The 57,671-nt window shown below is 62.4% G+C and carries 46 protein-coding genes, 3 tRNA genes and 2 rRNA genes (2 of these 51 running past the window's edge); 34 read left to right on the top strand and 17 right to left on the bottom strand.

Features of this window, described 5'->3' with window-relative positions:
• On the bottom strand, positions 1–1,917 hold the 5' portion of the coding sequence (locus tag BB934_RS08275) for a VIT and vWA domain-containing protein (RefSeq protein WP_099509200.1). The gene continues 219 nt to the left of window position 1, outside the view; only the first 1,917 of its 2,136 coding nucleotides appear in the window; its start codon is at positions 1,915–1,917; its stop codon lies off the left edge, out of view.
• Positions 1,918–1,919: 2 nt separating this feature from the next.
• The gene (gene xrtT, locus BB934_RS08270; protein ID WP_099509199.1) at positions 1,920–3,422 is read right to left on the bottom strand and encodes an exosortase T; all 1,503 of its coding nucleotides are present in this window, start codon (positions 3,420–3,422) and stop codon (positions 1,920–1,922) included.
• 137 nt (positions 3,423–3,559) lie between these two features.
• Between xrtT and BB934_RS08265 the strand changes: the two genes are divergently transcribed.
• Positions 3,560–4,273, top strand: a complete 714-nt coding sequence (locus BB934_RS08265) for a response regulator transcription factor (protein ID WP_099512696.1) — start codon at positions 3,560–3,562, stop codon at positions 4,271–4,273.
• Complete coding sequence (locus BB934_RS08260) at positions 4,270–5,892, top strand: sensor histidine kinase (RefSeq protein ID WP_099509198.1); 1,623 nt, start codon at positions 4,270–4,272, stop codon at positions 5,890–5,892. The genes BB934_RS08265 and BB934_RS08260 overlap by 4 nt, the downstream gene beginning before the upstream one ends.
• A gap of 590 nt (positions 5,893–6,482) precedes the next feature.
• Here BB934_RS08260 and BB934_RS08255 read toward each other — a convergent pair.
• Positions 6,483–7,247, bottom strand: a complete 765-nt coding sequence (locus tag BB934_RS08255; RefSeq protein ID WP_099509197.1) for a calcium-binding protein — start codon at positions 7,245–7,247, stop codon at positions 6,483–6,485.
• Between the two features lie 232 nt (positions 7,248–7,479).
• Here BB934_RS08255 and BB934_RS50555 point away from each other — a divergent pair, with 232 nt between their 5' ends.
• Positions 7,480–7,677 carry a hypothetical protein gene (locus BB934_RS50555; protein WP_157934086.1) on the top strand — a complete coding sequence of 66 codons (198 nt, stop codon included), beginning with the start codon at positions 7,480–7,482 and terminating at the stop codon, positions 7,675–7,677.
• A 317-nt stretch (positions 7,678–7,994) separates the two neighbouring features.
• On the opposite strand, the gene BB934_RS08245 is transcribed toward BB934_RS50555, so the two are convergent.
• The gene (locus BB934_RS08245) at positions 7,995–8,705 is read right to left on the bottom strand and encodes a GntR family transcriptional regulator (RefSeq protein ID WP_099509196.1); all 711 of its coding nucleotides are present in this window, start codon (positions 8,703–8,705) and stop codon (positions 7,995–7,997) included.
• A gap of 129 nt (positions 8,706–8,834) precedes the next feature.
• On the opposite strand from BB934_RS08245, the gene BB934_RS08240 reads away from it, so the two are divergent.
• From BB934_RS08240 to BB934_RS08230, 3 genes are all read left to right on the top strand, one after another.
• Entirely contained in the window at positions 8,835–9,761 is a 927-nt protein-coding gene (locus BB934_RS08240) for a dihydrodipicolinate synthase family protein (RefSeq protein WP_099509195.1), read from the top strand.
• Positions 9,762–9,836: 75 nt separating this feature from the next.
• The gene (locus tag BB934_RS08235; protein ID WP_099509194.1) at positions 9,837–10,859 is read left to right on the top strand and encodes a 4-hydroxyproline epimerase; all 1,023 of its coding nucleotides are present in this window, start codon (positions 9,837–9,839) and stop codon (positions 10,857–10,859) included.
• Positions 10,860–10,928: 69 nt separating this feature from the next.
• On the top strand, positions 10,929–12,164 hold the full coding sequence (locus BB934_RS08230; protein WP_099509193.1) for an NAD(P)/FAD-dependent oxidoreductase: 1,236 nt from the start codon (positions 10,929–10,931) through the stop codon (positions 12,162–12,164).
• 15 nt (positions 12,165–12,179) lie between these two features.
• Here the strand turns inward: BB934_RS08230 and BB934_RS08225 are convergent, their stop codons facing one another.
• Positions 12,180–13,199, bottom strand: a complete 1,020-nt coding sequence (locus tag BB934_RS08225) for a hemin-degrading factor (RefSeq protein ID WP_099509192.1) — start codon at positions 13,197–13,199, stop codon at positions 12,180–12,182.
• 359 nt (positions 13,200–13,558) lie between these two features.
• Between BB934_RS08225 and BB934_RS50550 the strand changes: the two genes are divergently transcribed.
• From BB934_RS50550 to BB934_RS08210, 3 genes are all read left to right on the top strand, one after another.
• Complete coding sequence (locus BB934_RS50550) at positions 13,559–16,222, top strand: cadherin domain-containing protein (RefSeq protein ID WP_099509191.1); 2,664 nt, start codon at positions 13,559–13,561, stop codon at positions 16,220–16,222.
• Positions 16,223–16,298: 76 nt separating this feature from the next.
• Entirely contained in the window at positions 16,299–18,305 is a 2,007-nt protein-coding gene (locus tag BB934_RS08215) for a TonB-dependent hemoglobin/transferrin/lactoferrin family receptor (protein ID WP_099509190.1), read from the top strand.
• Positions 18,306–18,353: 48 nt separating this feature from the next.
• Positions 18,354–19,331 (top strand): calcium-binding protein, encoded by a 978-nt coding sequence (locus BB934_RS08210; protein ID WP_099509189.1) that lies wholly within the window; start codon positions 18,354–18,356, stop codon positions 19,329–19,331.
• Between the two features lie 42 nt (positions 19,332–19,373).
• Here BB934_RS08210 and BB934_RS08205 read toward each other — a convergent pair whose 3' ends face one another.
• Complete coding sequence (locus tag BB934_RS08205; RefSeq protein WP_099509188.1) at positions 19,374–19,784, bottom strand: cytochrome b family protein; 411 nt, start codon at positions 19,782–19,784, stop codon at positions 19,374–19,376.
• A gap of 486 nt (positions 19,785–20,270) precedes the next feature.
• Here BB934_RS08205 and BB934_RS46975 point away from each other — a divergent pair, with 486 nt between their 5' ends.
• A complete protein-coding gene (locus BB934_RS46975; protein WP_162299148.1) occupies positions 20,271–23,783 on the top strand; it encodes a hypothetical protein in 3,513 nt (1,170 codons plus the stop codon).
• 231 nt (positions 23,784–24,014) lie between these two features.
• Here the strand turns inward: BB934_RS46975 and BB934_RS46970 are convergent, their stop codons facing one another.
• Positions 24,015–24,155, bottom strand: a complete 141-nt coding sequence (locus BB934_RS46970; RefSeq protein WP_157934084.1) for a hypothetical protein — start codon at positions 24,153–24,155, stop codon at positions 24,015–24,017.
• Between the two features lie 353 nt (positions 24,156–24,508).
• On the opposite strand from BB934_RS46970, the gene BB934_RS08190 reads away from it, so the two are divergent.
• The 4 genes from BB934_RS08190 (at position 24,509) to BB934_RS08175 (ending at position 28,692) form a co-directional block, all read left to right on the top strand.
• Complete coding sequence (locus tag BB934_RS08190; RefSeq protein WP_099509187.1) at positions 24,509–25,654, top strand: TRAP transporter substrate-binding protein; 1,146 nt, start codon at positions 24,509–24,511, stop codon at positions 25,652–25,654.
• 90 nt (positions 25,655–25,744) lie between these two features.
• A complete protein-coding gene (locus BB934_RS08185; RefSeq protein WP_099509186.1) occupies positions 25,745–26,413 on the top strand; it encodes a TRAP transporter small permease subunit in 669 nt (222 codons plus the stop codon).
• Complete coding sequence (locus BB934_RS08180) at positions 26,410–28,158, top strand: TRAP transporter large permease (protein ID WP_099509185.1); 1,749 nt, start codon at positions 26,410–26,412, stop codon at positions 28,156–28,158. The genes BB934_RS08185 and BB934_RS08180 overlap by 4 nt, the downstream gene beginning before the upstream one ends.
• A gap of 162 nt (positions 28,159–28,320) precedes the next feature.
• Positions 28,321–28,692 (top strand): hypothetical protein, encoded by a 372-nt coding sequence (locus BB934_RS08175; protein WP_099509184.1) that lies wholly within the window; start codon positions 28,321–28,323, stop codon positions 28,690–28,692.
• Between the two features lie 21 nt (positions 28,693–28,713).
• On the opposite strand, the gene BB934_RS08170 is transcribed toward BB934_RS08175, so the two are convergent.
• From BB934_RS08170 to ggt, 3 genes are all read right to left on the bottom strand, one after another.
• The gene (locus BB934_RS08170) at positions 28,714–29,904 is read right to left on the bottom strand and encodes an O-succinylhomoserine sulfhydrylase (protein WP_099509183.1); all 1,191 of its coding nucleotides are present in this window, start codon (positions 29,902–29,904) and stop codon (positions 28,714–28,716) included.
• An 83-nt stretch (positions 29,905–29,987) separates the two neighbouring features.
• A complete protein-coding gene (gene rfbD / locus BB934_RS08165; RefSeq protein WP_099509182.1) occupies positions 29,988–30,893 on the bottom strand; it encodes a dTDP-4-dehydrorhamnose reductase in 906 nt (301 codons plus the stop codon).
• Between the two features lie 65 nt (positions 30,894–30,958).
• Entirely contained in the window at positions 30,959–32,713 is a 1,755-nt protein-coding gene (ggt, locus tag BB934_RS08160) for a gamma-glutamyltransferase (RefSeq protein ID WP_099509181.1), read from the bottom strand.
• Positions 32,714–32,897: 184 nt separating this feature from the next.
• Here ggt and BB934_RS08155 point away from each other — a divergent pair, with 184 nt between their 5' ends.
• Both BB934_RS08155 and BB934_RS08150 read left to right on the top strand, forming a co-directional pair.
• Positions 32,898–33,128, top strand: a complete 231-nt coding sequence (locus BB934_RS08155) for a hypothetical protein (protein ID WP_099512694.1) — start codon at positions 32,898–32,900, stop codon at positions 33,126–33,128.
• Positions 33,129–33,282: 154 nt separating this feature from the next.
• The gene (locus BB934_RS08150) at positions 33,283–34,596 is read left to right on the top strand and encodes an MFS transporter (protein WP_099509180.1); all 1,314 of its coding nucleotides are present in this window, start codon (positions 33,283–33,285) and stop codon (positions 34,594–34,596) included.
• On the opposite strand, the gene BB934_RS08145 is transcribed toward BB934_RS08150, so the two are convergent.
• Complete coding sequence (locus BB934_RS08145; RefSeq protein WP_157934083.1) at positions 34,548–35,402, bottom strand: transglycosylase SLT domain-containing protein; 855 nt, start codon at positions 35,400–35,402, stop codon at positions 34,548–34,550. The genes BB934_RS08150 and BB934_RS08145 overlap by 49 nt on opposite strands.
• Positions 35,403–36,061: 659 nt before the next feature.
• On the opposite strand from BB934_RS08145, the gene BB934_RS08140 reads away from it, so the two are divergent.
• The gene (locus BB934_RS08140) at positions 36,062–36,913 is read left to right on the top strand and encodes an ABC transporter substrate-binding protein (protein ID WP_099509178.1); all 852 of its coding nucleotides are present in this window, start codon (positions 36,062–36,064) and stop codon (positions 36,911–36,913) included.
• 10 nt (positions 36,914–36,923) lie between these two features.
• On the opposite strand, the gene cobU is transcribed toward BB934_RS08140, so the two are convergent.
• Positions 36,924–37,469, bottom strand: a complete 546-nt coding sequence (cobU, locus tag BB934_RS08135; protein WP_099509177.1) for a bifunctional adenosylcobinamide kinase/adenosylcobinamide-phosphate guanylyltransferase — start codon at positions 37,467–37,469, stop codon at positions 36,924–36,926.
• 6 nt (positions 37,470–37,475) lie between these two features.
• The gene (locus tag BB934_RS08130; protein ID WP_099509176.1) at positions 37,476–38,867 is read right to left on the bottom strand and encodes a sensor histidine kinase; all 1,392 of its coding nucleotides are present in this window, start codon (positions 38,865–38,867) and stop codon (positions 37,476–37,478) included.
• A gap of 251 nt (positions 38,868–39,118) precedes the next feature.
• Between BB934_RS08130 and BB934_RS08125 the strand changes: the two genes are divergently transcribed.
• The 8 genes from BB934_RS08125 to phoB all read left to right on the top strand — a co-directional run bounded on the left by BB934_RS08125 (position 39,119) and on the right by phoB (position 46,958).
• Positions 39,119–40,183 carry a lysylphosphatidylglycerol synthase domain-containing protein gene (locus BB934_RS08125; protein WP_099509175.1) on the top strand — a complete coding sequence of 355 codons (1,065 nt, stop codon included), beginning with the start codon at positions 39,119–39,121 and terminating at the stop codon, positions 40,181–40,183.
• A 58-nt stretch (positions 40,184–40,241) separates the two neighbouring features.
• The gene (locus BB934_RS08120) at positions 40,242–41,549 is read left to right on the top strand and encodes an ATP-binding protein (protein ID WP_099509174.1); all 1,308 of its coding nucleotides are present in this window, start codon (positions 40,242–40,244) and stop codon (positions 41,547–41,549) included.
• A gap of 165 nt (positions 41,550–41,714) precedes the next feature.
• A complete protein-coding gene (gene pstS / locus BB934_RS08115; protein WP_099509173.1) occupies positions 41,715–42,758 on the top strand; it encodes a phosphate ABC transporter substrate-binding protein PstS in 1,044 nt (347 codons plus the stop codon).
• A gap of 35 nt (positions 42,759–42,793) precedes the next feature.
• Entirely contained in the window at positions 42,794–43,768 is a 975-nt protein-coding gene (pstC, locus tag BB934_RS08110) for a phosphate ABC transporter permease subunit PstC (protein ID WP_099509172.1), read from the top strand.
• A 10-nt stretch (positions 43,769–43,778) separates the two neighbouring features.
• Positions 43,779–44,681 (top strand): phosphate ABC transporter permease PstA, encoded by a 903-nt coding sequence (pstA, locus tag BB934_RS08105; RefSeq protein ID WP_099509171.1) that lies wholly within the window; start codon positions 43,779–43,781, stop codon positions 44,679–44,681.
• A complete protein-coding gene (gene pstB, locus BB934_RS08100) occupies positions 44,678–45,496 on the top strand; it encodes a phosphate ABC transporter ATP-binding protein PstB (RefSeq protein ID WP_099509170.1) in 819 nt (272 codons plus the stop codon). The genes pstA and pstB overlap by 4 nt, the downstream gene beginning before the upstream one ends.
• A gap of 29 nt (positions 45,497–45,525) precedes the next feature.
• Complete coding sequence (gene phoU / locus BB934_RS08095) at positions 45,526–46,239, top strand: phosphate signaling complex protein PhoU (protein WP_099509169.1); 714 nt, start codon at positions 45,526–45,528, stop codon at positions 46,237–46,239.
• Positions 46,240–46,241: 2 nt separating this feature from the next.
• Entirely contained in the window at positions 46,242–46,958 is a 717-nt protein-coding gene (gene phoB, locus BB934_RS08090) for a phosphate regulon transcriptional regulator PhoB (RefSeq protein ID WP_099509168.1), read from the top strand.
• Between the two features lie 75 nt (positions 46,959–47,033).
• On the opposite strand, the gene BB934_RS08085 is transcribed toward phoB, so the two are convergent.
• Positions 47,034–47,573, bottom strand: a complete 540-nt coding sequence (locus tag BB934_RS08085; RefSeq protein ID WP_099509167.1) for a GcrA family cell cycle regulator — start codon at positions 47,571–47,573, stop codon at positions 47,034–47,036.
• A gap of 374 nt (positions 47,574–47,947) precedes the next feature.
• Between BB934_RS08085 and BB934_RS08080 the strand changes: the two genes are divergently transcribed.
• Genes BB934_RS08080 through BB934_RS08070 form a run of 3 tightly spaced genes read left to right on the top strand, consistent with a single transcriptional unit; the run spans position 47,948 to position 51,065 of the window.
• Complete coding sequence (locus BB934_RS08080; protein WP_099509166.1) at positions 47,948–49,156, top strand: aspartate aminotransferase family protein; 1,209 nt, start codon at positions 47,948–47,950, stop codon at positions 49,154–49,156.
• On the top strand, positions 49,153–50,079 hold the full coding sequence (gene argF / locus BB934_RS08075; RefSeq protein WP_099509165.1) for an ornithine carbamoyltransferase: 927 nt from the start codon (positions 49,153–49,155) through the stop codon (positions 50,077–50,079). The genes BB934_RS08080 and argF overlap by 4 nt, the downstream gene beginning before the upstream one ends.
• Positions 50,076–51,065, top strand: a complete 990-nt coding sequence (locus BB934_RS08070) for an Hsp33 family molecular chaperone (protein WP_099509164.1) — start codon at positions 50,076–50,078, stop codon at positions 51,063–51,065. Before argF ends, BB934_RS08070 begins: the two co-directional genes overlap by 4 nt.
• Before the next feature lie 171 nt (positions 51,066–51,236).
• On the opposite strand, the gene argE is transcribed toward BB934_RS08070, so the two are convergent.
• Both argE and apaG read right to left on the bottom strand, forming a co-directional pair.
• On the bottom strand, positions 51,237–52,409 hold the full coding sequence (gene argE, locus BB934_RS08065) for an acetylornithine deacetylase (protein WP_099509163.1): 1,173 nt from the start codon (positions 52,407–52,409) through the stop codon (positions 51,237–51,239).
• Positions 52,410–52,416: 7 nt separating this feature from the next.
• On the bottom strand, positions 52,417–52,809 hold the full coding sequence (gene apaG, locus BB934_RS08060; protein WP_099509162.1) for a Co2+/Mg2+ efflux protein ApaG: 393 nt from the start codon (positions 52,807–52,809) through the stop codon (positions 52,417–52,419).
• 218 nt (positions 52,810–53,027) lie between these two features.
• Between apaG and BB934_RS08055 the strand changes: the two genes are divergently transcribed.
• Positions 53,028–54,119 carry a 2'-deoxycytidine 5'-triphosphate deaminase gene (locus BB934_RS08055; protein ID WP_099509161.1) on the top strand — a complete coding sequence of 364 codons (1,092 nt, stop codon included), beginning with the start codon at positions 53,028–53,030 and terminating at the stop codon, positions 54,117–54,119.
• Positions 54,120–54,190: 71 nt separating this feature from the next.
• Positions 54,191–54,265: transfer RNA gene (locus BB934_RS08050), tRNA-Gly, on the top strand.
• Between the two features lie 282 nt (positions 54,266–54,547).
• On the opposite strand, the gene BB934_RS46965 is transcribed toward BB934_RS08050, so the two are convergent.
• Positions 54,548–54,970: a hypothetical protein gene (locus BB934_RS46965; protein WP_157934082.1), complete on the bottom strand. Its 423-nt coding sequence runs from the start codon at positions 54,968–54,970 to the stop codon at positions 54,548–54,550.
• Positions 54,971–55,065: 95 nt separating this feature from the next.
• On the opposite strand from BB934_RS46965, the gene BB934_RS08045 reads away from it, so the two are divergent.
• The 4 genes from BB934_RS08045 to BB934_RS08030 form a co-directional block, all read left to right on the top strand.
• A 16S ribosomal RNA gene (locus BB934_RS08045) occupies positions 55,066–56,552 on the top strand.
• A gap of 177 nt (positions 56,553–56,729) precedes the next feature.
• Positions 56,730–56,806, top strand: a tRNA-Ile gene (locus BB934_RS08040).
• Positions 56,807–56,830: 24 nt separating this feature from the next.
• Positions 56,831–56,906: transfer RNA gene (locus BB934_RS08035), tRNA-Ala, on the top strand.
• A gap of 289 nt (positions 56,907–57,195) precedes the next feature.
• A 23S ribosomal RNA gene (locus BB934_RS08030) occupies positions 57,196–57,671 on the top strand (it continues 2,333 nt past the right edge of the window).
• The 16S and 23S rRNA genes sit together here with 2 tRNA genes alongside, the layout of an rRNA operon.

Genomic DNA, 57,671 nt, shown 5'->3' with positions numbered 1-57,671 from the left:
CATGTTCGCCACGTGCCGCGAGACGGCAACGAATGACGTCCATTGGGTCATCAATGCATAGTCGAGACCGAGCTTCGTCACTTTCCCCTGCAGCTCGTCGTTGCTCTCGCCCTTTCCGCGCAGATTCGTTGGCGCGATGAGAGCAGCCATATGCTGTGCAATCTGTGCCCTTGCCCACATGACGGGCAAGGCCGTGCTATTGCGCGAGCTTTCCTCGAAGCTGAGGTCGATGGGCAGTTCCGCAGGGCGGCCATTGACACGACCGCGCACGGTGATGAGACCGGCCTTGGCCTCCTTGAAACTTCCCATGATGCGCAAGCTGTCTCCGGCGAAGAGATCCGGAAGCCGTTCCGGCGTGACGGCGTCCACCGACAGCTTGCCCCAATCGATGCTGATGTCGGTAAGCACCGGTGCATCAATGCGCTTGATCAGTTCCGAGACAACTTCTGCCGTGGTCTCTGTCGGATCCATGTAGCGGGTGAAGCCTGCGCCGACGCGGCCGATCTCGTTGAGCAAATACCGGTTGACGCCTGTGCCGACACCGAAGGCATAGAGGCGCGCATCGCCGATCTTGCCGCCGATCAAGTTCAAAATCTCCGCTTCGTTGCCGATATAGCCGTCGGTGAGGAAGACCACGATACGGCGCAGGCCTGGCACGGGCGGAGCGGCCAAAGCCTGGCGGATGCCTGCCGACATCTCGGTGCCGCCCTCGCCGTTCAGCGAACGGACGAAAGCAGCGCCCGCACGAATGTTGGCGGAAGTGGCCGGCAGGGGAATCTCGCTGAACTGGGTCGCCTGGTCGCTGAACCGGATGATGCGGAAGCTGTCCTTCGCGCGCAGTTTCTGAAGCGCTGCCAGCATGAAAGATTTGCTTGCTTCCATCGGCAGCCCATTCATAGAGCCCGAGCAGTCGAGAAGGAATACGAGTTCGCGCGGCGCAATATCGTCCGGTGCCGGAAGGGCGGGCGGCTCGAGGAGCAGGCTGAAGGTTCCTCCGTGTCCATCCCGATGAGTCATTAGCGAGGCCTGCGTGCGGGCTCCTGCGAGGGTGTAGCGCAGCACGAAATCGCGATTGTCCACCGTGCGTCCCTCCGCGAGGCGAACGACGGCTTCATCAGGAGCGAGAGATTGCTGCGCGATGGCATGAGTGCTGCTCTTGAGACTTGCGATCGGCATGCCGGCGGCGAGGCTGATCCGAATGCTGACCCGGTCTGCATCGATGGTGGAAGGCAAGGTTAGGCCCGTCACGGTTTGTGTCGGATAAGCAGGCATCGAGCCGAAGGACCATTGGCCGGAAATCGTGTCATCGGCAGGAGGCCGTGCTTGAGACGATTGTAGATCGGTCTTTCTGTGCGCTATTTCGCCTTGCTTCTGCTGAGGCTCGTAGCGAGGGCCGACCACGAGGGGCATCACCAGCTCATAGTCGCCATCCACGCGCGCAATGGCTTGAACATAATGCAGCTTCACCGTGACGGTTTGGCCCGGCATGAGATTGGCGATATCCTGGGTGAATACATTTGGCCTATGCTGGGTCAAAAGAGCCGCATTGCGCCCTTCGCGCTTAGCAGCCTCGAAAGTCTGGCGAGCGTCGTCTTTCCTCTGGATGACGGCCTCGATCACTTCTTCGCCGATCTCCATGCGCATGCCATTCACGGCCGCATCGTCCGGTAGCGGGAACTGATAGGTGGCGTTCAGAGGCTTCATGCCTGGATTGACGAAACGCTGCGTGACAGTGACAGCCGCGATATCGCCTTGCACCTCGGCATCGTATTCGGTTTTGAGAGAAGGCAGGTGAAGCGGCGTTCCCTCGGATTGCGCGATAACGGTGCCGCCGAGACGATCGAGGTTCGGAGCTTGCGCCGCGGCGGGCGCGAGTGCAAGCAGCATGAGAAGGGACGCATGAGGAATGGCTCGCATGGTTATTCTCCTTTGGCAGAGCGAGATAGGGAAAGAGCGGCGACCGACAGGGCCGGCGCGGATTTCAGGTCGAGAGCGCGGATGACGGCATTTTCAAAATCCGCATCGGGCTCGTTCCAGGACGTGATGCGCTGAATCATGGTCCAGGCGGTGCCTGGGGTCTTGAGCCAGAGCCATACTGCTTCGCCGACGCTGGCGGCGCGCTCGTTGCGGGACGAGATGAAGGTCACCTCCACGCGCCAAGCGCTGCCGTCGGGAGCATCGGCGCGGTAGGTAGCGGTCGGAATCGGATCGAAGCGGGTGCCCATGTGGCGGACTGAGTGGCCGACGCCTCGCAGGCACTCGTCGGGCGCGTGAAGATGGCGCAAGGGTGCCGGGGTGCGCACCATCGTCAGCGTGCTGGTGCCATAGGCCGCGCGCGCGGCGCTTCCGCCATAGCGCGTGAAATACTCGGTCTCCTGGACCGTCAGCGCTTCCGATCGTGCGGGAAACATACCGAGGCGGGCAGGAAGCTCCAGGGGCAGATCCTGCGCCGCCACATCCATGGGGTGGGTCGGCACGACCATGACGGCGAAGGCGCAGGCCAGGAACAGCGCGGAGCCGGCAAGGGAAACCGATTGATCGGTGGAGCGAAGGATGCCGATCCGGCAAGGGCCGGGCTCGATCACAGACCGTGCAGGAACAGCGCAGGACCAGATGAGGATGGGAGCGGAACCCACCATCAGCGCCACGAGTCCAATCCCATCGTGCCAGGGAGCAGCCATAACGTCGAGGCCTACGGCCTCGGGATAGGCAATGCCGCAAGCAAGGACCGCGATGCGAACGATGTTGGCGATCAGGGCGGAGGCGAGGGTGATGCCGAGACCCAGCATCGCCCGCGCCAATCCGGGCCTGGCTAGGCCCGCGCATGTGATGAACAGGGCCAGCATAACCATGAGGCTTCTGGCTCCCGAGCAGGGAAGATCCACCAGCGCCTCGCATCCGTTCATGAGAATGCGGATGCCGGCGCAGGAGACAGAGTCGTCCGCCAGCGCAAGAAGCCCGCAAGCGCCTTCCGCCGAGATCGATTGCAGCAGATAGCCCACCGTGCGCTGCAGGATGCGCTCCACGGGGAGAGCGAATAGGAACAGCATGCCGAGCCACAGAGGAGAGACCGCGCGCCGGCGCTGCGAGAGGCCCGCCCATGCCGCGAGAGCACCCACATCCACCGCAAGGGTCATGGCACCGAGTACATTGATGCCGAGAGCCTCCGAGGCCAGCCGCACGAGAGCCGTGCCGCCGAGGCACAGGACGACGGCCCGGTGGGGTTGGTGCCTTGCTACGCGCGGGCTCGACAGACTCCAGAGACTGAGCGCCGCAACGCCCAGGGCGGCGAATGCTCCGTCCGAGGCGTAGCTCGGATCGGTCCAGGTGCGCACGAGCCAGAGGATGGGATGCCAGGCCAGGATGGCTGCACCGGAGAGAAGGGCCAGACGGGACCAGGATGTGGGGGAGAGGGACAACATGAGCGAACCGTTCCTGTGAACGGGTCCAGATTTGAAGGCCTCATGTGCAGCGATGATGATACAAGCTTGCAAAGGCTTAGGATTTTTGGTGCAGATAGCGTGCAGACGTATCTGTGCAGGCCGCTTCGAAGGATCCCATGTCCACCATTCTCGTCGTCGACGACGATCCCCACATCCGCCAAGTGGTCTGCTTTGCGTTGGACAAGAACGGGTTTTCGACTGTGGAGGCCAGCGATGGGCTCATGGCGCTCGAGGTCGCTCAGCGGGAAAGGCCGGATCTCGTGGTTCTGGACGTGGCCATGCCGGAGATGGATGGGACGGAAGTCTGCCGCCGCATCCGGAAGACGTACGACACGCCGGTGATCTTTCTGTCGTCGAAGGATGATGAGGTCGATCGCATCGTCGGGCTTGAGATCGGCGCCGACGATTACGTGACCAAACCGTTCAGTCCCCGGGAACTGGTGGCTCGGGTCAAGGCGGTGCTGCGCCGCCAGCAGGGCGCCCTCAAAAGCGTCGAGCCGTCCGCTTCGCCGGCAACCGGCATGGTGCGAGGCCTTCTGCGCCTCGACGAAGAGCGCTTCGAAGCGCATTGGGACGGTCGGCATCTTGCATTGACCGTCACCGAATTCGCCGTGTTGCGCGCCTTGGCCGAACATCCGGCCCGGATGTTCACCCGGGATATGCTCATGAATGTGGCCTATCCCGATCGGCGCATCGTCAGCGACCGCACCATCGACAGCCATATCCGCCATCTTCGGGCGAAGCTTCTCGCCTTGGGCGCGGAGCCCATAGAGACCGTGCACGGTCTCGGTTATCGCTTCTCCGACAGACAAGCGAGACAGGAGACATGACTTTCCGGTGGCGCAAACCGCGCATTCGCACGGCACTCCTGGCGGCCAACCTCTCCCTCCTGCTTCTGCCGCTGATAGGTGTGTGGTTTCTGCGCTTGTATGAGAGCGCTCTCGTGCGGCAGACGGAGGCTGAACTGATCGCCCAAGCTGCCACTATCGGCGCGGCGTACAAGACCGAATGGCTACGGGCAGCCGTGGCGCAGCCGAGAGAGGGAGGAGGCGTCTTCGACAATCTGCCCAGGGTTTCGGTTCTCGAAAGCCCCGCGGAGGGTTATTGGAGACCGCGCTTTGCCGTGCTCGATCTTGCAAGCGATCCGGTTCTCCCGGTTCCTCCGCCTGCCGACCCGAGCACCGTACCGGCCGATCCCGCCGCCGTCACGGCGGGAGAGCGAATGCAGCCTGTGCTCCCGGATGTGCAGCGCATCACCCTCGCAGGCCTACGTTTGCTGGATGCGCGCGGCATCGTGGTAGCCACGAGCGGTGGAGACCGCGGCATGTCCTTGAGCAATCAGTTCGAGGTGACGGAGGCGCTCGCGGGGCGGCCGGTCTCCAGTCTGCGCGCTCGGGTGCGGCAGGGGAACGAGCCGGTCAGCCTCACCTCCATCAGCCGCGGCTCGCAGGTGAGGGTGTTTCTTGCGCTTCCCGTGATCGAGCATGGGTGGCTTCTGGGAGCCGTTCTGTTGTCCAGAACGCCCGTCAGCATCGAACAGGCGCTCTATGGCAAGCGCTGGCACCTGACGGGTCTCGCCCTTGTGCTTCTCACGGCGGGAGCTGGGATGGCGCTGTTCACAGGCTATACGGTGAGCCGTCCGATCCGGACTGTGACGGAGCAGGCCAAAGCGGTGGCGGCGGGGGAACGTGTCATCATGCCGAGGACGCGGCGCAGTGCCATCCGCGAGGCGGACGAGCTCTGGATGTCCATCACGTCCATGGCCGGGATATTGGAGCAGCGTGCCGATTTCATCCGCGCTTTCGCAGCCGAGGTTAGCCACGAATTTAAGACGCCCTTAGCTGCCATTCGGGGGGCAGTGGAGATCATTCGCGATCACGCCGACATCATGACCCCGGATGAGCGCGACCATTTCCTCGCCAATATTGGCGCAGACGTAGAGCGTCTTGACCGCCTGGTGCGCCAGCTTCTCAATCTGGCGCGAGCCGAGGCACCCAAGCCAGTCGTGCTGGAGGATCTCGACATGGAGAAGGTCGTGCGTGCAGCCGCAGCCCCCTTCCAGGCCGCCGGCCTGACGGTTCACATTGATCCGTCTCCCGAGAGGGTGATGACCCGGATTGCGCCCGAGGCGCTTGATGCAGCCTTGTCCAACCTCCTCGACAACATTCGCCAGCATGCGGGAGAAGGGGCGCATGGCCGGATTTCATGGAGTGTCGAAGGGGCCGCTCACCAAATCAGACTGCAGGTATCCGACAATGGAAGAGGCGTCTCCGCAGGCAATGCGGATCGGGTGTTCGACCGCTTCTTTACTACGGCCCGGAGCACGGGTGGCACCGGCCTGGGCCTATCCATAGTGCAAAGCCAGCTTGAAGCCTACGGCGCGACGATCAGGCTCATACCGAACCAGCCGGGCACCAGCTTCCTGATCACTCTTCCGCTTGCGACGTAGATCGGCTCCAACACGCTAATCGGTGGGAATGGAGAGGCATTTTCTAATCTCATTGCCCTTCAGGTGATCTCGACGGTGGTCCAAAGAGTGGTACAAACACTTCGAGTAGGCAGCTCGTAAGTCATTATTTTTAATAGGATTTGGAGAGGGATGGCACAATCCTATCCTGGGCGCCATTCCATTGCTCAGTGCACTCCTGCCGATATGCCGGTCCGCATTGGAGAGCCCTGCCATGAGATGCATCCCAGTAGGGGTTGTTCTTAGCGGCTCAAAAATGGGTTCTCCAGTGTTGTGGAGTACTAACGTACCTCGTGATCCGTGCCTGACTCTATCCGTATCCGCATTTCGAGTGGGGAGCATTCAAGCGCGTACCCCTCTATCTGGCTTACGAAAACGGCTGCACTCCACGAACGCTTTGGACAGTTGATCCCAAGCTCACCTGCGGAAATGTCTCTAGCCGATATTGGCCCTGAAAATGATCAGATCGAGAAGCTCCTTAGAGTAGCTTCTCCACCTCCCAGTGCCGAGTTGTAGCGGCCCATCATGGGAGTGCCGGATGCAGGGCCGTGACCAGCTTGCATATCTCGAGCTCAGATCCACCAGGTCCCGATGATGAACCGGTAGTTCATGTCGGCGGCGCTGCCGGCGCCGGTGAGAACGACCCCGGTTTCGAAGCGGTTGTCGTTGTCGAGATCGGAAAGAAGATATCCTGTGTCCGTGGTTGAGTTGTACAGGAAGACGTGCGAGATGCTGCCGCTGGTGAAAGTCGCCTCGGCCTGGGACGCAGCAGCCTCAATGGACGTGGAAGTCGTGCTGGCTTCCCTGTAGTTGGCGGATGTTCCTGCGATCCTCATGCCGATCCAGTCGGCGGCAGCACTCCAGTCGGTGATTGTGTCTGCGCTCGCGCTCGTGATGCCCGAAGAACCTCTCGTGAAGACGAAGGCGTCGTCGCCGGTTCCTCCGCTGAGCCGATCGCGCCCGGAGCCGCCTTCGAGCAAATCGTCGCTCGATCCGCCGGAGAGGCTATCCCTGCCCGACCCCCCATACAGGTTGTCATAGTTCGCTCCACCCGAGAGACGGTCGTTCCCGCTTTCGCCGAAGAGGAAATCGAAGCCGTAGCCGCCGACGAGGCTGTCGTTGCCCGACCCGCCGTAGATGTCGTCGGGCCCGTCGCCGCCGTTCAGGTAGTCGTTGCCATTCTCGCCGAGAATGATGTCATAGCCCCAGCCGCCATAGATATCGTCGTTGCCGCTGAAGCCGTAGAGATCGTCATCGCTGCCGAAGCCGTAGATGATATCCCGGCGGGTAGTGCCATCGATGAGATTGGGCCAGTCATCGCCATAGAAGGTCGCCATGGACCCCTCCGCATATGCCCCTTCGGTTGTCTCAGGCAATCCAGGCTTCGGTCGCGGATCAGTTCCAAACGATTATACGCCATCCGATGACGATGGAGGGGAAAAGCTATGGTCGCCGGCAGGATTTTTGCAGGGCGTCTTCCAGCTTCAACGCAAGCAGCGCTGATACGCCGTTCCCGTCACATCCTCTTCATTGAAGTAGCGCTTGAGAGACCCGTCAGGCATGAGCGCCATGAGCACGCGCACGTCGCTGCCGGCGACTGCATTTGCGCAGGCAAGAAGGACGGATTTCCGATCTCCGGCCGGCCTGACCGACCGGATGCGACACGAGGCCATCGGAGTCCGAAGGCGATTGCCGGAGACGATGAACGCAGGTGCGAAAATATCCACCGGTTTCCTGAAAGACGGTCCGCTGCCGGTGGACGAATAGACATCCGTGCAGGAAGAGCCCTCTGCCAGCTAGGCTCCCTGAATTGTCGACGGACCTCCCTGAGCCGCAGCCATGCCTGAGATCATGGTGCACGCGAGCCCGAAGCCGAAGGTCCCGATAAGTCCTGCTCTCCGCATTGGGATCCCTTTCAAAGGCGAGGCCTTTTAAAACCGCCTCGCTTTGAGCGATTGACCTTCGACCGGATTTCCAGCCTATGCGAACTGGTGCCCAATGCTTGATCGAAAGGGACAATCCTTTGACATTTTGGGTCACGAATGTTGCCTCGGCAAAGCTATCAAGCAAAGCTTCGGCCGCCGTTATCGTCCCCCATCGCTCTTTTGGTGCTCCTGCAGGTAATGCCGTAGAGCTTTGCCGACCTCTTCGATATGGCTTTTCAGGAGAGAGCAGGCGGCAGCGATCCGCCCGCTTTCGCAAAGGCGCAAAAGCTCCGCGTGCTCCGTTTCGGCGCGCTTCATGCCATCCGTGAGGGAGAGCTGAAGGCGGGTGTGCCGGTCGCATTCCTGCAGCAGGTTGGCGACGATCGCCAGCGTGCGGGGCTGCCCGGCATGGCGATAGAGCAGCGTGTGAAACGCCGTGTTCAGCTCTCCCCAGCGGCGGACATGGTTGGCGCGCAGCTCCGCGCTGTATTCTTGCAGGATCCCGTTGAGCTTGCCGTAATCGTCCGCCGTCAGGTGACGGGCGGATGCCTTCAGGAGCCGTGGCTCGAGCAGGGCCCTGAGTTCGAAGAGTTCCTGAACTTCCTCGGTCGAGAGCTCCGAGACGATGGCGCCGCGGTGCGGGTGGATCTTGACCAGCCCTTCCGCCTCGAGCTGCATCAGGGCCTCGCGCACCGGGATGCGGCTCACCCCGAATTCGGTGGCAAGCGCATCCTGCCGCAGAGGGAAGCCGGCCTTGAAATCCCCATCGAGGATCCGGCCGCGCAGGTCCTCTGCCACCGCCGCGGCAATGGTCCGGTGCTGGAGGGTTTTCTGCGCGGGTCGGGCGGCAGGCTTGGCTTGGGCGGTCATGAAATCCTGGCATTCGAGACGTCAGCCGTTCCGGTCTCAGGGCGTCCCGGCGTCCGGATCGGCTTGACAGAATAGATTTTATACAATCTACAATGCCGACATTCAACACCTTTGGCAGGAGCATGCGATATGGCGACGATCGGCTGGGAAGGGGTCTTTCCCGCGGTGACCACTCAGTTCAAGCCCAATCTCGACCTGGACATCGATGCGACGGCCAGGGTGATGGATGGCCTGATCCGCGACGGCGTCTCCGGGCTGATCGTCTGCGGCACGGTGGGAGAGAACACGTCGCTGAGCCGCGCGGAGAAGGTGGCGGTCATGGAGGCGGCCAAGGACGTCTCCCACGGCCGGGTGCCGGTAATCGCGGGCGTCGCCGAGTTCACGACGGCCTTCGCGTCCGAGGTGGCGAAGGAGGCCGAGCGCGTCGGGCTCGACGGCGTCATGGTCATGCCGGCTTTGGTCTATTCCTCGAAGCCGCATGAGACGGCCGCCCATTTCCGCGGGGTCGCCAAGGCGACCAGCCTGCCGATCATGGTCTACAACAACCCGCCGATCTACAAGAACGACGTGACGCCGGACATCCTGGCGTCCCTGGCCGATTGCGACAACGTCGTCTGCTTCAAGGATTCGTCCGGCGACACGCGCCGCTTCACGGATACGAAGAACATGGTCGGCGACCGCTTCGTCCTGTTCGCGGGCCTCGATGACGTGGTGGTCGAGAGCGTGATGCTGGGCGCCGCCGGCTGGGTTTCCGGCATGTCGAACGCTTTCCCGCAGGAGGGCGAGACGCTCTTCCGCCTGGCGAAGGCCGGGCGCTATGACGAGGCGCGCGCGCTCTATGAATGGTTCATGCCGCTGCTGCACCTCGATGCCCGCCCCGATCTCGTGCAATGCATCAAGCTGTGCGAGCAGATCATGGGGCGCGGCTCCGAGCTGACCCGCCCGCCGCGTCTGGCCCTCGGCAACGAGGAGCGTGCCGCGGTGGAGGCGATCATGAGCAAGGCGCTGAAGACGCGTCCCGCCCTTGCGGACGTCGGATTGAAATCCGCCGCCTGACCCATTCGGAGCGGAGAATGACGGTCTCCGCTCCCGTTAAGCAGATCGCATCGTTTCGGAACAGCGAGTGAAGTCATGGCGCGCGATACGTTCTTTTGCATCGACGGTCACACCTGCGGAAACCCGGTCCGCGTGGTGACCGGCGGCAGCATTCCGCAGTTGAAGGGCGAGACCATGTTCGAGCGCCGCCAGCACTTCCTGGCGGAATACGACTGGATCCGCACCGGCCTGATGTTCGAGCCCCGCGGCCACGACATGATGTCGGGCTCGATCCTCTATCCGCCGACACGCGCCGATTGCGATGTCGGCATCCTGTTCATCGAGACCTCCGGCTGCCTGCCCATGTGCGGGCACGGCACTATCGGCACCGTCACGATCGCGCTCGAGAACGGGCTGATCCATCCGAAGACGCCGGGCCTCCTCAGGCTCGATACGCCGGCCGGCGTCGTCGAGGCGCGCTACGAGCAGAACGGCCCGTTCATCGAGCGGGTGCGCATCACCAACATCCCGTCCTTCCTCTATGGAACGGGATATGAGGTCGAAGTCGAGGGCCTGGGCCACCTCATCGTGGACGTTGCCTATGGCGGCAATTTCTATGCCATCGTCGAGCCGCAACCGCTCTATTCCGATCTCGCCGATGTCGATCCCTCCGACATCCTGCGCTGGAGCCCCAAGCTGAGGGAAGTCTTCAATGCGCGCTACCGAATCGCGCATCCCGAGAACCCGGATATCGACCGCCTGACCCATGTCCTGTGGACCGGACGGGCACAGAGCGCGGAGGGCACGGCGCGCAATGCCGTGTTCTACGGCGACAAGGCGATCGATCGCTCTCCGTGCGGCACCGGAACCTCGGCGCGCATGGCGCATCTCGCGGCCCGCGGCGACCTGAAGGAGGGCGATGCCTTCGTCCATGAAAGCATCATCGGATCGACCTTCATCGGGCGCATCGAGGGGCGGGCGAAAGTCGGCGACCGCGACGCGATCATTCCGTCGATCGAGGGATGGGCGCGGGTGACCGGATTCAACACGATCGTCATCGACGACCGCGATCCCTTCGCACACGGATTCCAAGTCGTGGATCGGAGCACACGCTCATAAACTGGATCGCGCGGCCGACAGACTGAACCGGCTGCACGTGCTCTCGCTTTTGCCTGAACAGGATGCTCGATGCGGATCGCGATTGTCGGAGCAGGAATCGTAGGCCTTGCGGCTGCCCATGCCCTCCTCGAACGAGGGCATCAGGTCACGCTCATCGATCCCGGCGGCCTGCAAGGGCGGCCCACGGACGGCAATGCCGGCTGGATCGCGCATACCGACATCATGCCGCTGGCCTTGCCGAAGGTCTGGAGAAATCTTCCGCAATGGCTGATGGATCCTCTCGGGCCGCTGACCATCAGACCGCGTTATCTGCCATCGCTGGCACCATGGCTCATCCGCTTCGTGCTGGCATCGTCGCCGGCACGCATCAAGACGAGCATGGCGGCCATCCGCGCCATCAATGCGCAGGCGCTGCCCTCCTGGCAGGCGCTTCTCTCCTCTCTCGGTTTGAGCGGTCATCTGCACGAGAAGGGAATTTTGTCGGTCTGGCGAAAGCACAGTGCCTTCGCGCAAACGCTCGACATGTTTGACCGGCAGCGCGATTTCGGGATCACGGTGGATGTCCTGGAGCCCCGCGATCTCGCGGCGCTGGAACCTGCTCTCCATAATGTCGAAGCAGGCGTGCTCTATCCGGACGCCTGTCATGTCTCCGACCCGGCTGTCCTGGCCTCGGATCTGCAAAGGCTTGCAATCGAACGTGGCGCGCAACTCGTGCCTGGACGCGTTCTGGCCATTCGGCCCGAAAGCGACGGCATCCACCTTCGCCTCGATGGGCATGTCGACGATACGGTTGCGGACAGGGTGGTGATCGCCGCCGGCATATGGTCGCGCAGGCTCGCGAAAGGTCTCGGCGACAGCATCCCTCTCGATACCGAACGCGGCTACAATGCCACCTATCCGCACGGCTCGTTCGGCCTCAATCGCCCGATCATGTTCGAAGGTGAAGGCTTCGTGACGTCACCTCTCGCGACCGGAGACAGGGTCGGCGGCGCCGTCGAATTCGGCGGTATCGACGCCCCGCCCAATCATGAGCGGACCGCCGCCATGATCGCACGGCTCAAGCGCTTCCTTCCGCATTTCGACGCCGGGCAGCCCGCCAGGCGCTGGATGGGCTTTCGTCCCTCGGTGCCGGATTCGCTGCCGGTGATCGGGCATTCCGGAAGGGATTCCCGCGTCGTCTATGCCTTCGGCCACGGCCATCATGGATTGACGCAGGCCGCCGTGACAGCGCGCCTCGTGGCGGATCTGATCGATGGAAAGCCAGGCGAGATGGACATGAAGCCGTATTCGCCGCAACGCTTCTGAAACGGCTTCGCCGTCTCACAGGGCTTCGGCGAGCTGCCTCCAGGCCGGGTCTTCCGGGCTCTGTTCCTCGCGAACGCCGAAGAACTGCGCGATGAGGCTGCGGTCTTCGGCATAGAGCTCGACCGAGGTGATGAGACCGTGGCGAGTGGGCTTGCGGACCAGCCAGGTCTCGGCGACGAGGTCCTGGCGAAGATGAAGGTTGAAGCCGGGATCGAGAACGTTCAGCCATGGACCCATGATCTTGATCGTCGAGACGGGGCCGTGGTGGATCTGGATGCCTCCCCGGTTGCCGACGAAGCACATGATCGGCACGGCATCGGCGGAGGCCCGCTCGAGAAGGTTGCGCGTTGCGGAAAGATCGAGCCGGCGGACGAAATCTCTCTCGATGACATCGAGGCTGCCGCGCCGGCTGAGCCCGAATCGCTTCAGGAGCGGGAAGAATTCGTGGATGTCGCGCATCGCCTGAAAAGCCGCGCGAAAGCCTTCGACATCGATGTCACGGCCGGAAGCCTCCTCGTCCGAAACGGGCGCTTCGATCCGGGGGAATTCAAGCGAGGGATCGGCGAAACGCTTTCGGATGGCATCGAAAGCCGCGATATTGGAAGCGGGCTTCAGGTGGATCTTGATGACGGCATCGCCCGTCTCGTCGAAGATCTGGAGGCTGCGCCGCGGCCCCTTCTCATCCGGGATCTCGATGGCGAAGGCCGTGCGCCAATGCTGGAAGAACAGCCGCAGGTCGATGGCATCGTTGAGAACGAGCCCGGTCTGGCCCGCGATCGTGATCTTGCCGAACGTGCCGACCTTCTCGTGGACGGCAGCCTCGTTCCGGGTGAGCGACATCACCTCGCCCAGATCCGGCAGAGCCTTGAGCAGGCTGGCCATGTCCACGCCGAGGCGAACCACTTCGGGGCCGTCATGGGAGGCAAGCAACTCGGCTTCCGAGATCCCGAGCTCCTTCGCCAGATCGCGGCTGCGCTTGCCGTTCGCGTAGAAGGGTTCCGGCGTCTGGACTCGTGCGACGTTCGATGAAGTCATTCTTGCCCCCTGCCTTGCCCCCTGCGCATTCTCGGCCGTTGGCCGATGGCGCCACTCTGTTTCTGTCGCAGTTGTTGATGCTTCTCATTCAAGTCGTCAATAGGAATGATTTAGTTTTTAAAAGTTCTATTTTGCAAAATTGCCGACAGTAACCGTGTTTAATGGCAGTTTTTAATCATTCCAATTTAAATCTACTCAGGTTTATAATTTAGATATGTTCCAATATTTTGGGAAACTATGGACTCTGCTTGAAAGTGTAAGTAAAGCCGCTCCCCAGCAGGGTCGAAGCTCTCGGCTCGCGTGCAGAATTTTCCGATGCCCCGGGTTGCGGGCATGAGAGACAGGGAAGGGGAGCTGACGTGGCTACACCTAAGACCATCACGATCGACGCATCGAGTGCCGCAGGCGGCATCAATCTCGACACCTATTTCGCGACGTATTTCCAGGGGCTGAAGATAGGCTCGTCGAGCTATTACGGCGGTATCGAGGATCCCGCTCCTTATGGATATCAGAACGGGACACAAGTCGGGTTCCGCTATGCCGACGCGGCAAATGCGGCAACGAACAAGCAGGTTCTTATCGAGGGCGAGAATCTAGCTTACGACTTCGCTCACTATGGTTCGGATAAGGGGCACGGGATCTCGGGCACCATAGAATCGATCACATTCGGGACGCGCGAAACGCCTCAGCCTGCCGGGCCGACAGAATTGACCGGCGTCACGGCCGATTTGACGATTTCCGGATGGGACATCAGCTCGGAGCCTGGCGCCGGAAACAATGCGGCGAATCCCGTCTACAATCTCTACAATGCCGTGCGCAGGGCAGGGACGGACGCAGCGCATATCACCACCATCAACGCCGTTCTCGACAGCTACGCCCAGAACATCCTCGGTTCCGACTTCGCCGATACCTTCGTCGCAACCGTGAATGACGACACGGTTCTTGGCGGCGGCGGCAACGACATGATCGACGGCGGCGACGGCAATGACTTCGCCGTGTTCTCCGGTCGCCGCTCGGACTACACCATCGTCGAGAATGGCGATGGCAGCTTCACGGTTACCGACAAGCGCACCGCGGATTCGGACGGTGCAGATACGGTCAGCCACGTCGAGAACTACCAGTTCTCGGATACAGCCATCACCTCCGGAAACCTCCTGGCTCAGCAGGGTGCCATCACCATCGACGCAAGCGGCGCCGACGGCATGGATTTCGAAGCCTTCATCCGTGGGGGATTCGTTGCTGGTGCGCCAGCTGGGACGAGGTTTGCTTTCGATAATTCTAGGGCATTCGAAGGCGAGGAAATGCTCCTGAGCTTCGGCACGAGCGCGACTTCGAAATATGTTCTCGCTCATGGTGACCTCGCATACAGCTTTATGCCTCATCACGTGGTTGGGGGAACGATTAATACTATCGAATACGGTGTGCGAGGGGCTGGTGCCTTCGACAGCAACGGATACTTCGTCGGTGGTAGCGCCCAGCTGAAGATAACTGGCCTCGACTTATTCAATACCAAGGTGGCGGGCACCACGACGCCTGAGGAAGTTGCCGAGATCAAAGCGAACGGCCCGGTGCACAACTTCGGTGACTTCAGCAGCCCGGCAGCGCTTGGCATATATGCCGATGCTCTCGACAAGTATGCCCAGAAGTTCATCGGGTCATCGAAGACCGACTTTTATGCCGGAACGATCTTTGCCGATACGATCAGCGGCGGTGGCGGTGACGACGTGTTCGGTGCCACCAAGGGCAACGACGCCATCGATGGCGGTAACGATTACGACCAGGTTGTCTTCAGCGGCGCGAGGGCCGATTATACGGTCACGCGGCTGGCTGATGGCAGCTACACCGTTGCCCTGAATGACGGCAGCGGAACGACGACCCTCAAGAATGTCGAGGCGGCAACGTTCTCGGATGTAACGCTCGATACTGTCCGCAACGTCGAACTTCCGGGAACTCCTCCGAAGAACGTCGCTCTTTCCAAGGATTCGGCTCTGGAGAGCGCTCAGGCAGGCGAGACTATCGCCAACTTCTCGGCGACCGATGTAGAAGGCAAGGCTCTCGAATTCAGTCTCGCGAGCGACGCCGGTGGTCTCTTCGAGATCGTTGGCACGGCGCTGAAGGTCAAGGGCAAGCTGGATTACGAGACCGAGAAGAGCCATAAGATCAGGGTCAAGGTCAGCGACGCCGACGGTCATATCGTCTTCAAGGAATTCTCGATTGCCGTCGGCAACGTCGACGAGGGACCAGAGAACGTCTCGATCTCGAAATCCATCATCTCCGAGACTGCCGAGGTCGGAACCCGTGTCGGCGTGCTATCCGCTGCCGATCCGGAGGGCGGTACCGTCACCTACAAGCTCACGGGTAATCCGGGAGGCTACTTCAAGCTCACCGACGGCAAGCTCACCCTGGCCAAGGCGCTCGACTACGAGAAGAACCAGAGTCACACGATCACGGTCCTCGCCACGGATTCCACCGGCCAGACGACATCACAGAAGATTACCATCGCTGTCGGCGATGTGGTGGAGTCGAAATCCGGCACCGACCGCAACGATACGCTTACCGGCAACATCGGCCGGGACAAGCTGTCCGGCGGGGCTGGTGCCGACAGGCTCGCCGGCAATGGCGGCAACGATTACCTCTACGGCGGTAGCGGCAACGACAAGCTGACCGGCGGTGTGGGGGCCGACGATCTGTGGGGCGGCTCGGGTGCCGACACCTTCATCTTCAAGTCGATCAAGGAGACGACGGTCTCGGGCGTCGGCCGCGACACGATCTTCGACTTCTCGACGCGGCAGAAGGACAAGATCGACCTCTCCGCCATCGATGCCAACACCACGAAGGGTGGAAACCAGGCGTTCTCGTTCATCGGGACGAAGGCGTTCGGCGGCAAGGCCGGCGAGCTGCGCTACGAGAAGGCGAAGAGCGACACCTACATCCATGGCGACGTGAACGGCGACAAGATCGCGGATTTCACGATCCATCTCGACGATCGCGTCTCGCTCTCGAAGGGCTACTTCATCCTCTGATGCTCGAGCGGACCGGAGGCCGGCGACGCCTCCGGTCCGTTCGCCTGTCTCACGCTCCTGTTCAAGGTCATCGTCTGTGTCCCCGCTTCGTCTCAGCCGCTTCGGAATTACCCTCGCTGCCACCGGCCTGATGATTCTCGCAGCGCCGGCCGAGGCTCAGGATGCCGGTGATGAGACGGCCATCGATCTCGATGCCATCACGGTCACGGCGACCAAGGCCGGCGAGCGCGTCTACGATTCCCTGTCGGCCTCGAGCGTCATCGGACGCGATCGGATCGAAACGCAGGTTCAGCCGAACAGCACGGCCGACATTCTCAACCTGATCCCGAGTGTGACGACCCAGATGGCTCCGGGCGATCCGGGCGTCGGCGTCAACGTTCGCGGATTGCAGGATTTCGGCCGCGTCAACGTGCTCGTCGACGGTGCGCGCCAGAACTTCCAGCGGGAGGGCCATTCCGCGAAGGGAACTTTCTACTTCGATCCGGAGATGATGAAATCCGTCGACGTGACGCGCGGTCCGGTCTCGTCGGTCTATGGCTCGGGCGCCATCGGCGGCGTGGTCAGCTTCACGACGATCGATGCCGGCGACATTCTGCCCGACGGTACCCATGTGGCCGGCAGGCTCAAGGGAACGTTTGAGACGAACGGCACTACGCCGCTCCTCCATGGCGCGGTGGCAGCGCGTCCGAGCGAGATGTTCGATGTCCTCGGCGCTGCCACCTGGCGCTCGGCCGGCGACTACCGATCGGGTGATGGGTCGATTGTCGACTATACGGCTCAGGATCTGCTCTCGGGCCTGATCAAGACACGCATCCGCCCGGCTTCCGATCAGGAACTGACGCTCTCCGCCCTGCGGATCGGGAACGAGTTCGAGAACGGCCTGTCGACCCTCTACAGGACGCAAGCCGTCGCGGACACGTTTACCGTCGGCTATCGCTGGACGCCGGATTCTCCCATCTGGGACCTGAGCACCAAGATCTATTATAGCGGCACGAACGTGAAGCAGACCACGCTGGAGGGGCTTGTTGCAGGTGCCGAGAAGACCTTCGATATCGGTACGGTCGGCCTCGATCTCTTCAACACCTCCCGGTTCGAGACGGGCCCGCTCCGGCACGAACTGACCTATGGCGCAGATCTGTTCCGGGACAATGTCGTGACGAAGGACCCCATCGGCAACAGCGATCAGCTCACGCCCCCCGGGGAACGGCTCGTCTCCGGCGCGTTCGTTCAGGACCGCGCCCTGTTTTCGGATTGGCTCGAGGTCATCGGCGCCCTTCGCTACGATTCCTACCGCCTCACTGGCGACGGAATCGAGAACGAAGGCACCAGGCTGTCCCCCAAGATCACGGTCGGAGTCACGCCCTGGCAGCCGGTCACGTTCTATGCCAGCTATGCGGAAGGTTATAGAGCACCGGCATTGACCGAGACACTGATCGACGGATTCCATCCGCCTCCGCTGAGCGCGGGGCGCTTCTTTCCCAACCCCAACCTGAAGCCTGAGATCGCCCACAACATCGAAGGAGGCGTCAACCTGCACTTCGACGATCTTCTTGTCGAGGAGGATCGCCTGCGCATGAAGCTCGGCATCTTCCACAACCGAGTGGAGGATTACATCGAGCAGGTTTTCGTGCGCTTCCCGATTCCGGGCGGGTACCAGTACCGGAACATCGCCGAAGCGATCATCGACGGCTTCGAGGTCGAAGGAACCTATGACGCAGGCACCTACTTCGTCGGCGTCGCCGGTCATATTCTCAATGGCAGGAACGGCCGCACCGGCGAGGAACTCGTGAAGGTCCCGCCGAACCGCCTGATCGGCACCCTCGGGTTCCGGGCGCTGGATGGGAAGCTCGAATTCGGCACCCGCGTATCCTTCGTCGGCGGCAAGGACAGCGCCGAGGATTTCGGCTTCGTCGGCGATCCCTACACGGTCGTGGATCTCTTCGCCTCGTGGCAGGTCAACGAGCGCGTCACGGCGGGCCTCGTGGTCGATAACCTCTTCGACCGGCAATACACCGAGTATCTGAACGGCGATCCGAGCCCGGGCTTCAACGCCAAGGCATCGTTGTCGGTCAAACTATTCTGAGCAAGACATTTTTCTGCAGGCGGTTACGCAGGCTGCAAGGAGGAAGGCATGACGATCACCATCAAATTGACCGCGAGCAGCTCCAACAAGGGCGTCAGCTTCAACAGCTATATGAAGAGCTACTTCAAGGACTTTTCCTTCGAAGGCTGGCCCTACATCCTCGGCGGGTCGGGAGAGTTCAAAGGCACGCAGATCGTCCTGCTCGACAACATGAACGGCCGCAACACCAAGACTATCGTGCTCGACGGCCGTTCCATCGCCTATGATCTCGGCAAGCATGTGGTAAGTGGATCCCTGACGACGGTGCGCCTCGGCACGCTCGGCGACAGTTACAAATCATCCGGCGAGTTCGCCGAAGATTCGGCCGGGCGGATCACCAACATCTCGGCGCAGGTGCAGATGTCCGGCCTCGCCATCGCAGGCACGGAATTCCACTCGCTCGTCTCCGGGCTCATGGGCGGCGTCGGGTCATCCCATAAAGCCAACCCGGCCGTGCTCAATGCCGCTTTGGCCGACGAGGCTCACAATCTGGTCGGCTCCAGCGGCAGCGATACCTATACCGGAACCCGCTTCAGCGATCGCATCACGGGTAATGCCGGCAACGACGCTCTTCTTGGCGCCAATGGCAATGACCGTATCAAGGGAGATGTTGGCAACGACAGGCTGACGGGCGGCGCCGGTGCCGACGACCTCTGGGGCGGGGCGGGTGCCGACAGCTTCATCTTCAAGGCGGTCGCCGAGTCGACGGTCAAGACGGCCGGCCGCGACACGATCTTCGACTTCTCGGCCGCGCAGAATGACAAGATCCATCTGTCGTCGATCGATGCGAACGCGCTGAAGGGCGGCAACCAGGCCTTCGAGTTCATCGGCACACTGGCCTTCAGCGGGCAGGCGGGAGAACTGCGCTACGAGAAGAAGGCCAGCGACACCTACATCTACGGTGACGTGAACGGAGACAGGGTCGCTGATCTCGCGATCCATCTCGACGATCCCGTCGATCTGCTGCGCAGCTACTTCGTTCTGTGATCAGGGATCCAGAGGCGGCGCGTGCCGCCCCTGAGCCCGTCGTCATTCTGCCGGCGTCAGGCGGCCCGTTGGTGTCGGGTTGAGGTAACGGGCCGGGCGGAACACGAAATAGGCGAACATCAGCATGGCTGCCAGCACGGTCAGCGAGGCGATCGCGGCAAGGGGATCGAAGGCGGTGTAGCCGAGGTGGAGGGCTGCAACGGCAATCGTGAGCACGACGGTGCCGATGGACCACACGGCAACCTGAATTATCGCAAGTCTGCTCGTGTCGAGAGCCGGGCGGCGCTCGTAATAGATCCCGAAGAGAAACAGCGAGACCCAGCCGAGCAGGTTCAGGTGCGCATGGGCAGGCATGATCGAGTGGTCCTGCGACATCGCCATGCCTATGCCCATGGCCATGCCGGCGATGACGAAGAGGACGGCAAGTCTAAAGCTCAGTGCAGATGCAGTCATTGTGAGGCCCTCCAAATAATATTTCCTGGTCGGTTTTTTGATTTTCATTACAACCGTGGCCACAATGAATGATGTGCGTAAAATCACAACAATTAATGCGGTTTATGCAATGAAACATTACATCATATATAAATGAAATATCGGACAGTAGCGAGTTAACGAGTAAGTATTAATAAATTTAAGCAAAGCTATTCTCGATATATCGATGGACATAACTGAATGCAGATCTGGTAAAAAATCGATACACTTCATTAAAATAGAATATTATGACAATATATTTCTGTAAAGGATGATTTATGAAAGTATTTGAATTAATACCATTTCATTGTTATATGAAATCTTGAAGTGTATATCCCTAAATTTAATGTTGCCGAAAGATCACAGTGAGTGAAAACGAGGCGCTCGAAATGAAGGCCGTCTTTTCGGAGTATTTTCCGAACCGTAACTCAGTTTACGATGGAGGAAATATTTCAAGGAGGAGCGGTCATGGCAAAATACGAGATCTTCGGAAGCATCAACCTGTCTCCCAGCGGGTTTTTCCCGGTCGACGCGAGTATCGAGGTTGTCACAGACGGCAATCGACGGGACTACTCCTTCACCGTTGACGGCCAAGCCCGCTTCGTCCGGGTTTACTGGGACGAGCAGTCATTGATCCACGACATCGGCCTTTATAGCGCAGACAACGAATCACTGGCCGAGATCACAGGCATCTCCGTAGATCGAGATCAGTTCCAGAACTTATGGCTCCAAAGCGCAACGACTTCTACTCACGTGTTCAGTTACCTTCTCTCATCGAATGATGAGCTGATCGGCAACGACGCAGAGAATATCTTCGCGCCAGGCCTCGGCAACGACACGATCTTCGGCGGTAACAACAGCCCCGAGTTTTTCGATTATGTCAATTACTCCGCCGATAACCGTCAGCATGGCATCACGGTCGATCTCGTCGACGGCGACGCGGATGACGATGTGGGAAAGGTCACGAGCAGGGGCGGCGCAGCGGAGACCGATATCCTGCATTCCATCAACAGCGTCTATGCGACTGCCCATGACGATCTCCTGATCGGCGACAACCGCGACAACGAATTCTATGCCGGCTTCGGCAACGACACGATCCATGGCGGCGGCGGACCCGTCGGCAACCTCGACGTCCTGAGTTACCGGCCAGAGGGCCGGACTCAGGGGATTACGGTGACATTCACCGCCGAAGGAGCCGGCAAGGTCACGTCGACCGAGAATGGTGACGAGGAGGATGTCTTCACCGGGATCGAAGCCGTCTACGGCACGGCAGGAGCGGACAGGTTCACTGGAGCGGCTGGATTCCAACGCTTCCGCGGCTTTGCCGGCAACGACACCTTCGACGGCGGAGACGGCGATGACGAGGTCGATTATCGTAGCGACACGGCCGAAGTCCCAGGACAGGCGGGCATCATCGTTGACCTGTCGAATATGGATGGAGAGGGAAGGGTCACTGTCGCCGGTGCCAACGGTGATGTAGACACCCTCATCCGCATCGAGCAGATCCGCGGGACGCGGAACGATGACGACATTGCGGGAACGAATGCCGGCAACAGGTTGCGTGGGGATGCCGGCGACGACGAGCTCAACGGCCGGGGCGGAGAAGACAGACTCGAAGGCGGCAACGGCAACGATAGCATGCTGGGTGGCGCCGGCAACGACATGCTGCTCGGCGATGCTGGCAATGACACCCTGAATGGTGGCGCCGGCTGGGACACTCTGAATGGCGGAGCCGGCGACGATCTCCTCATCGGCGGCGTTGACGCGCCGGAGGATGAACTGGAGGATGCAGATGTCTTCATCGGCAGCACCGGCAACGACACCATTTATGGCGGCGAGGTTGAGCAGGCTGACGGCGTCAGCAGCTGGAACGAGATCAACTACAACACCGGCAGCCTCGCGGGCATTGTCGTCACCTTCACCGAGCCCGATGGGCGCCACGGGGTCGGAATGGTCCAAAAGAAGGACGGTACCGGCAAGATCATCGGAACTGATCACTTCAACGATATCATTGCCATACGCGGCACGATGGGAGCGGACAGCTTCACCGGTGCGACGAGTGCAGCCGACCAGCGCTTCCTCGGCTATGGTGGCAACGATACCTTTGATGGATCGGACGGTATCAACGAGGTCGACTATCGGGCGGAGGCGAGGGCTGTCGGCACCGGGATGATCATCGAACTTGGGACCGGGGAGCAGGCTATCGTTACCGATGCGACGGGCGACGAGGATACTCTGATCTCTATCGAGAAAATCCGCGGCACGGAATACAACGACCAGATCTCCGGAAACGGCCTCAGCAACCTTTTGCGGGGTGATTCCGGCAACGATGTGCTGCGGGGGCGCGACGGCGACGACACGCTCAATGGCGGCGCCGGTTTCGACACCCTCGACGGTGGCGTGGGCAACGACCTTCTCATCGGCGGAATTGGTGTCGTCGGAGACGAAGATTGGTTCGAGGGAAGCACTGGTAACGACACGATCCAGGGTGGCGTCTTAGGACAAAATACTGATCCCGAGAAGACGCTTTGGAACGAGATCAGCTATTACAAGAAAGGCATCTCGGGCATCGAGGTGACGTTCGGATCGACGGCGCGGGCGGGAACGGTTTTGAAGCTCGGCGATGCCGGCACCGATACTTTCACAAGCATCGACGTGGTTCGCGGCACAGAAGGGGCCGACAAATTCTTCGGCGGCGACAATGCCGGAGCGCAGCGGTTCGTCGGATACGAGGGTAACGATACCTTCGATGGATCTCTGGGCGTCAACGAGATCGATTACCGGGCTGAGGCGAGGGCGGCGCAATCGGCGAGTGGTGTGAACGTCGATCTTGCCGCGGAAACAGCAACTTATAGGGGCTTCACTGACAAGCTGATCGCCATCGAGCGCATTCGCGGTACCGAAAATGCCGATATGATCTCCGGCAACGGGCTCCACAATCGCCTGCGCGGCGATGCCGGCAACGATACGCTCATGGGCCGGAACGGAGACGACACGCTCGATGGCGGGGCCGGCAACGACACCGCGCTCTTCAGCGGCAGCCGCTCGAACTACCACGTCACCAATTCGGGAACGCAGCTGACCATTGTGGACCGGCGGAGTGCCGGGGAGGGGACCGATACCGTCATCGATGTCGAGTTCTTCAACTTCGGCGGCACGCTTCTGAACCTCGCGGAGGTGATCAACCACGGCTCGGCTGTCAATCTCGCGGGGGGAATGGTCTTCGAGAACAGCAAGGCGGGGGAGGAGGTCGGCACGCTCTCGGTGGCGAACCCCGATGCGCTCAGCGTACATGGGTTCGAGCTGATCAATGACGCCGGCGGACGCTTCCAGATCGATGCCAGCGGCAAGATCACCGTGAAGAACGGCCTCCTGCTCGACTACGAGCAGGCGGCGACCCACACCATCGCGGTGCGGGCCAAGGATCAGTTCGGCAAGGTCATCGACCAGACCCTGACGGTCGTTCTCAAGGACGTGGACAAGGAAAGCACCACTGGCACGACCGGAAGCGATACGGTGTCCGGCGGCGCCAACTCGGACACGCTTTCCGGCGGCGGCGGCAACGACGTTCTGAATGCCGGAGGCGGCAAGGACAAGGTCGATGGCGGCGTCGGCAACGACCGGATCATCGGCGGCGGCGGCCAGGACACCCTGACCGGCGGCGCCGGCAAGGACGTGTTCGCCTTCGGCAACAAAGACACGGGGACGAGCAAGGGAACGGCCGACACCATCACAGACTTCTCAGGCAAAGGCGGTGACAAGATCGACCTGAAGGCGATCGACGCCGACGTCAAGAAGAAGGGGGATCAGGCTTTCAGCTTCATCGGCAAGAACGCCTTCACCAAGGCCGGTCAGGTCCGTTACGAGAAGACGAGCAAGGAGACGTTGATCTATCTCAACACCGACAGCGACAAGGCGGCCGAAGGCGTGATCAAGCTCAAGGGCGCTTTCGACATGCAGAAGGGCTGGTTCGTGCTCTGATCCGACCGAAAGCGGCGCCGGGGATCAACCCTGCGCCGTTTTCGGTGACTTCGACGTTGTGGGGCCAATCTTTTCCAGACCTCGCGTCATTGCCCGTCACGACGCGGTCACCGCCCGGAGAGGCACCCTGCTTGCGGACGTCCGGGGCTTTCGTCTGAATGAACGGTGCTGATATTCACGCTCCGCTCGGCCAAGCCTCGGACGTGATCCATATCCGTCCCGGCCACCGTTCTAGCCGTCGTTTTGCTGCGAGTCCTGCCGGTCATGGAGGGCATGCTCGCACCGCTCCACATGGCTCTCCGCTCGCCGCTCCATCTCCTGGGTGGTATGGCAGGGGTTCTCGATATCCTGCTGGCAGAATTGGCACTTCATGATGGCCTCCTTCGCGGCATGAATGGAAGGCCAACGTGGAGGCGAAGTGAGGGTTCCGTGCCGGAGAGACTGCCCAGCGCGAAGCTTCGGAGAAGCTAAATTCTTCGACCGCGCCGTATATTGTTACATAGTTCCCGGCGCGGGGCTTGTGGAACGTCGCACTCAGGGTGCAGCCTGAGCGATCCATGAAGATCGGACCTGTCAATGTGAAAGCATTTGGGGGAGGCAGGAAACAACCGGTAGGAAAATCCTGCCCTACCTGCGTGTCGAGCTTAACATGTTAGCATGTTTGGATTACTATCGTGTCCGTTACTTAAGCGTGGCCTTAAGAGCCCGCATCGGGAGGAAAGATCATGACCAAAGTAAAGTCCCCGCTTGGGGAGAAGACTTCACGTCGTAAGTTCTTGGGTGGAGCGGCGATTACGGCTGCTGCGACTGTTGCGGCCCCGAGCGTTGTCAAGGCGCAAGGCCCCATCAGCATGCGCTGGCAGAGCACTTGGCCGTCCAAGGACATCTTCCACGAGTTCGCGCTCGATTTCGCCAAGAAGGTCAACGACATGACCGGCGGCGACCTCAAGATCGAGGTGTTGCCCGCGGGCGCCGTGGTGCCGGCTTTCGGCCTCCTCGACGCCGTGTCGAAAGGAACGCTCGATGGTGGCCACGGCGTGATGGTCTACCATTATGGCAAGCAGACCGCCCTCGCGCTCTGGGGATCCGGTCCTGGCTTCGCCATGGATGCCAATATGCTGATGGCTTGGCACCGCTATGGCGGCGGCAAGGAGCTGCTCGAGAAACTGTATGCCTCGATCGGCGCCAACGTCGTGTCATTCCCCTATGGGCCGATGCCGACGCAGCCGCTCGGCTGGTTCAAGAAGCCGGTCACCAAGATGGAGGATATGGCGGGCCTCAAGTTCCGAACCGTGGGCATCTCGATCGACGTGTTCACCGGCATGGGCGCAGCCGTCAATGCGTTGCCTGGCGGTGAGATCGTCTCGGCGATGGATCGCGGCCTTCTCGATGCGGCCGAGTTCAACAACGCCTCGTCCGACCGGGCCCTCGGCTTTGCCGACGTATCCAAGGTATGCATGCTCCAGAGCTACCACCAGAACGCCGAGCAGTTCGAGATCATGTTCAACAAGACGAAATATGATGGGCTGCCCGAGAAAATGAAAGCGATCATCGCCAATGCGGTCGATGCTGCGTCGCAGGATATGTCGTGGAAGGCGATCGATCGGTACTCGAAGGATTATGTCGAGCTCCAGACGAAAGACAATGTCAAGTTCTACAAGACGCCGGACGCGATCCTCAGGAAGCAGCTCGAGGTCTACGACGACGTTGTGAAAAAGAAGGCCGGAGAGAATCCGCTGTTCAAGGAGATCCTTGAGTCGCAGCTTGCTTTCGCCCAGCGGGCCACACGTTGGGAGCAGGACACCGTCGTCAATCGCCGCATGGCGTTCGATCACTACTTCGGACCCAACGCGGCTGCAAAGAAGATCTAGCGCGACGATCAGTCTGGCCAAGCGCCATCGAAGATAGATCGATGGCGCTTGGCTATGCTCTTACCACACTCTCTCCGGTCGGCGCCCCACATGAACGTCCAGCAAATTCTGCATACGGTCGACGGCATCAGCACATGGGTCGGCAAGGCCGCGGCGTGGCTCATCATCGGGCTCATGACGCTTGTCTGCGTCGAGGTATTCAAGCGTTACATCATGAACATGCCGACGGCATGGATCTTCGATGCGAGCAACATGCTCTACGGCAGCGTGTTCATGCTGGCCGGCGCCTACACGCTGGCGCAGAACGCCCATGTACGCGGCGATTTTCTCTACAGCTCGATGCGGCCTCGCACGCAGGCGTCGCTCGATCTTGTCCTCTACATCGTATTCTTCCTGCCGGGCATCGCCGCCCTCATCTACGCTGGCTATGATTACGCGGCGCTTTCCTGGCGGATCGGCGAGCATTCGACTGTGACGGCGAATGGCCCGCCGATCTACCATTTCAAGGCGGTGATCCCGATAGCCGGCGCGCTGGTGATGCTGCAGGGCCTAGCTGAAATCCTGCGCTGCATCGTCTGTCTCAAGACCGGGGTATGGCCCAGCCGGCTCAAGGACGTCAGCGAGATCGACGTGGTCGAGGGGCAACTCGCGCACAGCGAATATGTGGACGAAGAAACGCGCAAGACCGCCATCGCGCGCGCGCAGCAGATCGACGAAACGGCGCGGCAACGCGGGATGGGGGGGGACCTGCAGACATGAGCGATCCGGCACTGGGTCTCACGATGCTTATGCTCATCGTGGTGGTGATCATGATGGGTTTCCCGACGGCCTTCACGCTGATGGGCCTCGGGATGTTCTTCGGTTTCTACGCGTTCTACAATCCGGCGGAGAGCTGGTTCGACAACCGGGTTTTTGACCTCATGGTCCAGCGCACCTACGGTGCCATGACCAACGACGTTCTCATTTCCATCCCGCTCTTCGTGTTGATGGGATATGTGATGGAACGCGGGGCACTCGTCGACAAGATGTTCTACTCGATTCAGCTTTCGTTCCGGCGGTTGCCCGCCGCGCTCGCGGTTGCGACGCTGATCGTCTGCACATTCTGGGGCATCGCCAGCGGCCTCGTGGGAGCCGTCGTCGTCCTCATGGGGGTGATCGCCTTCAACCCGATGCTGCGCGCCGGCTACGACGTAAAGCTCGCCTCCGGAGTCATCACGGCTGGGGGCACGCTGGGCATTTTGATCCCGCCTTCGGTGATGATCATCGTCTATGCGGCGGTGGCCGGCCAGTCCGTCGTGAAGCTCTACGCGGCAGCGATGTTTCCCGGCTTCTTCCTCGCCTTCCTGTACCTTGTCTACGTCATCGGCTGGGCGATGATAAACCCGAAGATCGCGCCTCCCCTTCCCGAGGAGCAAACACGGGTTCCGGTGCCGGAATGGATGCGAAAGTTCCAGGCAGCTTATTCGAACAACATGCTGGTCGGGCTCTTCTCGGCCCTGTTCTCGCCAGCCAGGATGAAGAACCTCGACGGCGATGGTGGGCACCTCACCTACTGGACGGTGTTCAAGAACTTTCTCGCCACGCTAATCCCGCTCGCTCTGACGGCCCTCACCCTATGGCTCGTGTGGTGGTACGTCGTCATCCACCCGCAGGCGTCGGCCGAAGGCGAGGCTCCTGAGGGCCTGGAGCAGCTCGGCGGACCGGCGGTGAGCGCGCCGGTGACGCCAACCGACATAGGTCCGGCGACCACATTCTATGTCGTTTTCGGCATCGCTGCCGCGTTGGCCCTGGTGATACTCGCCCGCTACTACCGGAACATGAACGCCGAGCGCCTCCAGGTCGTGAAGCTTCTGTCATCGTCGATCATGCCACTTGGCATTCTCACCCTTCTCGTGCTCGCCGTCATCCTATTCGGAATCACCACCGCGACCGAGTCCGCTGCGGTTGGCGCTGCCGGAGCGTTCCTGCTCGCTTTCCAGGCTCGGACGCTGAACTGGAAACGCACCAAGGAAGCCGTGTTCCTGACGGCGAAGACAACGGCGATGGTGTGCTGGCTCTTCGTCGGTTCGGCGCTGTTCTCGGCCGTGTTCGCGATCCTCGGCGGGCAGGGCCTGGTCGAGCGTTGGGTTCTGGCCATGGATCTGACCCCTGTGCAGTTCATGATCCTGTCGCAGGCCGTGATCTTCATTCTCGGCTGGCCGCTGGAATGGACCGAGATCATCATCATCTTCGTGCCGATCTTCCTGCCGCTGCTGAAGCATTTCAACATCGACCCGGTTCTCTGGGGGGTTCTCGTCTTCGTGAACCTTCAGGCTGCTTTCCTGTCGCCGCCCGTGGCGATGTCGGCTTTCTACCTCAAAGGCGTTTCGCCGCCGCACGTCACCCTGAACCAGATCTTCGCGGGCATGATGCCTTACATGCTGATCGTCATCATATGCATGATCCTCATGTATCTTTGGCCCGGGCTGACTCTCTGGCTTCCGAACTATCTCTATGGCAGCTGAGCAACAGACGCTCATCCGTTATGGGAAAGTTCAGCTGCCGCCTCCTTCGCGGGAACCATGGTCCCTGTGGCCGGTTCACTTTTACGCGTCATGACGCGCAACCGCTAAGGTGCTTCGGGTAGATGATCGGATGTCTTCGAGCATCTCCGACGGGAGATTCAGATGCGAAAAGCTTTTCTTCTGGCAACAGGATTTTTGGTCCTTGCAACCGGCGCGTGGGCGCAGGAATCCTCGCGGGATCGTGATGACTTCGATCGCGGCGGCTGGCGTGAAAATCGCGAAGGCTGGGGTCGCGACCAGGATCGGCGGCGGGGTCAGATGATGATGCGCGAGGACAGGGACGATTCCGACCGGTGGGAGAGGGGAGCGCGCTTTTTCCTCCGTAGCGGCGATACGCAGCTGCGCATCGTCTGCGGCAATCGGGAATCGACGCAATCCTGCGTCGACGCCGCCCTGCGCATGTTCGACCGGCTGCAATCGCAGACGAATGCCAGGCCGCCGGCATCGACGACGCCGGCTCAGCCGCCGCAGTAGCAGGGAGACGAAAGGCCGGGATCAGATATGATCGAGTGCGTTGGCGAGATCCGCCAGCAGATCCTCACCATGCTCCAGGCCGACGGATAGGCGCACCAGCCCGTCCGAGATCCCCATTTCGTCGCGCAGTTCCGGCGCAAAGCGCTGATGGGTGGTCGTCGACGGATGGGTCACCAGGCTTTTCGCATCGCCCAGGTTGTTCGAGATCCGGATCAGCTTGAGAGCGTTCAGGAAGCGGAAGGCACCTGCCTTGCCCCCTTTTACCTCCAGGGCGATCATCGTCGAGCCACCGCTCATCTGCCGCCTGATCAGATCGGCCTGCGGATGGTCCGGGCGTCCCGGATAGGTCAGCCGTTGCACCTTCGGATGATCGTGCAGGCGATCCGCGAGGTAGCCGGCCGTCACGGTCTGCCGCTCCACCCGCAGGGGCAGGGTCTCCAGCCCCTTCAGCAGGACCCAGGCATTGAACGGCGAGATCGACGGCCCGGTCATGCGCAGGAATTGCTGCACCTTCGTTTCGATGAACTCGGTGGAGGCCAGGATCACGCCGCCGAGACATCGGCCCTGGCCGTCGATGTGCTTGGTCGCGGAATACACGACACAATCGGCGCCCAAGGCGAGAGGCTTCTGAAAAAGCGGCGTCGCAAATACATTGTCGACGGTCAGCGTCGCACCGGCGTCATGGGCGATGTCGGCGACCGCGGCGATGTCGACGATCTCGAGGCTCGGATTGGTCGGCGTTTCGAGGAAAAACGCCTTTGTCTCCGGCGTGACAGCTTTACGCCATTGATCGAGGTTTTCTCCATCGACGAGCGTGCAGCCGACGCCGAAGCGGGGCAGGAGATCCTCCACGACCCATCGGCAGGAGCCGAACAGGGCACGTGCCGCCACCACATGGTCGCCTGCCTGGACCTGACCGACCATAGCCGCGGTGACCGCAGCCATGCCGCTCGCCGTCGCGCGGGCCGCCTCTGCCCCTTCGAGCGTGGCAATGCGCTGCTCGAAGGCATCGACGGTGGGATTGGAATACCGGCTATAGCTATAGCCCGGCTCCTCGTTCAGGAAGCGCCGTTCGGCGCTCTCCGCGCTCTCGTAGACGAAGCCCTGGGTCAGGAAGAGCGCTTCCGCCGTCTCGCCGTGGGGCGTGCGATCGTGGCCCTCATGGACAAGGCGGGTTTCGATGTGGTGTTTGTCTTTTTGCGGCAGGGTCATGAGCCGATCTTAAAATTGTTCTTTAAAAAGAACAATCGTCTTCTTTTCGCGGAAAAATTGCTGGGTTCCGTGCTCTCCGCCCTTCACCGCGCGACCTCTTTTCGGGTCTCTTCGATCAGGCGCTTCACGCAGGGCTCAAGGGACTGGCGCCAGGGTGGGAGCGTGACACCGTGTACCTCTTTCAGCTTCGTGCAGTCGAGCCTGGAATTGGCCGGGCGCTTCGCCGGCGTCGGGTAGTCGACTGACGCGATGGGACGAACCTTCGCGGAGGGGCCGCCGAACTTCGCCGAGAGGGAAAAGATCTCGGCGGCGAAGTCCGACCAGCTGGTAAAGCCCGTTCCCGTCATGTGGAACAAGCCGCGCAGGCTCCGGTCGTCCGGTCGCTCGAGCAGGTTGCGGCTGACCGCGATGATCCCGTCCGCAATATCGAGGGCGCTCGTCGGCGAGCCGTACTGGTCGGCGACCACACCGAGTTCCTCGCGCTCGCCGGCCAGGCGCAGCATCGTCTTCACGAAATTCTTGCCGAAGGGGCTGTAGACCCAGGCGGTGCGAAGGATCGCGTAATTCTCGGCCTCCGCCACCACGGCTTCCTCGCCCAGGAGCTTCGAGGCGCCATAGGCTCCGAGCGGAGAGACCGGGTCATCTTCCCGGTAAGGGCGGTCGGCGGTGCCATCGAAGACATAATCGGTGGAGAGGTGGATGACGGGCACGTTCATCGCGGCCGCAGCGCCGGCAACGGCGCCCGCGCCGATCCCATTGATCGCGTCGGCGAGCTCGGGATCGGACTCAGCCTGATCGACGGCCGTGTAGGCGGCCGCATTCACGATCACGTCGCCGCCGGTGTCGATCAATGCGTCCTCGATGCCCGAAGGATCGGCGAGATCGAGCTTGGGGCGGCCGACCAGAACGGCCTGCGCCCCATGGGCGCGTGCGCGCTCCGCCAGAGCCCGTGCGACCTGACCTTCCTTACCGACGACGATGATACGCATGGAGACCGAAAATCCTCTTCGACCGTGAAACGGCCCCGTCGGGACAGGGCCGCTCCGAATTCCCATCAATTGCCGATGGCAACGCCCTCGCGGCGGCTGTCGGCGCCGCCGACGAGCCCTGCCGGCGTGACGACGATAGCATGAATGCCGGAGTTCTGTTCGATCAGCTTGACCTCATGGCCCTTCGCCTCGAGACCCGCCTTCCACGCCTCGGCTTCGGTTCCCGCTTCCAGCTCCGTCGGGCCGTTGCGGCTGCCCACATTGGGAAGATCGGCGGCGACCTGCGGATCGAGCTTCCAGTCGAGGATGCCGACGAGGGTCTTGGCCACGTAGTTGATGATCAGGCTGCCGCCCGGCGAGCCCACCACCGCATAGAGCTTGCCGCTGCCGTCGAGCACGATTGTCGGCGTCATGGACGAGCGGGGGCGTTTGCCCGCCTCGACGCGATTGGCGATGGGCTTGTCGTCCTCCGTCGTGGCGAAGGAGAAGTCCGTCAGCTCGTTGTTGAGCAGGAAGCCGCTTTTCGTCATGAGACGTGCGCCGAACCCGTCCTCGATGGTGGTCGTCATCGACACCGCATTGCCGTTGCGGTCGACGATGGAGATGTGGCTCGTGCCGAACTCGACCCCTTCGGACGGCCCCCAGAGGAAGGTCTTCTGGAAGGGCGGATCGCCGGGCTTGGCCTTGCCCATGGACTTGTTCGGGTCGACCAATCCAGCGCGGCTCTTGATATAGCCCGGATCGGTCAGGCCCTTGACCGGCACGTTGACGAAGGCCGGATCGGCGAGGAAGAGCGCCCGGTCGGCATAGGCAAGGCGGCCCGCTTCCGCGATCCAGTGAACCGCGTCGGGGCCGGGCTTCAGCGAGGCCATGTCCTGCGTTTCCAGCACCCCCATGATCTGCTGCACGGCGACCTGGCCCGAACTCGGCGGACCCATGCCGCAGATCCGGTAAACCCGATAGGGGCCGCAGACGGCGTCCCGCTCCTGGACCTTGTAGGCCTTGAGGTCGTCCAGGGTCATGTCGCCAGGGTTCGTCGGATGGCCGGTGACGGTCGTCACGATGTCCTGGGCAATCTCGCCGGTGTAGAAGGCATCCGCACCTTTGTCGGCGATTGTGCGCAGGATCTTGGCGAAGGCCGGGTTCTTGAGAACGGTCCCGACCGCCTTCGGCTTGCCGTCAGCCTCGTAGAAATAGGCGCGGGCGACCGGATCGTTCTGAAGGAATTTCTCCTGCGTCAGGAGCCCGTTGAGGCGAGGGGAGATCGTAAAGCCGTCTTCCGCAAGGCGGGCTGCGGGCTCGATCACCTGCGGCCAGGAGAGCTTGCCCCAGTTCCTGTGCGCGGTCTCAAGAAGGCGCGGGGTGCCAGGCACGCCGACCGAGCGGCCTCCCACCACCGCATCGTAGAACTTCATCGGCTTGCCGTCAGGACCGAGAAAGCGCTCGGGCTTTGCGGCCGCAGGCGCCATCTCGCGCCCATCAAGCGTCGTCATGGTCGTTCCGTCCCAGAAGACCATGAAGGCGCCGCCGCCGATGCCCGAACTCTGCGGCTCGACGAGATTGAGGACGAGCTGAACGGCAATCGCGGCGTCGACGGCGCTGCCGCCGGCGGCAAGGATCTCCCGGCCGGCCTGGGCGGCCAGCGGATTGGCCGCGGCAACCATGTCCTTCGTTGCGGTGCCAGCGGATTTGAACGTGCGTCCCGTTGATGCTTCCGGGGCAGGGGCGACGGCCTGGGCCAGGACCGGGGCGGACAGGGACATGCCGGCAAGAAGGCCGAGGCCCCAGAAACCCCGGCGAAGAGCGCTCTGCGTGATCATGCTGATAGGCTCCCTCGGTGTCTTCGCTTTAAGTTGGAAGAACCTATCAAAAGACTATCCCTTCGCGCCACCTCCATCGATCGAGGGGTGAGAAGAAATTCTGACTATGTTGCGCTGCAATATCACACTCCTGTCACTCTTTGCCTTCATGGTGCGATTCGTGAAGCGAGCGATGGAGCAGGACATGTACTCATATAATCTGTTCCGAAGTACGAAACCCGATGGGCTGGTTTGTGCCGTGCCGGAGCAACGGTCGGTTCCCTCCTTCGTCGTCGAGCCCAATTGGCAGTTCGGAGGGCGTACCGACGGGGCGGATGCCCCTCTCGGATTCGACCGGAAGGCGGCCATGGAAGGCGTCCGCTTCAACGGGTTTTATCTCTTCGCAACATTCCAGAAGGACCGGTCGGGCGCTTGAGGCCCGGCCGATCTTTCGCATGTCGGACATGTGGCCCACATCCAACCCGACGAAAGAAATTTCCCATGGGTCGGATCGACTCTTGATCTTGAGCGGCACCTGTCTTCTATCTGCGTGATCCGCGCGCCTGCCGTTTTTCATCACCGATTCGATCTTGAACTCCTCCCTCGCACTCATCTGGACCATTACGGCCGCAACCACGTTGCTTCAGGCCGGTAACGGATTGCTGCAGGCCCTGATGCCCTTGCGCATGCAGGCGGAGGGGATCTCCGTCGCGTCCATCGGTGTCGTCGCCGCGGCCTATGGGCTCGGTTTCTCGACCGGCTGCTTCCTGGCTCCGAGCTTCATCCGGCATGTCGGTTATATCAGGGCCTTCGCGAGCCTTGCGGCCGTGGTTTCCGTCTTGATCCTCTTGATGACGCAAGCCCACTCCACGCTGGCCTGGATCCTCCTGCGCGGACTGACGGGCGTCACGCTTGCCTGCATCTTCACGGTGACGGATGGCTGGATCAGCGCCCGCGCCAGCTCCAGCCATCGTGGACGCATCCTGTCGATCTACATGATCTGCACCAAGGTCGCCCTGATGCTGTCGCCGCTGGGGATCGGCTTCGGCGATATTCGGATGGACGGGCTGTTCATGACGGTGAGCGCGCTAATCACGCTCTCGCTGCTTCCCATCGCAGCAACGACGACGAAGGAGCCTCCAGCGCCGCAGGGCGTGCGGATCGAAGTTCGGCGACTTTTCGCCACTGCTCCCTCCGCGGTCGTGGGAGCCTTCGTCGTCGGCCTGGTCAACGGCCCGGTCATCGCGATCACGCCGGTTTTCGGCGTCAGCATCGGGCTGAGCCAGGATCAGGCCGCGGCGCTACTGTTCGCGCTCCAGGCCGGCAGCCTCGCGATGCAATGGCCGCTCGGATGGCTCTCGGATCGGGCCGACAGACGCTATGTGATCGCGGGTCTCGCCGCGGGAACGAGCCTGGTCTCGCTCCTCATTCTCTGGGCGAGCGCGCAGGGTGCGAGCCTCCTGATCCTGTGGTCTTTCGCGATCTGGGGCGGCCTTGCCTTGTGCATCTACTCGGTCTGCGTGGCCCATGCCTGCGATATCGTGGAGCCGGGACAGATCGTGTCCACCGTTGGCACGCTCCTGTTTTCCTGGGCCGCCGGCGTGACCGTCGGGCCGCTGTTCGGCGCCGCCGCAATGCAGCTGATCGGACCGCAGGGCCTCTTCATCTATGCCGCGCTGGCTTCGCTGGGGCTCGTCGCCTTCATTGTCATGCGGATTGCGCGCGTGCAACGCACGCCGGCCAAGGGTGGTTTCGCCGATATCGCGCCCACCAGCTCGGCTTCGGCCACGCTATCGCCCCGCGCGGAGCGCGAGGCTCCGCCGTCAAATGGAGAGGGTGAGGCCGCGCCGTCCGATCAGAAGGTCGAGGCGTCTGCCGTGGCCCGGGCGGATACGGCCTCGTAACGGTTGAGGCGCTTGTCGATCATGTCGTCGATCTTGTCGTAGACTTCGGCGACGCTGAGGTTCCGCGTCTTCTTGCCGTCCTTGGTGAAGAACAAGGATTTGTTGGACTTCGCAGCAGCCGGGAAGGCGTCGCGGGCGCTCTTCTTGGGCGTGTCGTCCACAAGGGCGATGAACCTGCTCGCGCTGTCGACGCCAAAGAAATGGGACAGATAGAACTCGGAACGGCTGAGCTTGCGTCCGAGCTTGGCCTCGATCTTCGTCTTGTCTCGCTTCATCATCTCGGCCGCCATCAGGGCGGAGATGTAGGGATTGCGGCGAAGACCGAGAATATGCTCGCGCATCGTCTCGTTCTCGACGGCGATCTTGGCGCCCGCGCCCGCGATCGACTCCGCTTCCGCGATCAGCCCGTGCATCGGCCCAAAAGACCGCACAGCCTCGAGCCACGTGCTCGAAATGAACTGGAACAGGCCGACGGCGGAGGATGTCGAGGCCTTGTTGCCGGGTAGAAAGCTCGATTCCTTGTCCGCCAAAGCCATCATGTAGACGGGATCGGCACCAGTCAGCTTGGAAGCGCGCAGGATCGTGTCGACGATCCACACGGGAACGCGCATCTCCTCGAATTCCATGTATTCGGTGAGTTCCCGCGATACCGGTTCTTCATCCTCAGGGCGCTCAGCGGAAGACTCCGTCAGGGGAAGCGAGAGGATGATCTGCCTCTGCAGATCCGCGTGCGTGATCTCGACAGCTTCGACAGGTGCGACGGCTTCGAGAGGGTCCACCGGGGCCACGGCCTCGGTCGGCATCATCCTGAGGGTATCCGGAACGGTCCCGAATGCTGCCGGAGGGAGCATATCCGGTTCCGAGGCGGCGTGAGCGGCGCTGGCTGCAAGCGTGATGCAGGCGCCAAGACCGAAGCACTTGGTCAGGTTCAGCAGGGTCTTCCCTCCCTGCAGGCGTGCGCGTCGCAGGGATGCCCGACGGAACGGAAATCTGCCTGTCCTCGAAGGCTCGAGGCAATCAGTCGTCGGCTGGCACGCGTCCGCGGACGCTGTCAGAGCGATTTGCATGCGGGTAAAGCCCCCAGGATGTGCCGCTTCGCCGCCGAGGCAGGTGTGCGGGTTTTTCGTTCAAGGGCAAAACTGTGATCAGTACATATGTCTAGAATGGGTCAGCTTGGCGGTATAATTTCGAATTTGTTCCAGCCTGCGACCATTTGCTACCCCTTATCCATAGAGGTATCCGCGGATCGAAGCGTTTAGCGGACAGCAAATCCTTAATCTTCGGTGAATTTGACCAAGGACGAGATGACGCAGCGTCAATTATACGATTCCCGAAATCGGATCTTCTTTCATGTCCCTATTTGCCGCACCGTAATACTACGCGAGGGCGGCGGTTGACGGGTCACCCAAGAGGCTTCATGACCGGTTTACGGAGGCTGTAGGACAGCCATCGAAGGACACTTGCCATGCCCCGGGCTTGCCGGCGTTTCACAGGGTTGCTTCTGCTTGCAGGCTTGCTGTTGTCCATGGCCGAGGCGGTCTGTGCCCAATCGGGGCCGCGGCGGGTCGCATCGCTCAATCTCTGCACGGATCAACTGCTGCTCGCCCTGGCGGACCGCTCTCAGATCGCGTCCCTGAGCCGGCTGGCCCGCGATCCTTCCATGTCCTTCATGGCCGAAGAAGCCGCCGGCTTTCGCGTGAATGACGGCGGTGTCGAGCCATTGCTGTTCGACCGGCCCGATCTCGTTCTGGCCGGCACCTACGGCCAACAGGAACAGGCTGCCCTTCTCAAACGGCAGGGATTTGAGGTCCTGTCCCTTGGGTCGTGGTCAAGCCTTGAGGATGGGCGCGAGCAGATCCGCAGCTTGGCTCGCAGGTTGGGACACCCGGAACGGGGCAAGGAGCTGATTGCTCGGATCGACGGGGCCTTGGAGCGGGCGCGAGGGATCGTTCCGGGCAAGCGCAGCATCCTGGTCTACGAGCGCGGAGGCTGGGTCGCCGGCGCCCGTTCGCCCCTTGGCGAAATCCTGGCCCATATGGGCTTCTCCCTTCATCAGGAGGCTCTCGGATTGTCAGCCGGCGGGGCGGCACGCCTCGAGACGATCGTGGTAACGCCGCCAGATTTCCTGCTCGTCGATGCCGATTCCGGGAGGGCGCGTGACAATGGGACGGCTTTGTTCGCTCATCCGGCACTGGCAGACGCGGTGCCACCGGAGCGCCGCTTGGCGGTCCCTGGCCGGCTTACGATCTGCGGTGGCCCGGCGACGCCGGCGGCCATCGATGCTGTGAGAGCCGAGGTTCAGGCCAAAGTACGGTGAGAGGCCTCGATCACTCCAGCCGCAGCTGCAGGGCAGGGGCGGGCTTGAGGAGGATCGGGCAGCCGGCCGCCACGAAGACGACGGCATCGCAGGCCTCCGCAACACGCTGATTCAGGCGGCCCTGAGCGTCCCGAAAGCTTCGCCCAAGAGGGGTCGAGGGTACGATGCCGTGCCCGACCTCGTTCGAGACCAGGATGAGGGGTCCACGCGCCTCCCGGATCAATCGAACCAAACGCTCCGTCTCAGGCTCCGGATTGCGATCGGCGAGAATGATGTTGGAGAGCCAGAGTGTCAGGCAATCGACCAGCACGGCTTTGCCAGGAGCGGTCAGGTCGCGAAGGGCATCGCAAAGCTCGAGCGGCGAATCGATCGTCTGCCATGAGGCATCTCGCTCCATGCGATGCTGCGCGATGCGTTCGCGCATCTCGTCGTCGAAGGCCTGCGCCGTCGCGATGTAGGTTCGCTCGGGCGATGCGCTCTCGGCGAGCTGCAAGGCGATGCGGCTTTTCCCGGAGCGCGCTCCGCCCAGCACAAGGACGCGGCGATGCACGGCCATGATCGGTCAGGCCGCCAGCCGGTCGAGCGGTAGGATCATGTGGACGTGCAGACCCTCCGGCAGCCATTCACGGTCGAGAGTGCCGCCGAGCTGTCCCGTGATGCTTCTCTGGGTCAGCTGCGTGCCGAAACCCTCGAAGGTTGGCGGGCTCTCGATGAGCGGACCGCCGCTCTCGACCCAAAGCAGGTCGACATTCCCGTCCTGCAGCGTCCAGCGGATTGCAAGCGCGCCCTCGGCGCAGGAGAGACAGCCATATTTGGCGGCATTGGTCGCCAGTTCATGCAGGACCAGTGCAAGGCTCGTGGTCGTGTTGGAGCCGACGGCAACGCCCGGTCCCTCGATGATGATCGCGTTCTCGCCGGCCTGCCGGTAGGGATCGAGAACGGCCTCGATCAGCCGGGCGAGTTCCACGTCTGCCCCGGTGCCTGGGGCATTCGGCGAGGCGGGCTGCACGAGCTCGTGCGCCCGCGAGAGTGCGCTGAGCCGCCCGCGCAGGGCGTTGGCCATGTCCTTGGGATCCTTGGCCGTGCGGGCCGTCATGGAGACCATGCCGTTGGCAATGGCGAACAGGTTCTTCACGCGATGATTGAGCTCCCGCGTGAGAAGCTTCTGTGCTTCTTCAAGGGCGTGCCGCTCGGTGATGTCGCTGACGACGCCATAGAGACTGATTGCGCGCCGTGTGCCGCCCTCATTCGCATAAAGGGTTTGGCCGTGCGAGCGAAACCAGCGGAGCCTTCCGTCCGGGAGAATGGCACGGTATTCGCTATCGTACTCTCCATCGGTATCCGGATCGGCGACGGCGGCAATGCGCGCCTTCACGTCCTCGATATCCTCGGGATGGATCATCGTCCAGGCCTGCTCGAGGGTGAGGCTGTACAAGCCGTTATGGGGAAGGCGATAGAGGGAGCAGGTGCCCTCGTCCCAGGTGATCAGGTCGTTCTCCAGATCGATCTGCCAGGTTCCGAGATCGGCGGCTTCGAGCGCGAGCCGGTACTGGCTCTCGAGCATGCGAACGGTTTCCTCGGTCCTTTTCTGGTCATGAATGTTGGTGCTTGTGCCGAACCAGCGCGCGATGTGTCCGGTCAGATCCTGAATCGGGATCGCCCGGCTGAGGAACCACTCATATCGTCCCTCGGCATTCCTGATCCGGTATTCGCGCTCATAGGGCTCGCCCGTGTCGAGCGAGTGGCGCCAGTGCTCCAGCACCTCGGGCAGATCGTCGGGATAAACGGCACTCTGCCAGCCTTCCCCCATGGATTCCTCGGGCTGGAGTCCGGTGAACTCTCGCCACCGGCGATTGACGTAATCGACGGAACCATCGGCACGGGAAGACCACACGAGTTGGGGCAGAGATTCCGCCAGGACAGCGAATTGCGTTTCCGTTTCCTTGAAATCCACTCAAAACTCCTGGGGCCGTGCGTGCGGCCAAGTCCCGTCGGTCGATGAGTGCATTGTTGTAGGCCTTTTTCGAGGCTGACAACCCACAGCGATCCGATGCAGCGGTTTCCGGCGTGAAAGAGTAGCGCCAGCCTTGCGAAACCATTAAAAGGCCGGCGGCTCTGGCGCTTCTTCCCGCCAGCGCCTAGATGCAGGACAGCCATCGCATCCCGACGCGACCTCTCTACAGCTGAGGCTGATTGACAGTTTTCATGAATGATATGAGTCCCCAGCCGGTGTCCCCGCCGGAGATGTCTTCTGCCGAAGCGCTCCATCCCAAGGAGCGGCGCTCCCGCCGCTTCGCCTGGATCGGGATGGCGGCGAGCATTCTCCTGTTCGGCGCCTCTCTGGTAGTTCTCTGGCACATTGTATCGGAAATCGATGTCAACGAACTGAAATCAGCTTTCACTGCAGCAAGCCTTCGCCAGATCGGCCTCGCGGTGCTCCTCACCGCCCTCAGCTACAGCCTGCTGACCTGCTACGATGCCATCGCCCTGCGGCAGCTCAAGCTGCAGATCCCCTACCGCACCACCGCCCTGGCTTCCTTCACGAGCTATGCGGTGAGCTTCACCTTGGGCTTCCCCCTGCTGACGGCGGGTACCGTCCGCTACTGGATCTACGCCCCGAAGGGCGTGAGCCCCGGCCGGGTGGCGAGCCTCACCGTGATCGCCGGGGTGACCTTCTGGCTCGGCATGGCCCTGGTTCTCGCCTGGAGCCTGATCAGGATGGCCGACGAGCTCGCGAGCCTCGTCTACACCCATATCTGGATGAACCAGCTGGTGGGCCTGGGCGCCGCCGTCTTCGTCGTCGGCTACATGATCTGGGTGTCGCTCAAACGCCGTGCCGTGAAGATCCAGGGCTGGAAGCTGGAGTTGCCGGGCTTTCGCCTTTCGCTTGCTCAGATCCTGATCGGCGCCGGCGATGTCTGCGCCGGAGCCGGCGTCCTCTTCGTGCTGCTGCCCGGTGGGCACAATCTCAGCTTCGAAACCTTCCTGGCGGTCTATATTCTTGCCGTCATGCTCGGCGTTGCGAGCCATGCCCCGGGCGGCCTCGGAGTCTTCGAGGCCACCATCCTGCTGGCCCTCTCGAACTATCCCCGCGAGCCGGTCCTGGGTGCGCTGCTCCTCTACCGCCTCTGCTATTACCTCGTTCCCTTCGTGATCGCTCTCGCGATCCTCGGAGCCTATGAGATCCGCAACCGCATCCGCTCGGCCCGGATCGCCTTCAAGCCGGACGAGAGCGACGTCCCGGCCGAGGCGGAGCTTGGCGGGAGATGACACCTGCCGGCGCCTGCCCTAAACAGGGCCGGCGGCCCCTCCAACCTGCATTCCTCCCATGAGCGATCCTGACGACCTCCCGCCGGATGCCGGCCGGCAGAGCGCCACCCCGGTTCGGGATGCCGCTTGGCGCGGGGCTGTCGTGACCTGCTTCGTGCTGGTGGCCGTGGCCCTGGTGCGGGGTTACGGCGATGCGTGGCTGCTGCTCTGGGCCGCGGTGGCTGTACTGGCCGGTTTCCTCGTCGCCGGACCGAAGCGCAGCCTCGGCGCCGCGATCAGGCCGCAGCCGAAGCCGTCTCCGCGCTCGAGTGTCGCCGAGGCGGTTCTGGCCCATATCCCGGATCCCGTCATCCTGGTGGACCCGCGGGCGGTGGTGCTCGAGGCCAACAAGGCCGCCCACGCGCTCCTGCCCGGCCTGAAGACAGGGCACCCCCTGTCCTTCGCCCTGCGCAGCCCGGATGTGCTCGACGGCATCCAGAAGGTCCTCGACACGGGGGAGCCCCTGCGGGTCGAGTATTCGGAGCGGATCCCGACCGAGCGGACCTTCGAGGTCCATATCGGCCCGCTGCAGTCCGATGCGGCCAGCCATGCCGATATCCAGGCCGGGGTCGTCCTGTTCTTCCGCGACCTCACCTCGGCCCGGCGTCTCGAGGCCATGCGCGCCGATTTCGTCGCCAATGCGAGCCACGAGCTGCGCACGCCGCTGGCCTCCGTCCTGGGCTTCATCGAGACCCTGCAGGGCCCGGCCCGCGACGACGCCAAGGCGCGGGAGCGGTTCCTCGACATCATGAAGGGGCAGGCGCAGCGCATGAAGCGCCTGATCGACGACCTCCTGTCGCTGTCGCGCATCGAGATGCGGGCCCACCTCTCCCCCACGCAGACGGTTGATCTTCGCTCCATCGCGGCCCAGATGGTCGAAACATTGTCGCCCCTGGCGAAGGAGCGGGGAGTCGCGATCCAGGCCCGGCTGCCGGACGAGCCTGTGCTCATTCTCGGAGACCGCGACGAGCTTCTGCGCATTGCCGAGAACCTGATCGAGAATGCGGTCAAGTACGGCGAGAGCGGCGGGAAGGTGGATGTGGAGGTTTCCCGGATCGATACCTCCGCCGGAGGTGCGGGAAGGCGAGCGGCCTTCTCCGTGCAGGATTACGGCCCCGGCATCGCCCCCGAGCACTTGCCGCGCCTGACCGAGCGGTTCTATCGGGTGGATGTCGTCCAGAGCCGCGACAAGGGCGGAACCGGCCTCGGCCTCGCCATCGTCAAGCACATCGTCAATCGCCATAGGGGCCATTTCGAGATCGTCAGCGAGCCGGGGGAGGGAGCCCGGTTCACGGTCACTTTCCCGGAGGCCGGCCACGGCCGCTGACAGGCCGTGGATTCCAGCGTGGGCAGGGGATCCTTTCCGGGTGTCATGTAATTGTCATCCAACTGTCGTAGAGGAGACATCCGTCGGGCCTAGCTGTCCCATCGCGTGACACGGCCCAGGCTTTTCGAGCTGCCTGTCGCGCTTGCATGAACAGGAGACTGACCCGTGAAGATTATGTCCTACGCCATTGCGGCTGGCCTGGCCGTCGCGAGCCTCACGACCACGGCATCTGCAGCCGACATCACCGGCGCAGGCGCGACCTTCCCGTTCCCGATCTACGCCAAATGGGCCGAGACCTATTACAAGGAAACCGGGAACCGGATGAACTATCAGTCAATCGGCTCCAGCGGCGGCATCCGCCAGATCCGGGCCAAGACCGTCGATTTCGGCGCGACCGATGCGCCCCTCAAGGGCGAGGAGCTTCAGAAGGACGGCTTCGTCCAGTTCCCGGCCGTCATGGGCGGCGTGGTCGCCGTCTACAACGTCCAGGGCGTTGCCGCCGGCCAGCTCAAGCTGACGGGCGAGGTTCTCGCCGACATCTTCAACGGCAAGATCTCCAAGTGGAACGATGCCAAGATCGCCCAGGCCAACCAGGGCGTGACGCTCCCCAATTCCGCAATCACTCCGGTTTACCGCTCTGACGGATCGGGCACCACCAGCGTCTTCACCACCTACCTGTCGCAGGTGTCTGAGAGCTGGAAGAGCGGCCCCGGCGCCGGCGCCTCGGTGCAGTGGCCTGTCGGCCAGGGCGGCAAGGGCAACGAGGGCGTCGCCGCTCTCGTGAAGCAGGTGCCGAACTCCATCGGCTACGTCGAATATGCCTACGCCAAGCAGAACAGCATCCCCTTCGCCCAGCTCCAGAACAAGAACGGCAAGTTCGTGGCGCCGGAGGCCAAGACCTTCCAGGCCGCTGCCGCCAATGCAGACTGGAAGTCGGCTCCCGGTTTCGGCATCTCGCTGACGAACCAGCCCGGCGACGAGGCCTGGCCGATCACCGCGCCGACCTTCATCCTGGTTCCCAAGAATCCGGAGAAGCCGGAGCAGGTGGCCGAGGCCCTGAAGTTCTTCGACTGGTCGTTCAAGAAGGGCGACCAGATGGCTGTCGAACTCGACTATGTTCCGCTCCCGACCCAGCTTAAGGATCAGGTGCGTGCCACATGGAAGAGCGAGATCAAGAGCGCCTCGGGCCAGCCGGTCTTCACGCAATAATCTGATCTCGATCGAACAACAAAGCGGATCGGCGAATGGTAGCTCTCTCGCAAGAACGTCTCGTGTCGGGCGCGGCTGCTCCCGCTCGCCGATCCCCACCGCCGGGCTATGACCGGCTCTTCCGCCTCGCGAGCCTCGGCTCGGCCCTTCTGGTGCTGATCGTTCTCGCGGGCATTCTCGGCTCGATGATCTATGGCGGCCTGCCCGCCTTCCGCGAATTCGGCCTCGGCTTCATCACCTCGAGCGTGTGGAACGTCAACGAGGATCAGTACGGCGCCTGGGTCGCCATCGTCGGCACCCTGTCGACCGCCCTGATCGCCCTCGTCATCGGCGTCCCGCTCTCCCTCGGCATCGCGATCTTCCTCACGCAGCTCTGCCCGCCCTGGCTCAAGCGGCCGGTGGCGACCACCATCGAGCTGCTCGCCGCGGTTCCCAGCATCATCTACGGCATGTGGGGCCTCTTCGTCTTCGCGCCGCTCTTCGCGAATTACGTGCAGATCCCGGTGTCGAACATCGTCGAGGGCATGCCCATCGTCGGCACCATCCTCTATGCGCGCACGCCCTCCGGTGTCGGCATCCTGACGGCCGGCATCATCCTCGCGATCATGATCATTCCCTTCATCGCCTCGATCGCACGCGACATTCTCGATCAGATCCCGTCGGTGCTGCGCGAGAGCGCCTACGGCATCGGCTGCACCACCTGGGAGGTTGTGCGCAACGTGCTCCTGCCGCAGGCGGGCGTCAGCATCATCGGCGCCGTCATGCTCGGTCTCGGCCGTGCGCTGGGCGAGACGATGGCGGTGACCTTCGTGGTCGGCAACGCCAACCGCCTGTCCGGCTCCCTGTTCGACCCGGGCTCCACCATCGCCTCGCGCATCGCCAACGAATTCAACGAGGCCATCGGCCTGCAGCTGAACGCGCTCATGGCGCTGGGCTGCATCCTGTTCCTGGTCACGTTCGCCGTGCTCGTGCTCGCGCGGTTCCTCGTGTCGCGCGTGAAGGTGGGTTAGGGAGTTGACCATGGACACCGCTCTGCAAACCCGCGTCGCGCCGACGACCGCGACACCCGCTCCATGGGGACGCGTACGCCGCAGCCGTCACGTGGCCGACCGCGCTCTCAAGATCGTCTGCACCCTGTTCACGATCCTCGGCGCGACCGTGCTCGGCTGGATCCTGCTGATGCTTCTCTACGAGGGCATCGGCGGCCTGTCGCCGGCGGTCTTCACCGAGACGACGCCGGGGCCCGGCACAAAGGGCGGCGGCATCGCCAATGCCATCGTCGGCAGCCTGATCCTGACATTCCTCGGCATCGTCGTGGCCACCCCGGTCGGCGTTCTGGCCGGCACCTATCTCGCCGAATACGGCAAGGGCTCCAAGCTCGCCGAAGTCATCCGCTTCGTGAACGACATCCTGCTCGCCGCGCCCAGCATTCTCATCGGCCTCTTCGTCTACATGCTCATGGTGCAGCCCATGGGGGGATATTCCGGCTGGGCCGGCGGCGTGGCGCTCGCGATCATCGCGGTTCCCGTCATCGTGCGCACCACCGAGGACATGCTGCGTCTCGTGCCGGGTTCCCTGCGCGAGGCGGGAGCGGCGCTCGGCGCGCCGATGTCGACGGTGATCATCCAGATCAGCTGGAAGGCGGCCCGGGCCGGCATGGTCACGGGCGTGCTGCTGGCGACCGCCCGCATCGCCGGCGAGACCGCGCCGCTGCTCTTCACCGCTCTCAACAACAATTTCTGGTTCAACCCGACCCTGATGGGCGGCGTCTCGAACCTGCCGGTCATGATTTTCCAGTTCGCGCTCTCGCCTTACGAGAACTGGCGCGAGCTTGCCTGGGCCGGCGCGCTCATCATCACCATGTCGATCCTGGCGCTGTCCGTCGTGGCGCGCCTGCTCCTGAGGAAGGATAAAGTCCGATGAGCTCGATTGCCGTCTCAGCCAGCAGCGCCATCGGAAACGCGGCCGCTGCGGATACCGGCGCGCCTGTGCGCATCGCCGTCAGGGATCTGAATTTCCACTACGGCGATTTCCGCAGCCTGAAGGACATATCGCTCGATTTCTACGACCGGCAGGTGACCGCCCTCATCGGCCCCTCCGGCTGCGGGAAGTCGACGCTGCTGCGCACCTTCAACCGGATCTACAGCCTCTATCCGGAACAGCGCGCCGACGGGCAGATCCTGCTCGACGGGCAGAACGTGCTCTCGCCCTCCATCGACGTGAACGAGCTTCGCGCCCGCGTCGGCATGGTGTTCCAGAAGCCGACCCCGTTCCCGATGTCGATCTACGACAACATCGCCTTCGGCATCAAACTCTACGAAAAGCTCTCGAGATCGGAGCTCGACGACCGCGTCGAGGAGGCCTTGCGCAAAGGAGCCTTGTGGGACGAGGTGAAGGACAAGCTGCGCCAGTCCGGCATGGGCCTGTCGGGCGGCCAGCAGCAGCGCCTGTGCATCGCACGCACCATCGCGCAGAAGCCCGAAGTGATCCTGCTCGACGAGCCGACCTCGGCGCTCGACCCGATCTCGACCGGCAAGATCGAGGAGCTGATCGAGCAGCTCCGCTCCGAATTCACCATCGTGATCGTCACGCACAACATGCAGCAGGCGGCGCGCATCTCGCAGTTCACGGCATTCATGTATCTCGGCGAGCTCGTGGAGTTCGGGCCCACGACCCGGATGTTCATGAACCCGGTGAAGAAGCAGACTCAGGATTACATCACCGGCCGCTTCGGCTGATCGAAGCGCTCAAGGGGGAGGCCTATCCCATGGCGGAGCATATCGTCAGCTCCTACGACAACGACCTGCAGGGATTGCGGCAGCGCATCTCCGAGATGGGCGGCATCGCCGAGAAGATGCTCGTCGAGTCCATCGCGGCGCTGGTGCGTCACGATAAGGCGCTGGCTCAGGCGGTGATCGCCTCCGACGCGCGCCTCGACGTGCTTCAGCGCGACGTGGAGGAGAACGCCATTCTCACCATCGCCCGGCGCCAGCCGCTCGCCATCGACCTGCGCGAGACCATCTCCGCCATCCGCATCTCCGGCGATGTGGAGCGCATCGGCGACATGGCGAAGAACATCGGCAAGCGGGCGCTTGCCATCGGCGACGACTTCCAGCCGCAGAAGATCGTCGTCGGTCTCCAGCACATGGGCGATCTCGTCCTCGGCCAGCTCAAGGACGTGCTCGACGCCTATGCGCAGAAGGATACGGCAAAGGCCCTCGACGTGTGGAAGCGGGATGGTGCCATCGACGCGCTCTATACCTCGCTCTTCCGCGAGCTCCTGACCTACATGATGGAAGATCCGCGCAACATCTCGTTCTGCACGCATCTTCTGTTTTGCGCCAAGAACATCGAGCGCATCGGCGACCACACCACCAACATCGCCGAGACGGTGCATTATCTCGTCACGGCCGAGACGCTGGCCATCGACAGGCCCAAGGCCGACCGGTCCATCGATACCACAATGGCGCCGGGAGCCTGACGATGGGACCTCGCGTTCTGATCGTGGAGGACGAGGAGCCCCTGATGCTCCTCCTGCGCTACAACCTCGAGGCCGAAGGCTACGATGTCGACGGCGTGTCCCGCGGCGACGAGGCGGAGATCCGCCTGCGCGAGCAGGTGCCCGACATCGTGCTGCTCGACTGGATGCTGCCGGGCCTTTCCGGCATCGAGCTGTGCCGGCGCATCCGGGCGCGCACCGAGACCGAGCGGCTGCCGGTGATCATGCTCACGGCGCGTGGGGAAGAAGGCGACCGTATCCGCGGCCTTTCCACGGGCGCGGACGACTACATCGTCAAGCCCTTCTCGGTGCCGGAACTGCTGGCGCGGGTGCGTGCGCTCCTGCGCCGGGCGAAGCCGACCCATATCGCAACCCTTCTCCGGGCCGGCGACATCGAGCTCGACCGCGAGACACACCGCGTGCGGCGTTCGGGTCACGAATTGCATCTCGGACCGACGGAGTTCCGCCTGCTGGAATTCCTGATGCAGAGCCCGGGCCGCGTCTTTTCCCGCGAGCACCTGCTCAATGCCGTCTGGGGCCACGACGTCTATATCGACGAGCGCACCGTGGACGTGCATGTGGGCCGCCTGCGCAAGGCGATCAACCTGCCGCGCCGGCCCGATCCCATCCGCACGGTGCGCGGCGCCGGCTATTCCTTCGACGAGACCTTCGCCCGCGAGGAGCAGGCGCTGGAGGCCTGAAAGAGGGCTTCAAGCAAATGAAAGGGCCGCGCCGAAAGACCATCGGCGCGGCCCTCTTTTTGGAAAATCTCTGATTTAAGCCCGGATCAGCTTCCGCTCGCGCTTGCGATCGGCCACCGGCTGATAGGCGATGCGGGCGTGATGGGTGCAATAGGGCAGGCCCGTGATCGAACGGGCGCCGCAGAAGCGGAATTCCGGCTTGGTCGGATCGCCCATGGGCCAGCGACACATCGACTCGCGCAGATCCATGATGGTCACGCGCTCCGACATGGGAACCGCGATGTCGTCCTCGACGAAGACCTCCGGCACGCTGGTCACGGGCTGCAGCGGGATCGGGGCGATCACCACGTTGCTGTTGTGCACCTGCGGCGGGATGGGAGCCGGAGCGCTGGGGGCGCGAGTGGCCTTGCGGGCGCGGGTCGCTGCGGCCGAGGCGGCAGGCTTGGCGTCCTTCGCGCGGCCGGACAGGCCGAGGCGGTGAACCTTCCCGATTACCGCGTTGCGGGTCACGTTGCCAAGCTCGGCGGCGATCTGGCTCGCGCTCAAACCGTCGATCCAGAGCTTCTTGAGAAGCTCGACCCGCTCGTCCGTCCAAGTTGCGCCCGCATCCATCATTTTTAATCTGCCTCCATCGTCGGCGGTCTTCAAGCTCAGAATCCCGGATGCCTCGCGGACAGGGTTTTTACGTCCGACCGCGTTTGCGAGGGTCGCTCCTGAGGGTGAATGCCGCCGCACGAATGCCGTACTCGACTAACCGGAAGGTACAGGATGGGTGGACTCCGGCGCAAGAGTCCCCGAACAGGCCCTGTCGTTTTCCCCAAGGAACTCTCCTCCGGCAAAAATTCCTTGTGATGAGTCAGTTCATTTCTCTTGAATTGACAGGGTCTCGCTCCTGACTAGAATCCCCCGCTGTGCCGCCCCCGCTGGGGCGGCGCTTTCTTTTTCGGGGCCTGGGTGCGACCTTGGGCCTCTCAAGGCGGAGACGACCTGTGACATCGCCATTGCTGCCGACCTACGCACGTGCGGAGCTTTCCTTCGAGAAGGGGGAGGGGGCCTGGCTCTACGGCCGAGATGGCGAGCGATATCTCGATTTCGGCGCCGGGATCGCGGTCAATGCCCTGGGGCACGCCCATCCGCACCTCGTCCAGGCTCTCACCGAGCAGGCCACCAAGGTCTGGCACACCTCGAACCTCTTCCAGATCCCGGAAGGCGAACGGCTGGCCAAGCGTCTGGTCGAGAACACCTTCGCGGATGTGGTCTTCTTCTCCAATTCCGGCGCCGAGGCGAACGAAGCGGCCATCAAGATGGCCCGCAAGCACCACGCCGCGAACGGCCATCCGGAGCGCTTCCGCATTGTCACGTTCGAGGGCGCCTTCCACGGCCGGACGCTGGCGACCATCGCAGCCGGCGGCCAGGCCAAGTATCTGGAGGGCTTCGGCCCGAAGGTGGAAGGCTTCGACCAGGTGCCGGTCGAGGATATCGAGGCCCTCAAAGCCGTTATCGGCCCCGAGACGGCGGCGCTCATGATCGAGCCGATCCAGGGCGAGGGCGGCGTCCGCACGGTCTCGAACGCCTTCCTGCGCGAATTGCGCAGCCTCTGCGACAAGCACGGCCTGCTCCTGATCTTCGACGAGATCCAGACCGGCGTCGGCCGCACCGGCAAGCTCTTTGCCTATGAATGGACCGGCGTGACGCCCGACATCATGTCGGTGGCCAAGGGCATCGGCGGCGGCTTCCCGATGGGCGCCTGCCTCGCCACGTCCGAGGCCGCCAGGGGCATGACGGTCGGCACCCACGGCACCACCTTCGGCGGCAACCCGCTCGCCATGGCGGTGGGCAACGCGGTGCTCGACGTGATCCTGGAGCCCGGCTTCCTGAAGGAGGTCGAGCGCAAGGGCCTGTTGCTCAAGCAGCGGCTCGCCGAGCTGAAGGACCGCCATCCGAGCGTCATCGGCGATGTGCGCGGCCAGGGCCTCATGATGGGCCTGCGCCTTGTGCCGCCCAACACCGAGTTCATCGCCGCGGCCCGTGCGCAGAAGCTGCTCGTCATCGGCGCCGGCGACAACGTGGCCCGTCTCCTGCCGCCGCTGATCATCGGCGATGCGGAGATCTCCGACGCCGTCAATCGTATCGATGCCGCGTGCCTCGCCATCGAAGCTGAGCAGAAATCGACCGCTCAGCTGGGAGCCGTTCAATGAAGACCCGTCACTTCCTCGATCTCAGCGATTTTTCCGGCGCCGAGATCCGGCATCTCCTGAACATCGGCCTCGAGCTCAAGGCCAAGCGCCGCCGGGGCGAGAAGGCGAAGGACCGCCCGCTCGAGGGCAAGGTCCTGGCGATGGTGTTCGACAAGCCCTCCACCCGCACCCGCGTCTCCTTCGATGTGGGCATGCGCGAGCTCGGCGGCGAGACGCTGATGCTTACGGGCAAGGAAATGCAGCTCGGCCGCGGCGAGAGCATCGCCGACACGGCGCGGGTTCTCTCGCGCTACGTGGACGCGATCATGATCCGCACCCTCGACCACGCCATGGTGACGGAGCTTGCCCAATACGCCTCGATCCCCGTGATCAACGGCCTCACCAAGACGACGCATCCGTGCCAGATCATGGCCGACATCATGACCTTCGAGGAGCATCGCGGCTCTATTCAAGGACGGACCGTCGCGTGGGCGGGCGACTCCAACAACGTGCTCGCCTCCTGGGTCCATGCGGCAGCGCGGCTCGATTTCACGCTGAAGATCGCATCGCCGCCGGAACTTGCCCCGCGCCCCGAGCTTTTGTCCTGGGCGAAACAGGAAGGGGCTCGGATCACCGTGACCACCGATGCCTATGAAGCCGCCGAGGGCGCCCATGCCGTCGTCACCGATTGCTGGGTGTCCATGGGCGACGACGACGAGTTCCGCCGTCAGAACCTGCTGAAGCCGTACCAGGTCAACGGCAGGCTGATGGGCGTGGCCGACAAGGAAGCGCTCTTCATGCATTGCCTTCCCGCCCATCGCGGCGAGGAGGTGACGGACGAGGTCATGGACGGCCCGCAATCCGTGGTCTTCGACGAGGCCGAGAACCGGCTTCACGCGCAGAAGGGAATCCTGGCGTGGTGCCTCGGAGCGGCAAACGCATGAGCTCGGCCCCGTTCGAAGGAAACGACGACATCGTCCTGCCGTTCTCGGTCGAGCCGCTCGACGTGCGCGGGCGCGTGGTGCGTCTCGGGGCTTCCATCGACACCATCATCGCCCGCCACGGCTATCCCGATCGGGTCGCACGCGTCATCGGCGAGGCGGCCGCGCTGACCGTGATGCTCGGCGCATCCCTCAAGCTCGAGGGGCGCTTCCAGCTGCAGACCAAGACCGACGGCATCATCGACATGGTCGTCGTCGACTTCAACGCGCCGGATCGCCTGCGCGCCACCGCCCGGTTCGACAAGGACAGGCTCGAGGCGCTCGGGCAGGCCTCGCCGGGAACCGGCGAGCTGCTGGGGTCCGGCTATCTCGCTATGACCATCGACCAGGGCTCCGACCGCAGCCGCTATCAGGGCGTCGTGGCCTTGCAGGGCCAGGGTCTCGAGGAAGCCGCGCACGAGTATTTCCGGCAGTCCGAGCAGATCCCGACGCAGGTGCGCCTCGCGGTGGCGGAGCAGTTCGAGGAAGGCCGACAGACCTATCGCGCCGGCGGCCTGATGATCCAGTTCCTGCCCTCGTCCCCCGAGCGGCAGCGCCAGGCCGATCTCGATCCCGGCGACATCCCGGAGGGGCACCCTTCGAACGACCTGGCAGCCCCGTCGGAGGACGATGCCTGGGTCGAGGCCAAGTCGCTCGTCGCGACGGTCGAAGATCACGAATTGATCGATCCGTCCGTTTCCAGCGAGCGGCTGCTCTACCGCCTCTTCCACGAGCGCGGCGTGCGCGTCTTCGAGGGCCAGCGCGTGCATGAGGAATGCACCTGCTCGCACGAGCGCATCATGGGCATGATGCGCCGCTTCTCTCCCCAGGACCGCCACGACATGATCGGCGACAACGGCCGCATCGGCATCACCTGCGAGTTCTGCTCACGCTTCTACGATCTCGACCCGGTCGAGGTCGAGGCGGAGATCGCCAAGTCGGAAGCGTAGCGTGCAATCTGCCACCCCTTGTCATCCCCGCGCAGGCGGGGATCCATATCCGCTGACGACGCAGAACAGCGCGCAACTGCAGCCGTCGCGCATCTCCTCCAAATGTTGTGGCATGGATCCCGGGCTCCGCTGTGCGGCCCCGGGATGACAGCGCAGGAGGTCAGTCCCGTTTCATGAACGCGCGCAGGTTGCCGCGAGGCGCCGCATGAAGGCGGCGCCGGCCTCGAGCTGGTCGAGCGTGATGTATTCGTCCGGCTGATGCGCCTGATCGATCGAGCCAGGCCCGCAGACGACGGTCGGAATGCCGCTGCGCTGGTAATGCCCCGCCTCCGTGCCGAAGGGCACCGTCTGCGTATGGTTCTTGCCGGCAAGACGCAGCGCCAGCGCTTCCGCGGATGAGCCGGGATCGGGCGCGAGGCCCGGCACGTCGGCATGCAGCACCGTCTCGATCCGGCCGAACTCGCCGAAGCGGTTGAGACGCTTGAGGGCGACCTCCTGCACGAACCGGTCGAGGCGCGCTGGGATCTCCTGAGGGTCGAGGCTCGGCAGGCCGCGGAACTCCCAATGGAAGCTGCAGGACTTGGAGAGGATGTTGCGCGCCGTGCCGCCCGAGATGATGCCCACATGCACGGTGGTGTAGGGCGGATCGAAGCGCCCGCTCGTGTCGCCGCGCGCCATCATATCGTCGCCGATGCGGTTGAGCTCCGCGATGATCTCGGCCGCGGTCATCACGGCGCTCGCGCCGAGATAGGGTTTCGAGGAATGCGCCTCGAAGCCGTGCACGGTGGTGGTGAAGGTGACGACGCTTTTATGCGCATCCACCACTTCGAGCATCGTCGGCTCTCCGACGATCACGGCTTCCGGCAGGGGCAGATCGTGGCCGAGGCGGCGGATGGTGTCGACGACGCCCAGACACGTCGTCTCCTCGTCATAGGAGAGCATGATGTGGATCGGCGTGACGAGATCGGCCGCCAGGAATTCCGGAACCAGGGCGAGCGCCAGCGCATCGAACGCCTTCATGTCCACCGCACCGCGCCCATAGGCGCGCCCGTTCTCCACGCGAAGCGTGAAGGGGTCGGCCGTCCAGGCCTGGCCCGTGACCGGCACCACGTCGGTATGTCCCGAGAGCACGATCCCGCCGCGATCCTGCGGGCCGATGGTGGCATAGAGCGCCGCCTTGTCGCCGGTCTCGTTCGGCACGCGCACATAAGGCACGTTCCAGCTCTGCAGATAGCTCTCGACGAAGTCGATCAGGGGCAGGTTCGACTTCGTGCTTACGGTGTCGAACGAGACAAGCTTCGCCAGCATTTCGAGCGGCGTGAACCGCTGACCGTTGAGAGACATGAAAACCTCAGTGAAGCACGCGTTTCGTGCGGGGAATGTCGAGGGAGAAGGCGGGAATCTCGGCGTCGAAGGTTTCGCCGCCGGCGGTCTCCATGAGGTAGGTGCCCTGCATGGTGCCGCTGGGGGTCGGGAGGGGGCAGCCGCTGGTATAGCTGAAGCTTTCGCCCGGACCGAGCACCGGCTCCTCGCCGACGACGCCCGCGCCGCGCACCTCCTGCACGTGACCGTGCTCGTCGGTGATGCGCCAGTAGCGCGACCGCAGCTGGACGCGGTCCAGGCTCCCGTTGATGATCTCGACCGTATAGGCAAAGAAGTAGCGACCCTGGTCGGGCGAGGACTCTTCCGGCATGTAGCGCGGCGTCACCGTCACACTGATGCCGCGGGTCACAGCCTGATACATGCGCGCGCCTTCGGCGAGGGGAGGAATTCCATGCGTCCGTGGTAAGGCGGCCCGAAAGCCTCGTCAATCGAGACGGTCGGAGCACCGGTTCCGCAGTGTGCGGGATGCCCGAGAAACCCCGAGAAGCCCTGAGAAACCCTTTGAGAATTTCGTAACAGCCCTTAGAGAATACTGCCAGGCTGAACATTGAAAGAGGGCAGGGCCCTCGGAAGACGAACATGATTGCGGTGAAGGACGGGATCCAGTCGGCTGATGCCATCGTGCGCCTCGCGGAAGCGGGCGTCATCGCACCGGAGACGCCGTTCGCCTCCGATCAGGTCCAGCCGGCCAGCCTCGATCTCAGGCTCGGGCGCCGCGCTTACCGGGTCCGCGCCAGCTTCCTGCCGGGCCGCAATCATACGGTTCAGGATCGGCTCGACCAGCTGAGCTTCCACGAGATCGACCTGAGCAAAGGCGCCATCCTTGAGACGGGCAGCGTCTATATCGCCGAATTGCAGGAGGCGCTGGCCCTGCCGGAGGACTTGTCGGCGGCGGCCAATCCAAAGAGCTCGACCGGCCGCATCGACGTGTTCACCCGGGTGATTACCGACCGCAGCCAGGAATTCGACACGATCGGCGCAGGCTATCGCGGCCGCCTCTATGCCGAGATCTCGCCGCGCACCTTCCCCGTGCTGGTCCGTACCGGCACGCGCCTGTCGCAGCTGCGCCTGCGCAAGGGCCATGTGCGCCTGAGCGATGCCGAGCTTCTGGCGGTGCATAAGCGCGAGCGCGTCGTGACCTCGGCCGAGCCGTCGATCCAGGACGGCGTCGCCGTGAGCGTCGATCTTGCGGGCTTCGGGGCGGACAACCTCGTCGGCTATCGGGCCAAGCGCCATACGGGCCTGGTCGACGTGGACAAGCCGGGCTCCTGCCGGGTCGCCGATTTCTGGGAGCCGCTCTATGCCGATGCCTCCCGGACCCTGATCCTGGATCCGGGCCAGTTCTACATCCTTGCCTCCAAGGAGGCGGTGCACGTGCCGCCGGATTATGCCGCCGAGATGGTGCCCTTCGATCCGCTGGTGGGCGAGTTCCGCGTCCATTACGCCGGCTTCTTCGATCCGGGCTTCGGCCATGCCGGAGCGGGAGGGGAGGGGGCCCGCGCGGTGCTCGAGGTGCGATCCCGCGATGTTCCCTTCATCCTGGAAGACGGGCAGATCGTCGGCCGCCTCGTCTACGAGCGCATGGCCGAGCGGCCGAAGGTGCTCTACGGCGCCGGCGCGGGTTCGAACTATCAGGCGCAGGGGCTGAAGCTCTCGAAGCACTTCCGGTGACCCACGTCCGATGACACTTGGCGCCGACCCCCTTGCGGGACAGGCCGAAGCCCGGATATGAATAGAGGCACGCGGGTGTAGTTCAGAGGTAGAACGTCAGCTTCCCAAGCTGAATGTCGTGGGTTCGATTCCCATCGCCCGCTCCAACATTTCCCCAAATCGTGCGATCCGTTCCCGGCTGCCGTCATTGCTTGCGGCAAAGGCAGTCGTGTCTACCTGCACTGCCATAAACTCCCTAAAATGCGATCCGCGGTGTTGACAAACGATCCGGGAATCGACATATCCGCAGCCCCGCCGGAATTCAGTTCGGGCGAGCTTCACTCTCACGCGATGCCGACGCTGCCGAGATCCTCGGACCTCGCAGCTTGTCCGGGTCGCGGTCAGGAACCGGAAAGGTTCCGGCCAACGGCACGAGCCGCGGATGCCAGTCAATGGCAAATTCTCCCGGCTCCTCTGACGAAAAAGAGAAGCTTTCGGATCGAAATCTTCGATTTGAAAGAAATAAACGCAAAGGCAAATACGCTTTTGCGCACGATGAAGCTTGTCCGAATACTGAAAAATGGCGGCTGGGCGACGCAAATTTCGAGAAAATTCTTCGAAATTAGTGTTGACCTAGGGAAGGGCTTCGGATAGAACCTCTTCATCGGCGGCGCGGTTCTGATGAGCTTGTGCCGAGGGGCTTTGGGGATCGGGCGGCTTGCGAGGGCGGCCTGGTTGTCTTGAGGTTCCGTTTGCGTCCCTTGAGGGGGATGTGACATTTGCTCTTTGACATTGTTGAGAGGGGAAGAGAAGCGTAGGCGGCGGTGTCCTTGCGGATCGTTCGATGAACGATCGTTAAGAATATCGACCATGTCTATGCTTTGGTGAGTACACCGTTTCCGGGGAAACCTGGAGATTGGGTGCACTCTGTCAATTTGCGTAGAGATTTAGTCGAGATCAAATTCTTCAACTTGAGAGTTTGATCCTGGCTCAGAACGAACGCTGGCGGCAGGCTTAACACATGCAAGTCGAACGCATCCTTCGGGGTGAGTGGCAGACGGGTGAGTAACGCGTGGGAACGTGCCCTTCAGTTCGGGATAACCCAGGGAAACTTGGGCTAATACCGGATACGTGCGAGAGCAGAAAGATTGATCGCTGAAGGATCGGCCCGCGTCTGATTAGCTAGTTGGTGGGGTAATGGCCCACCAAGGCGACGATCAGTAGCTGGTCTGAGAGGATGATCAGCCACATTGGGACTGAGACACGGCCCAAACTCCTACGGGAGGCAGCAGTGGGGAATATTGGACAATGGGCGCAAGCCTGATCCAGCCATGCCGCGTGAGTGATGAAGGCCTTAGGGTTGTAAAGCTCTTTCGTCCGGGACGATAATGACGGTACCGGAAGAAGAAGCCCCGGCTAACTTCGTGCCAGCAGCCGCGGTAATACGAAGGGGGCTAGCGTTGTTCGGAATCACTGGGCGTAAAGGGCGCGTAGGCGGCTTTATAAGTCGGGGGTGAAAGCCTGTGGCTCAACCACAGAATTGCCTTCGATACTGTAGAGCTTGAGACCGGAAGAGGTAAGTGGAACTGCGAGTGTAGAGGTGAAATTCGTAGATATTCGCAAGAACACCAGTGGCGAAGGCGGCTTACTGGTCCGGTTCTGACGCTGAGGCGCGAAAGCGTGGGGAGCAAACAGGATTAGATACCCTGGTAGTCCACGCCGTAAACGATGAATGCCAGCCGTTGGCGAGCTTGCTCGTCAGTGGCGCAGCTAACGCTTTAAGCATTCCGCCTGGGGAGTACGGTCGCAAGATTAAAACTCAAAGGAATTGACGGGGGCCCGCACAAGCGGTGGAGCATGTGGTTTAATTCGAAGCAACGCGCAGAACCTTACCAGCCTTTGACATGTCCCGTATGGGTGCCGGAGACGGCATCCTTCAGTTCGGCTGGCGGGAACACAGGTGCTGCATGGCTGTCGTCAGCTCGTGTCGTGAGATGTTGGGTTAAGTCCCGCAACGAGCGCAACCCTCGCCCCTAGTTGCCATCATTTGGTTGGGCACTCTAGGGGGACTGCCGGTGATAAGCCGAGAGGAAGGTGGGGATGACGTCAAGTCCTCATGGCCCTTACGGGCTGGGCTACACACGTGCTACAATGGCGGTGACAAAGGGCAGCGAACCCGCGAGGGGGAGCTAATCCTAAAAAGCCGTCTCAGTTCGGATTGCACTCTGCAACTCGAGTGCATGAAGGCGGAATCGCTAGTAATCGTGGATCAGAACGCCACGGTGAATACGTTCCCGGGCCTTGTACACACCGCCCGTCACACCATGGGAGTTGGTCTTACCCGACGGCGCTGCGCCAACCGCAAGGGGGCAGGCGACCACGGTAGGGTCAGCGACTGGGGTGAAGTCGTAACAAGGTAGCCGTAGGGGAACCTGCGGCTGGATCACCTCCTTTCTAAGGATGTTCTCTTACGAAGCGGCGTCATGCCGGTTCTATCGGAACTCTTTTGAACACAAGGGATCAGTCAGATCCCACTATGCGGGACGCTGCCGTCTTCGTTTCTCTTCTCTCACATCCAAACATCGGTTGGTCTGGGATGGTCCCGTCAGGGATTGTTCGTCATGGCCGACTGGGCCTGTAGCTCAGGTGGTTAGAGCGCACCCCTGATAAGGGTGAGGTCGGACGTTCGAGTCGTCCCAGGCCCACCATTATCGTGCTGCTCGTTTGAGCAAGGGGCCTTAGCTCAGCTGGGAGAGCGGTAGCTTTGCAAGCTTCAGGTCGTCGGTTCGATCCCGACAGGCTCCACCACGATGCCTGATGTTTGGTGTGTCCATGGACCATGATCCGTCATGGTCGTGGATCATGTCATGAGGTTCGTGCCCTGCCCTTCTCGGGTTTGGCGGCGCGGATGTTTGAAATCGTAAAGAGGCAGCATATTCGGCAAGCGGGACACCTAGTTCCCGCGAACCAGCGACGGCCCGCAGCCGTTGTGCCGGATATGCTTGGCAAGCAAAACATGTCTTTTGGAGAAATCCGAAAGACAGGTCTTTCTTTGACGATTTGTGTGCGCTGCCGAGCGGACATGGATCGTGAGAGTAATCAAGTGTCGTAAGAGCATCTGGTGGATGCCTTGGCGCTGAGAGGCGATGAAGGACGTGGTACGCTGCGATAAGCCTTGGGGAGCTGCGAACGAGCTTTGATCCAAGGATCTCCGAATGGGGAAACCCCCCTTCGACCCTTTGTCTTGTGACGTCATCAGCGATGGTGGGGTTGCAAGACGGAGGGTCAGATGAAGGGATTAGACCCTGAATTCAATAGGGGTTTAAAGCGAACCCAGGGAACTGAAACATCTAAGTACCTGGAGGAAAGGACATCAATTGAGACTCCGTTAGTAGTGGCGAGCGAACGCGGACCAGGCCAATGCCTGCATGATCTTCACCGGAACCGTCTGGAAAGTCGGGCAGTATGGGTGACAGCCCCGTACGGAAAAGGGTGATTGCAGGATTTGAGTAGGGCGGGACACGTGAAATCCTGTCTGAACATGGGGGGACCACCCTCCAAGCCTAAGTACTC

This window comes from Microvirga ossetica (genome assembly GCF_002741015.1).
Classification (GTDB): Bacteria; Pseudomonadota; Alphaproteobacteria; order Rhizobiales; family Beijerinckiaceae; genus Microvirga; species Microvirga ossetica.
Note: the sequence above shows the minus strand (reverse complement) of the source record. Positions and strands in the feature narration are given on the sequence as shown.

Coding starts and splice junctions, on each gene's coding strand:
- xrtT (WP_099509199.1), bottom strand. CDS start 3,422: ATGTTGTCCCTCTCCCCCACATCCTGGTCCCGTCTGGCCCTTCTCTCC.
- BB934_RS08265 (WP_099512696.1), top strand. CDS start 3,560: ATGTCCACCATTCTCGTCGTCGACGACGATCCCCACATCCGCCAAGTG.
- BB934_RS08260 (WP_099509198.1), top strand. CDS start 4,270: ATGACTTTCCGGTGGCGCAAACCGCGCATTCGCACGGCACTCCTGGCG.
- BB934_RS08255 (WP_099509197.1), bottom strand. CDS start 7,247: ATGGCGACCTTCTATGGCGATGACTGGCCCAATCTCATCGATGGCACT.
- BB934_RS50555 (WP_157934086.1), top strand. CDS start 7,480: ATGAGCACGCGCACGTCGCTGCCGGCGACTGCATTTGCGCAGGCAAGA.
- BB934_RS08245 (WP_099509196.1), bottom strand. CDS start 8,705: ATGACCGCCCAAGCCAAGCCTGCCGCCCGACCCGCGCAGAAAACCCTC.
- BB934_RS08240 (WP_099509195.1), top strand. CDS start 8,835: ATGGCGACGATCGGCTGGGAAGGGGTCTTTCCCGCGGTGACCACTCAG.
- BB934_RS08235 (WP_099509194.1), top strand. CDS start 9,837: ATGGCGCGCGATACGTTCTTTTGCATCGACGGTCACACCTGCGGAAAC.
- BB934_RS08230 (WP_099509193.1), top strand. CDS start 10,929: ATGCGGATCGCGATTGTCGGAGCAGGAATCGTAGGCCTTGCGGCTGCC.
- BB934_RS08225 (WP_099509192.1), bottom strand. CDS start 13,199: ATGACTTCATCGAACGTCGCACGAGTCCAGACGCCGGAACCCTTCTAC.
- BB934_RS08210 (WP_099509189.1), top strand. CDS start 18,354: ATGACGATCACCATCAAATTGACCGCGAGCAGCTCCAACAAGGGCGTC.
- BB934_RS08205 (WP_099509188.1), bottom strand. CDS start 19,784: ATGACTGCATCTGCACTGAGCTTTAGACTTGCCGTCCTCTTCGTCATC.
- BB934_RS46975 (WP_162299148.1), top strand. CDS start 20,271: ATGGCAAAATACGAGATCTTCGGAAGCATCAACCTGTCTCCCAGCGGG.
- BB934_RS46970 (WP_157934084.1), bottom strand. CDS start 24,155: ATGAAGTGCCAATTCTGCCAGCAGGATATCGAGAACCCCTGCCATACC.
- BB934_RS08190 (WP_099509187.1), top strand. CDS start 24,509: ATGACCAAAGTAAAGTCCCCGCTTGGGGAGAAGACTTCACGTCGTAAG.
- BB934_RS08185 (WP_099509186.1), top strand. CDS start 25,745: ATGAACGTCCAGCAAATTCTGCATACGGTCGACGGCATCAGCACATGG.
- BB934_RS08180 (WP_099509185.1), top strand. CDS start 26,410: ATGAGCGATCCGGCACTGGGTCTCACGATGCTTATGCTCATCGTGGTG.
- BB934_RS08175 (WP_099509184.1), top strand. CDS start 28,321: ATGCGAAAAGCTTTTCTTCTGGCAACAGGATTTTTGGTCCTTGCAACC.
- BB934_RS08170 (WP_099509183.1), bottom strand. CDS start 29,904: ATGACCCTGCCGCAAAAAGACAAACACCACATCGAAACCCGCCTTGTC.
- rfbD (WP_099509182.1), bottom strand. CDS start 30,893: ATGCGTATCATCGTCGTCGGTAAGGAAGGTCAGGTCGCACGGGCTCTG.
- ggt (WP_099509181.1), bottom strand. CDS start 32,713: ATGATCACGCAGAGCGCTCTTCGCCGGGGTTTCTGGGGCCTCGGCCTT.
- BB934_RS08155 (WP_099512694.1), top strand. CDS start 32,898: ATGTACTCATATAATCTGTTCCGAAGTACGAAACCCGATGGGCTGGTT.
- BB934_RS08145 (WP_157934083.1), bottom strand. CDS start 35,402: ATGATGCCGACCGAGGCCGTGGCCCCGGTGGACCCTCTCGAAGCCGTC.
- BB934_RS08140 (WP_099509178.1), top strand. CDS start 36,062: ATGCCCCGGGCTTGCCGGCGTTTCACAGGGTTGCTTCTGCTTGCAGGC.
- cobU (WP_099509177.1), bottom strand. CDS start 37,469: ATGGCCGTGCATCGCCGCGTCCTTGTGCTGGGCGGAGCGCGCTCCGGG.
- BB934_RS08125 (WP_099509175.1), top strand. CDS start 39,119: ATGAATGATATGAGTCCCCAGCCGGTGTCCCCGCCGGAGATGTCTTCT.
- BB934_RS08120 (WP_099509174.1), top strand. CDS start 40,242: ATGAGCGATCCTGACGACCTCCCGCCGGATGCCGGCCGGCAGAGCGCC.
- pstC (WP_099509172.1), top strand. CDS start 42,794: ATGGTAGCTCTCTCGCAAGAACGTCTCGTGTCGGGCGCGGCTGCTCCC.
- pstA (WP_099509171.1), top strand. CDS start 43,779: ATGGACACCGCTCTGCAAACCCGCGTCGCGCCGACGACCGCGACACCC.
- pstB (WP_099509170.1), top strand. CDS start 44,678: ATGAGCTCGATTGCCGTCTCAGCCAGCAGCGCCATCGGAAACGCGGCC.
- phoU (WP_099509169.1), top strand. CDS start 45,526: ATGGCGGAGCATATCGTCAGCTCCTACGACAACGACCTGCAGGGATTG.
- phoB (WP_099509168.1), top strand. CDS start 46,242: ATGGGACCTCGCGTTCTGATCGTGGAGGACGAGGAGCCCCTGATGCTC.
- BB934_RS08085 (WP_099509167.1), bottom strand. CDS start 47,573: ATGATGGATGCGGGCGCAACTTGGACGGACGAGCGGGTCGAGCTTCTC.
- argF (WP_099509165.1), top strand. CDS start 49,153: ATGAAGACCCGTCACTTCCTCGATCTCAGCGATTTTTCCGGCGCCGAG.
- BB934_RS08070 (WP_099509164.1), top strand. CDS start 50,076: ATGAGCTCGGCCCCGTTCGAAGGAAACGACGACATCGTCCTGCCGTTC.
- argE (WP_099509163.1), bottom strand. CDS start 52,409: ATGTCTCTCAACGGTCAGCGGTTCACGCCGCTCGAAATGCTGGCGAAG.
- apaG (WP_099509162.1), bottom strand. CDS start 52,809: ATGTATCAGGCTGTGACCCGCGGCATCAGTGTGACGGTGACGCCGCGC.
- BB934_RS08055 (WP_099509161.1), top strand. CDS start 53,028: ATGATTGCGGTGAAGGACGGGATCCAGTCGGCTGATGCCATCGTGCGC.
- BB934_RS46965 (WP_157934082.1), bottom strand. CDS start 54,970: ATGGTCGATATTCTTAACGATCGTTCATCGAACGATCCGCAAGGACAC.